The 57,671-nt window shown below is 44.9% G+C and carries 53 protein-coding genes, 2 tRNA genes, 1 pseudogene and 1 riboswitch (1 of these 57 running past the window's edge); of the genes and pseudogenes, 13 read left to right on the plus strand and 43 right to left on the minus strand.

Going from position 1 to position 57,671, the window contains the following annotated elements; genetic code table 11:
- The 7 genes from MHI15_RS30045 to MHI15_RS30075 all read right to left on the minus strand — a co-directional run.
- On the minus strand, positions 1–599 hold a 599-nt coding region (locus MHI15_RS30045; protein ID WP_341165226.1), incomplete at its 3' end, for a transposase.
- Positions 600–716: 117 nt separating this feature from the next.
- Positions 717–2,258, minus strand: coding sequence for a glycoside hydrolase family 32 protein (locus MHI15_RS30050; RefSeq protein WP_341165258.1), 1,542 nt, complete (start codon positions 2,256–2,258; stop codon positions 717–719).
- A 103-nt stretch (positions 2,259–2,361) separates the two neighbouring features.
- A complete protein-coding gene (locus tag MHI15_RS30055) occupies positions 2,362–3,846 on the minus strand; it encodes a glycoside hydrolase family 68 protein (RefSeq protein ID WP_076191429.1) in 1,485 nt (494 codons plus the stop codon).
- A 138-nt stretch (positions 3,847–3,984) separates the two neighbouring features.
- Positions 3,985–5,262 carry an ABC transporter substrate-binding protein gene (locus tag MHI15_RS30060; RefSeq protein WP_341165227.1) on the minus strand — a complete coding sequence of 426 codons (1,278 nt, stop codon included), beginning with the start codon at positions 5,260–5,262 and terminating at the stop codon, positions 3,985–3,987.
- Positions 5,263–5,291: 29 nt separating this feature from the next.
- Complete coding sequence (locus MHI15_RS30065) at positions 5,292–6,488, minus strand: response regulator transcription factor (protein ID WP_341165228.1); 1,197 nt, start codon at positions 6,486–6,488, stop codon at positions 5,292–5,294.
- Positions 6,489–6,493: 5 nt separating this feature from the next.
- A complete protein-coding gene (locus tag MHI15_RS30070) occupies positions 6,494–8,275 on the minus strand; it encodes a cache domain-containing sensor histidine kinase (RefSeq protein ID WP_341165229.1) in 1,782 nt (593 codons plus the stop codon).
- 209 nt (positions 8,276–8,484) lie between these two features.
- Positions 8,485–9,267 carry a helix-turn-helix domain-containing protein gene (locus tag MHI15_RS30075; protein ID WP_036679206.1) on the minus strand — a complete coding sequence of 261 codons (783 nt, stop codon included), beginning with the start codon at positions 9,265–9,267 and terminating at the stop codon, positions 8,485–8,487.
- 208 nt (positions 9,268–9,475) lie between these two features.
- Here MHI15_RS30075 and MHI15_RS30080 point away from each other — a divergent pair, with 208 nt between their 5' ends.
- Complete coding sequence (locus tag MHI15_RS30080) at positions 9,476–9,841, plus strand: VOC family protein (protein WP_081386206.1); 366 nt, start codon at positions 9,476–9,478, stop codon at positions 9,839–9,841.
- Positions 9,842–9,942: 101 nt separating this feature from the next.
- Here the strand turns inward: MHI15_RS30080 and MHI15_RS30085 are convergent, their stop codons facing one another.
- Entirely contained in the window at positions 9,943–11,148 is a 1,206-nt protein-coding gene (locus MHI15_RS30085) for an MFS transporter (protein ID WP_341165230.1), read from the minus strand.
- Positions 11,149–11,340: 192 nt separating this feature from the next.
- Between MHI15_RS30085 and MHI15_RS30090 the strand changes: the two genes are divergently transcribed.
- Positions 11,341–11,913 (plus strand): TetR/AcrR family transcriptional regulator, encoded by a 573-nt coding sequence (locus MHI15_RS30090; RefSeq protein ID WP_341165231.1) that lies wholly within the window; start codon positions 11,341–11,343, stop codon positions 11,911–11,913.
- Positions 11,914–12,650: 737 nt separating this feature from the next.
- On the opposite strand, the gene MHI15_RS30095 is transcribed toward MHI15_RS30090, so the two are convergent.
- The 3 genes from MHI15_RS30095 to nrdR all read right to left on the minus strand — a co-directional run bounded on the left by MHI15_RS30095 (position 12,651) and on the right by nrdR (position 13,537).
- A tRNA-Lys gene (locus MHI15_RS30095) sits at positions 12,651–12,723 on the minus strand.
- A gap of 10 nt (positions 12,724–12,733) precedes the next feature.
- Positions 12,734–12,809, minus strand: a tRNA-Ala gene (locus MHI15_RS30100).
- A 251-nt stretch (positions 12,810–13,060) separates the two neighbouring features.
- A complete protein-coding gene (gene nrdR, locus MHI15_RS30105) occupies positions 13,061–13,537 on the minus strand; it encodes a transcriptional regulator NrdR (RefSeq protein ID WP_036678976.1) in 477 nt (158 codons plus the stop codon).
- Positions 13,538–13,700: 163 nt separating this feature from the next.
- Between nrdR and MHI15_RS30110 the strand changes: the two genes are divergently transcribed.
- Entirely contained in the window at positions 13,701–13,919 is a 219-nt protein-coding gene (locus MHI15_RS30110) for an alpha/beta-type small acid-soluble spore protein (RefSeq protein ID WP_036678974.1), read from the plus strand.
- An 84-nt stretch (positions 13,920–14,003) separates the two neighbouring features.
- Here the strand turns inward: MHI15_RS30110 and MHI15_RS30115 are convergent, their stop codons facing one another.
- The 11 genes from MHI15_RS30115 to MHI15_RS30165 all read right to left on the minus strand — a co-directional run bounded on the left by MHI15_RS30115 (position 14,004) and on the right by MHI15_RS30165 (position 26,400).
- Entirely contained in the window at positions 14,004–14,567 is a 564-nt protein-coding gene (locus MHI15_RS30115) for a lytic transglycosylase domain-containing protein (RefSeq protein ID WP_076124928.1), read from the minus strand.
- Positions 14,564–15,160 carry a dephospho-CoA kinase gene (gene coaE / locus MHI15_RS30120; RefSeq protein ID WP_076124927.1) on the minus strand — a complete coding sequence of 199 codons (597 nt, stop codon included), beginning with the start codon at positions 15,158–15,160 and terminating at the stop codon, positions 14,564–14,566. The genes MHI15_RS30115 and coaE overlap by 4 nt, the downstream gene beginning before the upstream one ends.
- 9 nt (positions 15,161–15,169) lie before the next feature.
- Positions 15,170–15,916 carry a manganese efflux pump gene (locus MHI15_RS30125; protein ID WP_076124925.1) on the minus strand — a complete coding sequence of 249 codons (747 nt, stop codon included), beginning with the start codon at positions 15,914–15,916 and terminating at the stop codon, positions 15,170–15,172.
- 131 nt (positions 15,917–16,047) lie between these two features.
- Positions 16,048–16,884 carry a DNA-formamidopyrimidine glycosylase gene (mutM, locus tag MHI15_RS30130; protein WP_341165232.1) on the minus strand — a complete coding sequence of 279 codons (837 nt, stop codon included), beginning with the start codon at positions 16,882–16,884 and terminating at the stop codon, positions 16,048–16,050.
- Between the two features lie 52 nt (positions 16,885–16,936).
- The gene (polA, locus tag MHI15_RS30135; RefSeq protein ID WP_076124922.1) at positions 16,937–19,606 is read right to left on the minus strand and encodes a DNA polymerase I; all 2,670 of its coding nucleotides are present in this window, start codon (positions 19,604–19,606) and stop codon (positions 16,937–16,939) included.
- Between the two features lie 189 nt (positions 19,607–19,795).
- Entirely contained in the window at positions 19,796–20,455 is a 660-nt protein-coding gene (gene phoU / locus MHI15_RS30140) for a phosphate signaling complex protein PhoU (protein WP_036678957.1), read from the minus strand.
- Between the two features lie 73 nt (positions 20,456–20,528).
- Positions 20,529–21,284: a phosphate ABC transporter ATP-binding protein PstB gene (pstB, locus tag MHI15_RS30145; RefSeq protein ID WP_036678954.1), complete on the minus strand. Its 756-nt coding sequence runs from the start codon at positions 21,282–21,284 to the stop codon at positions 20,529–20,531.
- Between the two features lie 198 nt (positions 21,285–21,482).
- Entirely contained in the window at positions 21,483–22,211 is a 729-nt protein-coding gene (locus MHI15_RS30150; protein ID WP_036678951.1) for a response regulator transcription factor, read from the minus strand.
- A 109-nt stretch (positions 22,212–22,320) separates the two neighbouring features.
- Entirely contained in the window at positions 22,321–24,117 is a 1,797-nt protein-coding gene (gene pnpS / locus MHI15_RS30155) for a two-component system histidine kinase PnpS (protein WP_076124920.1), read from the minus strand.
- 178 nt (positions 24,118–24,295) lie between these two features.
- Entirely contained in the window at positions 24,296–24,682 is a 387-nt protein-coding gene (locus MHI15_RS30160; RefSeq protein ID WP_076124919.1) for a VOC family protein, read from the minus strand.
- A gap of 158 nt (positions 24,683–24,840) precedes the next feature.
- Positions 24,841–26,400, minus strand: a complete 1,560-nt coding sequence (locus tag MHI15_RS30165) for a fumarate hydratase (RefSeq protein WP_340034600.1) — start codon at positions 26,398–26,400, stop codon at positions 24,841–24,843.
- A gap of 102 nt (positions 26,401–26,502) precedes the next feature.
- On the opposite strand from MHI15_RS30165, the gene yfbR reads away from it, so the two are divergent.
- A complete protein-coding gene (gene yfbR, locus MHI15_RS30170) occupies positions 26,503–27,108 on the plus strand; it encodes a 5'-deoxynucleotidase (RefSeq protein ID WP_139330047.1) in 606 nt (201 codons plus the stop codon).
- Positions 27,109–27,191: 83 nt separating this feature from the next.
- On the opposite strand, the gene thiH is transcribed toward yfbR, so the two are convergent.
- The 6 genes from thiH to MHI15_RS30200 form a co-directional block, all read right to left on the minus strand.
- Positions 27,192–28,307: a 2-iminoacetate synthase ThiH gene (gene thiH, locus MHI15_RS30175; RefSeq protein ID WP_339190338.1), complete on the minus strand. Its 1,116-nt coding sequence runs from the start codon at positions 28,305–28,307 to the stop codon at positions 27,192–27,194.
- Between the two features lie 33 nt (positions 28,308–28,340).
- On the minus strand, positions 28,341–29,108 hold the full coding sequence (locus MHI15_RS30180; RefSeq protein WP_340034240.1) for a thiazole synthase: 768 nt from the start codon (positions 29,106–29,108) through the stop codon (positions 28,341–28,343).
- A gap of 55 nt (positions 29,109–29,163) precedes the next feature.
- Positions 29,164–29,367 (minus strand): sulfur carrier protein ThiS, encoded by a 204-nt coding sequence (gene thiS / locus MHI15_RS30185; protein WP_038569682.1) that lies wholly within the window; start codon positions 29,365–29,367, stop codon positions 29,164–29,166.
- Positions 29,368–29,405: 38 nt separating this feature from the next.
- Positions 29,406–30,011: a thiamine phosphate synthase gene (locus MHI15_RS30190; RefSeq protein WP_341165233.1), complete on the minus strand. Its 606-nt coding sequence runs from the start codon at positions 30,009–30,011 to the stop codon at positions 29,406–29,408.
- A 113-nt stretch (positions 30,012–30,124) separates the two neighbouring features.
- Positions 30,125–30,226: riboswitch (TPP riboswitch) on the minus strand.
- A gap of 87 nt (positions 30,227–30,313) precedes the next feature.
- Positions 30,314–31,186, minus strand: coding sequence for an SDR family oxidoreductase (locus tag MHI15_RS30195; RefSeq protein WP_341165234.1), 873 nt, complete (start codon positions 31,184–31,186; stop codon positions 30,314–30,316).
- A gap of 237 nt (positions 31,187–31,423) precedes the next feature.
- Complete coding sequence (locus MHI15_RS30200) at positions 31,424–33,490, minus strand: GDSL-type esterase/lipase family protein (RefSeq protein ID WP_341165235.1); 2,067 nt, start codon at positions 33,488–33,490, stop codon at positions 31,424–31,426.
- A gap of 293 nt (positions 33,491–33,783) precedes the next feature.
- Here MHI15_RS30200 and MHI15_RS30205 point away from each other — a divergent pair, with 293 nt between their 5' ends.
- Positions 33,784–34,668 (plus strand): AraC family transcriptional regulator, encoded by an 885-nt coding sequence (locus MHI15_RS30205; protein WP_139330046.1) that lies wholly within the window; start codon positions 33,784–33,786, stop codon positions 34,666–34,668.
- A 77-nt stretch (positions 34,669–34,745) separates the two neighbouring features.
- Here the strand turns inward: MHI15_RS30205 and MHI15_RS30210 are convergent, their stop codons facing one another.
- From MHI15_RS30210 to citZ, 4 genes are all read right to left on the minus strand, one after another.
- Positions 34,746–35,174 carry a hypothetical protein gene (locus MHI15_RS30210; RefSeq protein WP_036678923.1) on the minus strand — a complete coding sequence of 143 codons (429 nt, stop codon included), beginning with the start codon at positions 35,172–35,174 and terminating at the stop codon, positions 34,746–34,748.
- Positions 35,175–35,301: 127 nt separating this feature from the next.
- On the minus strand, positions 35,302–36,243 hold the full coding sequence (mdh, locus tag MHI15_RS30215) for a malate dehydrogenase (RefSeq protein ID WP_341165236.1): 942 nt from the start codon (positions 36,241–36,243) through the stop codon (positions 35,302–35,304).
- A gap of 80 nt (positions 36,244–36,323) precedes the next feature.
- Positions 36,324–37,619, minus strand: coding sequence for an NADP-dependent isocitrate dehydrogenase (gene icd, locus MHI15_RS30220; RefSeq protein WP_036678918.1), 1,296 nt, complete (start codon positions 37,617–37,619; stop codon positions 36,324–36,326).
- A 147-nt stretch (positions 37,620–37,766) separates the two neighbouring features.
- Complete coding sequence (gene citZ, locus MHI15_RS30225; protein WP_036678915.1) at positions 37,767–38,879, minus strand: citrate synthase; 1,113 nt, start codon at positions 38,877–38,879, stop codon at positions 37,767–37,769.
- 397 nt (positions 38,880–39,276) lie between these two features.
- Between citZ and ytvI the strand changes: the two genes are divergently transcribed.
- Positions 39,277–40,392: a sporulation integral membrane protein YtvI gene (gene ytvI / locus MHI15_RS30230; RefSeq protein WP_341165237.1), complete on the plus strand. Its 1,116-nt coding sequence runs from the start codon at positions 39,277–39,279 to the stop codon at positions 40,390–40,392.
- 89 nt (positions 40,393–40,481) lie between these two features.
- Here ytvI and MHI15_RS30235 read toward each other — a convergent pair whose 3' ends face one another.
- From MHI15_RS30235 to MHI15_RS30245, 3 genes are read right to left on the minus strand one after another with little or no spacing between them, the layout of a single operon-like run.
- Complete coding sequence (locus tag MHI15_RS30235; protein ID WP_076124906.1) at positions 40,482–40,880, minus strand: FxsA family protein; 399 nt, start codon at positions 40,878–40,880, stop codon at positions 40,482–40,484.
- Positions 40,877–41,404 (minus strand): acyl-CoA thioesterase, encoded by a 528-nt coding sequence (locus tag MHI15_RS30240; protein WP_038569667.1) that lies wholly within the window; start codon positions 41,402–41,404, stop codon positions 40,877–40,879. The genes MHI15_RS30235 and MHI15_RS30240 overlap by 4 nt, the downstream gene beginning before the upstream one ends.
- Before the next feature lie 39 nt (positions 41,405–41,443).
- Positions 41,444–42,628, minus strand: a complete 1,185-nt coding sequence (locus tag MHI15_RS30245) for an MFS transporter (RefSeq protein WP_036678905.1) — start codon at positions 42,626–42,628, stop codon at positions 41,444–41,446.
- A gap of 127 nt (positions 42,629–42,755) precedes the next feature.
- On the opposite strand from MHI15_RS30245, the gene MHI15_RS30250 reads away from it, so the two are divergent.
- Entirely contained in the window at positions 42,756–43,457 is a 702-nt protein-coding gene (locus tag MHI15_RS30250; RefSeq protein WP_076124905.1) for a G1 family glutamic endopeptidase, read from the plus strand.
- 186 nt (positions 43,458–43,643) lie between these two features.
- On the opposite strand, the gene pyk is transcribed toward MHI15_RS30250, so the two are convergent.
- The 6 genes and pseudogenes from pyk to MHI15_RS30280 all read right to left on the minus strand — a co-directional run bounded on the left by pyk (position 43,644) and on the right by MHI15_RS30280 (position 51,912).
- Positions 43,644–45,062, minus strand: a complete 1,419-nt coding sequence (gene pyk, locus MHI15_RS30255) for a pyruvate kinase (RefSeq protein WP_038569666.1) — start codon at positions 45,060–45,062, stop codon at positions 43,644–43,646.
- Positions 45,063–45,392: 330 nt separating this feature from the next.
- A complete protein-coding gene (locus MHI15_RS30260) occupies positions 45,393–46,394 on the minus strand; it encodes an acetyl-CoA carboxylase carboxyltransferase subunit alpha (RefSeq protein ID WP_076278577.1) in 1,002 nt (333 codons plus the stop codon).
- A 1-nt stretch (position 46,395) separates the two neighbouring features.
- Positions 46,396–47,289 carry an acetyl-CoA carboxylase, carboxyltransferase subunit beta gene (accD, locus tag MHI15_RS30265; protein ID WP_076124903.1) on the minus strand — a complete coding sequence of 298 codons (894 nt, stop codon included), beginning with the start codon at positions 47,287–47,289 and terminating at the stop codon, positions 46,396–46,398.
- A 72-nt stretch (positions 47,290–47,361) separates the two neighbouring features.
- Positions 47,362–47,550: a hypothetical protein gene (locus tag MHI15_RS30270; protein WP_036678895.1), complete on the minus strand. Its 189-nt coding sequence runs from the start codon at positions 47,548–47,550 to the stop codon at positions 47,362–47,364.
- A 146-nt stretch (positions 47,551–47,696) separates the two neighbouring features.
- Positions 47,697–48,197, minus strand: a complete 501-nt coding sequence (locus MHI15_RS30275; RefSeq protein ID WP_036678892.1) for a phosphatidylglycerophosphatase A family protein — start codon at positions 48,195–48,197, stop codon at positions 47,697–47,699.
- A gap of 74 nt (positions 48,198–48,271) precedes the next feature.
- Positions 48,272–51,912 (minus strand): annotated as a pseudogene (locus MHI15_RS30280) (DNA polymerase III subunit alpha).
- A gap of 141 nt (positions 51,913–52,053) precedes the next feature.
- On the opposite strand from MHI15_RS30280, the gene MHI15_RS30285 reads away from it, so the two are divergent.
- The 3 genes from MHI15_RS30285 to MHI15_RS30295 all read left to right on the plus strand — a co-directional run bounded on the left by MHI15_RS30285 (position 52,054) and on the right by MHI15_RS30295 (position 53,281).
- On the plus strand, positions 52,054–52,377 hold the full coding sequence (locus tag MHI15_RS30285; RefSeq protein ID WP_036678886.1) for a YtrH family sporulation protein: 324 nt from the start codon (positions 52,054–52,056) through the stop codon (positions 52,375–52,377).
- 5 nt (positions 52,378–52,382) lie between these two features.
- Positions 52,383–52,883 (plus strand): DUF4044 domain-containing protein, encoded by a 501-nt coding sequence (locus MHI15_RS30290; RefSeq protein ID WP_038569663.1) that lies wholly within the window; start codon positions 52,383–52,385, stop codon positions 52,881–52,883.
- Positions 52,884–52,966: 83 nt separating this feature from the next.
- A complete protein-coding gene (locus tag MHI15_RS30295) occupies positions 52,967–53,281 on the plus strand; it encodes a YtpI family protein (protein WP_076124899.1) in 315 nt (104 codons plus the stop codon).
- A 134-nt stretch (positions 53,282–53,415) separates the two neighbouring features.
- Here MHI15_RS30295 and MHI15_RS30300 read toward each other — a convergent pair whose 3' ends face one another.
- A complete protein-coding gene (locus MHI15_RS30300; protein ID WP_076124897.1) occupies positions 53,416–54,750 on the minus strand; it encodes a DRTGG domain-containing protein in 1,335 nt (444 codons plus the stop codon).
- A gap of 300 nt (positions 54,751–55,050) precedes the next feature.
- Between MHI15_RS30300 and MHI15_RS30305 the strand changes: the two genes are divergently transcribed.
- Positions 55,051–55,881: a hypothetical protein gene (locus MHI15_RS30305; RefSeq protein WP_341165238.1), complete on the plus strand. Its 831-nt coding sequence runs from the start codon at positions 55,051–55,053 to the stop codon at positions 55,879–55,881.
- Positions 55,882–55,987: 106 nt separating this feature from the next.
- The gene (locus MHI15_RS30310; protein ID WP_175617313.1) at positions 55,988–56,128 is read left to right on the plus strand and encodes a hypothetical protein; all 141 of its coding nucleotides are present in this window, start codon (positions 55,988–55,990) and stop codon (positions 56,126–56,128) included.
- Between the two features lie 799 nt (positions 56,129–56,927).
- Here the strand turns inward: MHI15_RS30310 and MHI15_RS30315 are convergent.
- A complete protein-coding gene (locus MHI15_RS30315; protein WP_036683968.1) occupies positions 56,928–57,209 on the minus strand; it encodes a hypothetical protein in 282 nt (93 codons plus the stop codon).
- Between the two features lie 195 nt (positions 57,210–57,404).
- On the opposite strand from MHI15_RS30315, the gene MHI15_RS30320 reads away from it, so the two are divergent.
- Positions 57,405–57,671 carry the 5' portion of a hypothetical protein gene (locus tag MHI15_RS30320; protein WP_076124891.1) on the plus strand. 309 nt of this gene lie beyond the right edge of the window, so 267 of the gene's 576 nt are visible here — the first part of the coding sequence; it begins with the start codon at positions 57,405–57,407; the stop codon falls past the right edge of the window.

Consider the following 57,671-nt stretch of genomic DNA (forward strand, 5'->3'; position numbering starts at 1 on the left):
TTTTGCATCGCGAGTTTGTGGCGATCTGCTTCCGTAAGTTCTTCAGGCGCTTTAGTGCGTCCTCTACCGTCTCGTAACGCCTCTTCACCACCAGCTTCGTACTTCTTTACCCAGCTATATACTTGTTGGTAAGACACGTGAAAATGGCTTGCCGTCTTCGCATAGTCTTCTCTGTTCGAAAGGCAGTACAGCACGATATTTATCCGTTCCTGCCAAGTGGTTACGCGTCCTTTGGTCATAGCTTTAGTTCCTCCTGAATGAGCTGTTAAGCTGTTGCTATGACCATTATACTTCCTAATCCAGTTGGCAAGTTGGGTTGAACTTGCAATCTTATACTTGCAGATGATTTGGTTTTGCGACAATCCTCCCTCGAGATAGTCCTTAACGGCATGGAGTTTAAGTTCTGCAGAATATGTACGATTGTAGCTTCGGACTTCCAGCCCTTCGTATCCATACAATTGATAACGTTGCCGCCACTTCACTAATGAGTTTTTGGATATTCCATACTTCCGGGCCGCAGTTTTCAAACCAATGTCGCCCCGTTCAATTTCTTGGAGAATCGTTAACTTTTCCAGTGCTGTAAACTTCTTTTGTTCCATAAAAATGCTCCCCATACAGCGACAGGTTTTTATTATTCACCTGTCTACTATATGGGGAGCATATCATTGGAGTGCCCTCTTATTGCGCAAGAATTAGAAAAATTCTGTCTATTCATTCTAATCTTTGCCAAAATGCTTAATTACAACATTATTAAAAATCGCGGTGCCACCTTCAGAAAACAAGGTAATGCCTTGATCCTTTATTTCCGGGAAGATTTCATTAGAAAATACAATTTCACCATCATCTATAAAAACTTCAATACTTGTTCTATCCACAAGGATCTTCAGATGCACTTTTTTCTTGTTCACATCAAAGGGGGCCTTGCTTTCAAGATATCTGTCACTCTCATCAGGTTGTCCAGTGAAGGCTCTATTAACATAAGAATATTGTCCTTCAACAAACACTCCTACGTCCACGTGGCGCGTCTTATCTGCGGATTCACGAAGTCTTAAGCCTACATTGGTATTCTCTGACCAAGATAGATCTGCATCGAGCTGGTAATTTTCGCCTGTGATATCAAGTGTTGACGAGCCGTTCACTTTTATTTGTTGCAAGGAATCCGTTGAAGTTACCATTTGATCTAATGCTTCGATGGGCTGTGATACTAACTGATACGACTGCTCTTCATCTCGTGTTAATTTTATTTGACGCACGATTGAATCCATTCCGTTAAAACCTTCGTTAAGATTGGGGGTAACATGAGGGTAATCCCAATTATTCATCCAGGCCAAAGCATATCGATGATTGTATTGATCCTTGTCCTTTCCTTCTTCAAAAGTTACAGCACCATACCAATCAAATCCATAATCTAGCCACTGTGGTTCATGATGATCCGCGATAAATTCATTCTCATTAAAATTTCCAGTCCAGTAGGCATACGTGTTAGGTTTACCTATCGACTTACCATTTGCACTGACCCCAAGAACCCATTTATAAGTGCCATCATTCGCCCGCATCATATAGAAGTCAGGACACTCTACAATTCCGATATTTTCTGTTTCGAAGCCGCTTGTATAGTGCCAATCTTTTAAATTGTCAGACTCGTAAAAGCCCACTTTCGTACCTTCGGCTAGCGTCATCACCCATTTATGAGAATGTTGATCCCATATTACCTTCGGGTCTCTGAAATCTTCTGTGCCCGGATTTGGCAAAATAGGATCATCACTATAAGATTTAAACGTCAGCCCACGATCCGTACTGAACCATAAATATTGTTCTTGCTTCCCCGTCTCTGCAGAGGGCTGTGTTAAAATCGCCACAATAGCCCCTTCGCCAAAACCTGCTGTATTGCTATCGTCAACAACAACAGATCCTGACCAGGGATCGCCATTGGGTGTTGTATATTTTGGAATCGCGACCCCTTCATCTGTCCAGCTCACCAAATCCGTTGATGTGGCATGTCTCCATTCTGTACCATTTCCATCCGGGTAATCAGCATTATAGAGATAATAGTAATGATATTTACCATCAAAATAAATGGGTTTCTGCGGATCGTTTTTCCAATGCTCAGGTACAGTGAAATGATAGCTAGCCCGAGTGGTAGGTTTATGATCAGGAACGTCGGTCCCCGGCTTCTTCTTCTCTCCAGCGTAATAAGTTACTAATACTATCGTCACAAAACAAATTAAACAAAGGATTAATATATTGATTCCTATCATTTTTTTCTTATTCAAAATATACCTCGCTTTTTTCACATTGCTAATCTCAGCTTATAAAAAGAAAAGTAAACGCCAACTACATTGGCATTTACTTTGTAAATGATTAATACGGTTTGTTACCTTTAAGCGTCAATTGCCCTTGTTCCAAAATGCTGTTCGGTACAACTGAAGTCTTGGAGCCTTTAATATTCAGCACAAAGCTTGGGGCAAAAGTGGAATGATGATCCCCAAAGTAACCTCTATTCGTCATGTAACTTGTGATGACTACATTATTACCTTTCGCTTGCGGAATCGCAAAGTGAGCATAAGTCCAGGTAATATCATAAGGATTAAGATCTTGATGGAGGACAAGTCCTGTACCATTTAATGGTTTATACGGTCCGGTTAAAGAATTAGATACGTACCCGAGCATATAGATGTCTTCATCATCAATGCCATCAATGAACATTTTAGAACCTCTTGAGCTTGTGAACAGATACCACTTGCCATTCAATTTAAATATGTTCGCACGTTCAATTTCATCTGTCACGGTGTTGGAGGCAAGTAGCGGCTTCATTTCTTTTTTGAATGTATAATCATTATTTAATTCAATGATACCGAGCGCACCATTCGCAGTTTCCGCAGATGTTTTGTCAGCACTGCTTAGTAATTTCTTTTTCTCCGCTTGGAAGAAGGCATTGCTATTACCATAATAAGCTTTGTTAAAGAGAGATTCTTCACCCTGGTAACCCGTAGTTGTCCCTGTATTTGCTTCAAACACAAGATACTTGTGGCCTTTATCCTCCACATAGTGAGGATCTCTTAAGGTATGATTATCGTCGTAATCGCCTTTGCTAAAACCGGTGATATCAACACTTTGATAAATTTCACCTTGATTACCGTCATAGATGGATTTCATATCTTCTACGCCATCAATCTTAAGGGTATCCCCATCCGGGGCAGAGACATTAATTTGAGCTGTAGTTAAAGTTTGTTTCCCGTAAAATCCGCGATCTGGATCCCAAGGATGACGATTAGTGTAAAACAAGCGAACTTTGCCATCAGATGTCATGGTTGCTGAACCGGACCATTCTTCGGCTTGATTGTTTAAAACATAATCATCAGGAACAAGTTTGTCACTATCCTTAAACACTCTGCCGGCATTCTTCCAGCTGCTGATAGAGTTGTCTCCTTCTTTCTTATAGAACAAATAAATAAATGTGTCTGATCCATTATTAGGGTCGCCCGCCAGACCAAAAACAATTTGATACCCCTTATAACTGGCTACAGTTCCATCTGCATTTTGCAGCGGCCAAGTATCCCAAACATCCATTTCAATTTTGTTTCCATTCTCATCGAACTTAATGGCTGCAGGAATGTTCTCAATCGTTGAAGCATCAAATTTGGGGACTTGGAATTGTTTACTATTTTGTTGTTTGGGTAATTTCAACATGTCAGCGCGAGTGATATGAGAGAAACCATAGTCATTGTACTCCGGCTTGTTCGGCTTGTTATTTCCTTTCGCAAAGGTTTGAGTAGCTCCACCTAACATTAAAGCAGCTGTAAAGGTTAGGATTGTTGTTTGTTTAATCATTTTCTTGAAATTCATCATCTAACTCCTCTTATACTTTAAATTTGGGTTTCGATCTTCCTTTGTGCTGTTCCCCTTTTAAATTCTAATGAAGAGTAGACGTTATGAGTATGTCGTAAATTGATGCATTTACAGGGTTATATTGATTTGGTTTTATTACTTCACATGGGTATCCCACGATTTTTGAAGCTCTTGAAGCAATTGATCCCGATTAATTTGCTCTCCTACATAAGCTTGCATAAGATAGCCAAACTCCTCTCTTGCTCTGGGAGGGAATTTGAACCAATTCCAAGATAAAGTTTTCTGTTCATCGACGTATCGCATAAGATCTTTTACAAGCGCTCCCGAACGGTCCGTCTCTATATTTTTAAAAGCTGAAATAAAATGAAAGCGATCCTTCATGAACTTTTTCCCTGTTTCCGAGGAAACCATCCAGTTCAAAAACTTTTTGGCTTCCTTCTTCTTTTCTGGCGAAGATTCTTTATTAACAGCCCAATTATTAGATACCCCTACTGGCAACGCATTGTTTTCGGCACTATCATTAATAGGCATGGGTAAAAAACCGATATTCATATTCGGCGATATTTGATCAATTTTAGACTGAACCCAATTCCCTTGTTTTAGAATCGCCGTTCTCCCTGTTGCAAATAACTCAACTTCCGAATTATAATCTGTTGTCAAAAAATTTTCGTTACCATATTGTACGGTCAAATCCAGCATCCGAATGACATCTTTAACTTCCTTATTCTCTCGAAAAGATTGTGTTCCGTTGTTTAACCCTTGAATAAAAGCATCCGGGTCCTCCTGTTGTGCAATAGCAATATTCAACAGGAGTACAAAAAACCAATGATCGGAATACCCAACAGAAAAAGGAGTCACACCTATAGCCTTCAGCTTTTTCGCCGCCACTTTTAATTCCGTAAACGTTGTTGGGAGAGGAGTAATCCCAGCCTTTGCGAATAAATCCTTATTATAAATAAAACCGTAGCCTTCAAAATTGATTGGCATCCCGTATATTTTCCCGTCCATCTTCATCGGTTCTAGCGCCTCGTCATAAGCCTGTTCCACCCAAGGTTGATCTGATAAATCCTCAAGATATCTACTCCATGCCTTCGCTTCTTCATAACCGCCATTTGGAAAAATATCCGGACCAACATTGGCCGCAAACCTCGCCTTTAGCTCATCAAGGTAGTTAGCTCCCCCGCCAAAGGTTAGAATTTCTACGTTAATATTCGGGTTTTCCTTTTCATATTCCTTAACCATCTGCTCGAATTCTATAGAGATTTCCACTTTAGGATTCAGTACCTCCAAAGTGACTGCCTTATCCGCTACCTTCAAATCCGCTTCCTTCAGTGGAAGTGTATTCGCACCCCATGAAGAAAGCGTTAGCGTAATCAACCCCACGATAATCATTTGAACCCTTTTTATTTTCATAATTCCCCCAGATGCATTCAACAATGAACTTATGTATTGGCTATCCTGACTTCCGCGTCTATTTCTCTTGCTCCCTGTGAATTACGATATTCAGCAGGCGTCATACCGACGTTTTTTTTGAACAGCTTAGAGAAATAAATCTCATCTTGATACCCTAGCTTTAAGGCAATCGAGTACATCTTTTCATCCGATTCTAGTAACCACTGTTTCGCTTGATTTATTCGTAAATGAATGACGTAATTAGTAAGAGTCATCCCTACTTCTTGCTTAAATCTCCGCGAGATATGTTCTCGGCTCAGAAAAAAACGGGTGGATAATTTGTCCAAACTTAGCTCTTCCATATAATGCTCATCAACAAATGCGACAATATCATTCATACGCCTAACATCATCTAAATCCGCCAAACGATGGATTGCTCTATAATTTTGTTCAGCCATAGACCTTTGTACAGATTGAAAAGATAACGATATCTCTGCGAGCGATTGGATGGAGGGACCACTAACCAAACGAACAGGTATATCAAAATGCTGGGTAATCCATTCCTCTATCGGGAAAAACTGTCCATGAAGGGACAGAATCACACAGACATTAGGATCATTTTGAAGCGTAAATGCATTTCCCCACTCCCGTGTAGCCAGTTCTTCGGTCAAAAGCTGAATGTATGGCTCCGAATAATGAGATTGGTAAAAATACATCATGGTGAAGTCGTATACTTCTGCCTGTGGGAGAGCCGAGGCAATTTCGCCTGCATCAAAAGCTTCACCGTTACAAGCAGCAGTAATCTCCCTGTTTAAGCGAAACATTTTTACCTCTTCATAAAATCCGGACTCCATATTGCGACGTTCTCCCTCTTCTTGTTCCCAGGCTCTCAACGCCCCTTCTAAAGTTTCATTCAGCATTTTCTCTTCAATTGGCTTCATCAAATAATCAAAGCATCCCAGCTTAAACGCTTTACGCATGAAACAATAATCGTCAAACCCTGAAATCATAATCACTTTTCCCGGATAGTCTTTAGCAGCCAACCACTCGATTAACTCCATCCCGCTATTTTTGGGCATTTTGACATCTGTCATTATGATTTCTGGAGATTTCTGCTCAATCAACACCTTAGCCTCGAGACCATTTCTGGCTTCCAGCACTTCGGTAATCCCGTATTGTTCCCACCGTCCCAAAAATCGGATGATTTTTCTAACATTAGACTCATCATCTACAATAAGAGCTTTCATAAACGTTACTTCTCCTTTAGGTAGAGTGGAATTACTAGCCGTACAGTGAACCCTTGTCCCTGCATCGAATCTAGTTTGATTCCCGCTGTCTGATCGAAATGAAGAACCAAGCGATCATGAATGTTTTTTAACCCGATATGTGCAAAAGAAGGATTGCCTTCGTTAACCGATGTGTAGAGATTATTTTTTAATGCCTCAAGTTCATCATCCGTCACGCTGTTTCCGTTATTTTCTACGACTAGATTCAAATATTCACCTTGTATTTCACCATAAATATGGATGTAAGCTTGTTCATAGCCCTCGTCATAACAGTGCTTAAAAAAGTTCTCAACGAGCGGCTGCAAGATCATACTAGGAACCGGAATATCAAGAATATCTTTAGGCACATCAATGGAATAGCTAAAATCAGTCTGAAAACGTTCCGCTTGAAGATTCAAATAAGCCTGTACATAATCCACTTCGCTTTGAACCGTCGCCTTCTGATCCACACGAATCGAGTACCGCATCATTTTGGATAAAGAGGTAATCAGTTGATATACTTTTGGAGATTCAGAGAGTAGGGCAACTGCAGCAATGGATTGTAAAGAATTAAATAAAAAGTGCGGATTGATCTGCGACTTTAGCGCCCTATGCTGATTTTTCCTGTTCTCTATCTCAAGCTTATACTCCCGGTCAATGTGACGGTTGATCCGATTCATCATCTCCTTGATGTGACTTTCTAGAATACCGATTTCGTCCTCCCGCATATCGTCGAATGGGGCATTCATATTCCTCCCCTCGATACGCTGGACTTTTTGACTAAGCAGTTTTATCGGCCGTGTAAATCCATAAGAAATGATTGTTATCATTATCAAGCCCAGTCCACCTACAACCACACCTACGATGATGTTTGTATAGGCAGTTTTCCTTACATCTTCAAATAAAAAAGAGCTCGGGGTTACCTTAGCAAAATGCCACGCTTTTATCGGTTCCTGCAATGTTCTAGTAAACACAATATCTCCTTCTGGAGATTTAGTATCTGCCTGTATCGGACTTATTTTCCTTTGCAGTTCATCGGGAACGGTTTTGCCTATCCATGTTTCATCACTTGCGTAAATGACATGATTCTCCGCATCGGAAAGCCATACGCTCTCTTTATTTTTCTGTAGAAAATGATTAGCGATATGAGCAATCTTGTCCAAATCAATATCTATAGTGATGACGCCCAGAAATTCCTGTGTTAGGACATCCACAATTTTGTGATGAACCGTCAAGACCATCGTTTTATCCGAAGGAGGCATAATGGAGGTATCGTTATAGTTCTCAATCGGATGCGGAGCTTCAATAAGATCATTGCTATTAGAGCTCATCAGCTTCTGAATGGAAGCTTGCTGTAATAAATCCGGATTCCTTTTACGGGAACTTAACATGGCATTATAAACTGTAAATGAGCTTTTCCCTTCATTTATGAATAAACGGATCTGACGAATTTCACTCCTCATGAGATAGAAGTTAGTCATACCCTTATTAATTTCAAGCTGCTTGTAATAAAAATCTTCTTCTAACCCTTCTTCAAACACCCTGAATAAGTCTGGATTTCGGTATAAAATATATGGAAGATTAATGATTTCATCAAAATATTGCTCTAGATCGGCTGACGCCTGCTGAATTTGCTCTTGGCTGTTCTCAAGTTCATGTCGTTCCACATTCTCTTTCGTCTGCCGATAGATCAACAACACGGATAAAAAATACGGTAGAATTATAAACACAAGCAGCAAGAATAATAAGCGCTTATGAATGCTTTTCAAATAAATACTCCTCTGTAAAAATTTCGGTTTTCAGCAAAAAATCTAATATCAGGTTTTATATTTTCACAAATATCCAACACAAAATCAAAATACTTGTTGCTGAGCAACAAGTATTTTTGCCGGATCAATATATGACAAACGCCAATCGTTTATTACCCAAATTATATCCATATGAAACAACCGTAAAGAAATTTCCGCAAATTAATCAGCTATTTGAAGATTGAAATAATTCCCTGCACAATGGGCTTCCAAAGATGTGGATATTCTTGCTGAATTAACTTTCTTACCTCCTCCCCCTTGATATCGTTGAAATTATTATCTTGAGTAATAAAGGTATAAGCACCTTTTACGGTATCCCCTATAGCTATATGCCCGCTTGCATATCCACCCATTGCAATATGGGAAGCGATAGAGAGACCACCCAAGGAGAACATACCTACAGCTAAACCTCCAACAGCAAATATCCCCAATGCTATTCCACCAACGGCCATTGTACCCGCCGCAATGCCCCCAACGGCTAACAAAAGCCCTAGAGCCAGACCTGCAAAACTGATGAGTCCTAAAGCAAGCGCACCTAAACATAATCCGCCCAAAGCAACAATACCAATGGATACCGCACCAATCGCAACATTACCTATGGCAATAACCCCTTTGGCAACGTATAGCCCCCGCCCGATATGGATATGAACCAGAGGAATTCCAAAGCATGTTCTCTTACTTTTGTACTCATAATGAAACAAGGAATTCAGATCTACATATACGGGGCTTGCGACATGCTCCGCTTTGGTATCGCTTGAAGCATCCTTCACCAGATGATCCAAACTTACGTGAAATAATTCACTTAAACTAATCATCTTATCCATTTCGGGATAGGATTGACCTGATTCCCACTTAGACACGGCTTGCCGCGAAACACCAATCACCTCCGCTAAGTTCTCCTGGGACATTCCTCTCTGTTTCCTATAGCTTTGCAATTTATTTGCAAAGTCCATTCGCCATCACCTCATGCTCATCATATTATAACGTTCTGTAATTGACTACCTATCTACCCTTACATACTGTCAACCACTGGTTGCACAGCTGATTTTGCGGGCTTTTATCCTCATTAAACGTTCTTGATTCCCATTCTCCCTGTTTCCGGGCAAGACGATAGCGTATAATATACGAAATAGAATATTCATCAGAGGAGACTATAAAACCATGAAATTGAGTATGAATTGGATTACGCTTCGGGTCCGCGATCTGGAGGCTTCCCTTCATTTTTATAACCGGATACTGGGTCTACCCATTGAGCGTAGATTTGAGAGCAGTGGAAAACAGATCGTCATGTTAGGTCTGGAAGGGCAACCCAAGATCGAGCTTATTCAGGGAAGTGACCCGGCTTTGAAGCCGGAATGTGGCGTTTCTGTGGGTTTCGAAGTGGAGTCAATTGATGAAGCGATGGAGAGTTTAAAAAGCCAAGGTATCCCAGTAGCGCGCGGACCAATCGCACCCAATCCCCACCTGCGGTTCTTTTATATCCTGGACCCGGACGGGTTTGAGGTGCAGTTAGCGGAGCATAACTAACGTTTATCAAGCGTTATTACCTCAAAAAGAAATAGACCGCCCTAACCAAAGGTAGCGGTCTATTCTGCCGTAAACCCAACCCCCACACTTAAAGCAAGGCTTTATTCAACAGCTTTAGTTGATCTTTTTTCAGTGAAAAAGTAAACCAAAGCCAATAGCGGCAGGATCACTCCGATGAGTGAAGCGAAGGTCCATCCCCCATAGGCATAAGCCCAACCACCCAAAGATGATCCAACGGCTCCACCCACGAAGAAAATCGCCATAAAGATCCCATTAAGACGTCCCCTCGCTTCACTTCCCAATGAATAAATCACACGCTGTCCGAGTACAAGATTTCCGGATACGGCCATATCCAATGTAATCGCGGAAATAAAGAGCAGAACGAGAGCAAAAGTTGAGTGGCTATGGAAAAGATGAATTAGTAAAAAAGACAAGGTGGCTATGATCATGGCCAGTCCGGTTAACCATTTGCTCCAACCTTTATCTGCCAGTCTTCCAGCAATCGGCGCGGCTACAGCCCCACCAACACCTACTAAAGCAAACCAAGCGATACCTTGCTGCGACATTCCAAAATCATCCGCCAACCGCAACGGAACCACCGTCCAAAAGAGACTAAAAGCTCCAAATAAACAAGCTTGATATAAGGCACGTCGCCGCAATATAGGCGTTTGTTTTAAAAGGGGGCCTAAAGAGACAATTAATTTACCATAGCTTACCGAAGGTGCAGGTTTACGTTGAGGAAGAAATCGCGACAGAAGAATGGCTAACAACGTGATAACGACCGCTGAAAAAATAAACACGGCTTGCCATCCCCAGATGCTGGTGATAAAGCTTGCCACGGGCCGGGCAAACATAATACCAAGTAAAAGTCCACTCATAACATTACCAACCACACGCCCACGCTGCTCTTCAGACGCTAAATAGGTGGCATAAGGCACCAGGATTTGAGCTACCACAGAACCGGTTCCTATAAACAAAGATGCTGTCAGGAACAAAGGCGCATTAGCTGCGAAGGCTGCAACCAGCAATGCACCGACTGCAACCATTAACGTGATTATCGTGAGACGCCGATTCTCAACAATGTCACTCAGCGGCACGATAAATAACAAACCTACAACATAACCGATTTGAGTTAAAGTGACGATCAAGCCTGCGGCTGTAGAAGAAAGTCCTGTCGAGACACTGATAGGTCCGACAAGGGTTTGAGCATAATAAAGATTGGCCACGATAAGCCCGCATGCCGCTGCTAACATAAACATCATCCCACTTGAAATGTGGTTCTCTTTCGCCGCTTGTTCTTTTTGCATGTGAATCCTCCTCAGATGGTCATAATAATTTAAATACTATACGTTCAGTTCACTAATTCATGTTTAAATAATATACTGAACGTATCGTTTTGTAAATAGGCGATGGTCATTTATTTTTCCAGATTTTTTTAGTATACTGAACGTATAGTTTATATTTTGATTGGAGACAGATTAACGAAAGGGTGATTTCAGATGGAGATTAAACGAGGACGTCCGCGTAATGTTGAGACGGAGAAGTCTATTCTTTCCGCTTCCTATGATTTGTTATTGGAAAATGGTTTTGGAGCAGTTACGGTGGAAAAAATAGCGGATCGTGCCAAGGTCAGCAAAGCTACGATATATAAATGGTGGCCTAACAAGGCTGCCGTGGTGATGGATGGATTCCTATCCTTCGCTGCGGACAGACTGCCCGTACCTGACACAGGTTCAGTATTCGATGATATTCTCATGCATGCAACGAACTTATCCCGGTTCCTGATTAGTCGAGAGGGTAAAATCATTACGGAGATCATTGGAGAAGGACAGATGGATTCAGGCTTGGCGGAAGCTTATCGGACCCGATATTTCCAGCCTCGTCGGCTTGAGGCACGGCTGCTTATGGAACGAGGTGTTCAGCGCGGGGAATTGAAGGATACTCTCGATATTGAAGTTGTTACCGATCTTATTTACGGGCCGATATTCTACCGCTTGCTGGTGACCGGCCAACCGATAGACGATGCTTATGTGCAGCAGTTGGTGAGGTACGCTTTTGAAGGAATACGGTAACTAACGGGAACGGTAAAATAGACCGCCCTCTCTCACAAGGGATCGGTCTATTTCTGATCGTAGTACTAAAAAATGTCGGACTGGCGGAATGTTGAGATACAACGGACCGAGGTGCTCTTATTTTCTCATAATGGGGCGTTTTCCCAAGCTATCGGACTCCTACGCACTTATTTAGTCTTTTCAAAACAAAATACTGCTACTGGAGAGGAAATAAGTGCGCTACGGTCCGATCACTCGACTAATTTCACTAAATAAAGAAAATAAGAGCTATACAGTCCGCAGGATCATGAATGGGTGATTCGAACGGACATGAGGTTAGTTCCACTAATTAAATCAGTTTCCAAAGAAACCTTTCTGCTGCAAAATGTCTCGCGTATCGTTCCATAATTTATTTTCCATTACCCTATCTCCTCCCGGTTGGACGGGTACAATGGGATTGCCTGTCCCAACGTTAAAATATCCCCCACTGCTCTCTTGATACTTAGGATCGGTCATTAAACAAATAATGATCTCCGCTCCTTTACGAGGATGTTATTGCACTGCTCAACTACCTCAAAAAGAAATAGACCGCCCTCTCGCAAAGGAATGCGGTCTATTTCCTGACTAAACTTCCGAAGCCGCCGCCCTTAAAAGCGGCTATTGCACTGGGAGTCGTGTTTCCGCACGACTCTCTTTGCATTGTACGTTTTATCTACCCAAACAACAAAAAAAACGGCATTTCTGCCGTTTCTTTAGGATGGACTCTCAGGGGCTCGAACCCTGGACAAATAGATTAAGAGTCTACTGCTCTACCAACTGAGCTAAGAGTCCATATGATGTTTGGTGGAGCCAAGGGGGATCGAACCCCTGACCTCATCGCTGCCAGCGATGCGCTCTCCCAGCTGAGCTATGGCCCCAAACTGAAATTTCAGATGTATGTAATCATACATTTTTTAATTTTAGTTTGGTCGTAATTGAGTTGTTCCGATAAACTCAAGCGTCGTAGGCGACTTCTATATAATATAAAAAATCGCCCTCTATGTCAACACTTTTTTTAAAATTCATTTTTCCACTCAAATTCCCCGCTCAAAACTCAGAGGAAACAAACCAGTACAAGCACTCCTAACAGACTCTAGGATTGGCTGTAACGCCCTAACTGGACAAAACCCTATAATCCCTCTAATTCTCCCGTACTCTTGGATAGCAGCCCCTTGAGTTCCTTCATGAACATATTAATATCCTTGAACTGGCGATATACGGACGCAAAACGAACGTAAGCCACTTCATCTACTGGGTAGAGCTGCTCCATCACGAATTCACCAATCTGTTGGCTTTCCACTTCCGCAACGGCGATGCCGCGCAGAGATTTCTCAACCTCGGACACGATCTTTTCTAGACGTTCCACAGAAACCGGCCGTTTCTCACAAGCACGGATGAGACCACGGAGTATTTTATCACGACTGAATTCCTCACGGCTGCCGTCTTTTTTAATTACAATGAGTGGCGTTTCTTCAATCATTTCAAAAGTAGTGAAACGTTTGCTGCAACGCTCACATTCACGCCTACGACGGATTGACTTATTTTCATTCGCTGGTCGCGAGTCCAGCACTTTAGTATTTGTGTGATCACAGTAAGGGCATTTCATAAGCTTCATCACTTCCTAATACATAATGGTTTGGTCCCGGAACGTTATAAATCCGGCTTTTGAACGGCTTTTTTATTATTTCCAGAAATCACCGTTTTTTTCTTGTAATGATAATGGCAAGTCCGGCACATAATACAGTTACCAACAGAGGAGGTGAACAGCAATGAGCCAAAGCAACAACTCCAATAACCTTGTAGCTCCAAATTCCCGCGGTGCCTTGGAACAACTTAAATACGAAGTTGCCCAAGAACTAGGAATCACGCTTTCCCCAGATGGTTACCAAGGCAATAAAACTTCTTATGAAAATGGTTCGATCGGTGGTTACATCACTAAACGTCTTGTAACCCTGGCAGAACAACAACTGGCAGGTCAATACAAATAACCTGACCAACATAAGCTTTTTGAAGAAGTATTAAACGACCTACAGGTCGTTTAATACTTCTTTTTATACATAACACGGTAGAAATTAAAATTCTTTGTAAATGTCCGTGTACTGATCATAGTAATAATTAACGCGCTGTACATAATGCCTGGTTTCACCAATGGGAATATCTTTAATGGTTGCATCTGTCCCATCCCAGACCCCTTCGTCCAACCAGCGTTGAACTTTTCCGGGCCCAGCATTATAGGCTGCGATAATTGCTGTACGTTTACCTTCGAACTGACGGGATAAAGTTGAAAGATACCATGTACCCAGTTCAATATTAGCCGAAGGCTCATGCTTGAGTTCTTCCATAGATACGTTTGGAAGCTTGGCCTTTTCCAGCGCCCACTTCGCGGTATCCGGCATAAGCTGCATCAGCCCTAGTGCGCCTTTTTTGGATTCTCGTCCAGTTTTGAAGTTCGTTTCTACACGAATAATCGCGGTTACAAGAAACGGGTCTATCTCATAAGTGATGCTGTGCTTGCGAATCTCATCTTTAAAATGGATGGGATAAAACCACGACATCCAGTTAGTGCTCAGAAACAATATTGCCGTAAAACCCACAAATAGCAGAAGCAGTACTCTTTTTTTACGTAGCCATTTCATGATAAACCCAGCCTGTCCCAAAAAACAGCAACCTGTTGCTCAGTGTACGCAAGATCGCCACTGTTGTCGATGATGTAGTCCGCTTTATTACGTTTCTGTTCAATATCCATCTGTGCATTCAATCGCGCTTCTGCTTCTTCTAAAGAGAGCCTATTACGTTCCATTAATCGAGCAATTTGCATATCACGGGGAACGTACACTACTACAATCTCATGGAACAGGGTCTCAAGCCCTGATTCAAAAAGAAGCGGAATATCCACAATAATAAGCCGCTTCGGCTCTTCCTGCTCCATGCTGTACATACGGTCTTTGATTTCCTGCCGGATGGCAGGATGCGTCAAATTGTTCAAGGTTTGCAGGGCCACAGGATCTTGAAAGACGATTTCACCTAATTTGGCCCTATTCAGTGTTCCATCCGTAAAAAGGATCTCTTTTCCGAATTGCTTAGCAGCAGCAGCCAACACTTCATGCCCGGGAAGCATAACTTCTCTGGCGATCACATCGGCATCAACCAGCCTCGCTCCCTTGTTCACAAGCAGTGCAGACACTGTGCTTTTTCCGGATGCGATTCCTCCGGTTAAGCCTATAATCATGTACTCACCTCATAATAGCTTCAGTATTCCCATTGCAATTAATAATAACGCTGGTAATGCGGCAGCATGCTTCATCCAGTAGTTCCCGGCAAATCTAAGTCCAGTCTTCATACCCAGCAATAGAAATGTACCACTAAACAAAGCTATTGTAAGTGATGTCCATATCGGGTTGAAGCCAAGCAGCGCTGCGCCAAGTCCAGCCCCAAAAGCATCCAGAGAGAGCGCAATCCCCAGTATCATCGCTTCCATCGAAGAGATGCTTCCTGAGGCATCCATATCCGCAGAAGACGGGGTACGCAAGATCTGTACTACGATCCCCAAACGGCGAAGCTCAAGTGAAAAAACAGCTGATTTCAACGGTTCATCATTCATAACAGGTTCTGTACCCGCTTCAGAATCAGCAGCTACCTCTGCCCAAGCCTGCTCGGAAAATGAGCCCTTATCTACCGTTTCAGCTTTACGTCCGCCATCTGCATCTTTCTCTTTCTGCATCAGCATCTGAACAAGCGACCAGCACCCCATTAGCACAAGTATAACTGCACCAACTATAGAAGCTGCATTCGGAGACACTACCTTGGCAAGCAAAACCCCAACCTGCATCGATACACAGATAACTACCCCCGAACAGAGCGAGATAATCAGAACGGAGAGCAGTGGTATTTTCATTTTACGCAGCCCATATGTAATTCCTACACCAAAACCATCCAAACTCAAGGCAAACGCTAGCAATAACAGTGAAAATAATGGGCTGAGCACCCGCAATCCCTCCTGTGAAGAACCGGAAAACTGAAATTTTATCGTTTCAGCTTCCGTTCTCTATTAAGCATTCTTCACACAGTATATGGGCGGGACAAGTAGTGGGTGCCAACCTTATTATTTCAACAAATTCAGTGAACAGTCGGACGCTGGCAATTTGGACAATAATGCGTGCCACGACCGCCTACAACCGTCTTCTCAATCATCGTTCCGCAGTTACTACACGGCTGATCCTTACGACCGTAAATCAATAGCTGCTGCTGATACGTACCGCTCTCACCTTGGCCATTAACATATGACTTAACAGATGAACCTCCGGCGTTAACCGCTTCGGCCAGCGTGCTTACAATAGCATGATGCAGCTTGTCCAATTGATTGTCCGTGAGCGCTTTGGCGCTGTCTTCAGGATGGATACCCGCACGGTGCAACGACTCATCTACATAAATATTGCCGATGCCGACGATATATTCCTGATTAAGCAGCAGCGATTTAATTTTGGTGCTTTTAGCGGACACGATCTGCTTAAACCTCTCCGGTGTAAAAGAAGGCTCCAGCGGCTCCTGCCCCAGCTTATTTAAAGGCGGCAGCTGAAGATCTTCTCCCATCTGAAAAAGATGCATTGTCCCGAATTGGCGAACATCCGTGTAACGCAGCTCAGTTCCATCCGTAAAATGAAAAATCACATGTGTATGCTTGTCCAGTGGGTCATCATTTGAAAAAAGTCCGTAACGGCCTTCCATCCGTAAATGTGACACAAGCACCAGACCATCCAGCACAATACGCAAAAACTTTCCTCTTCGTTCAACTTTTACAATGCTATGACCTGCCAGCAGGTGGGCAAAAGCCTGAATATCATCCGGACGCTGAATAATCCGCGCCAACCGGACGGTTACATTCTCTATCTGCTTTCCATTAACTAACTCATTAAGTGTTCTCTTGACTGTCTCTACTTCCGGTAATTCCGGCATGATGTCTTCACCTCAACTACATTATAGCTGATATGCACACCTTAAAGGGAGTCTATTTCGCCTCGTACCAGTTACTTCCAAAGCTGACCTCTGCCTTAAGCGGCACAGATAACTTCAGGGCTCCACCCATTACTTCCGGCAAAAGCGTCTTCATAAGCTCCATTTCATCCTCTGGCACCTCGAATACAAGCTCATCGTGTACTTGAAGCAGCATACGGCTCTTAAGCCCACGATCAAATAATGCCTTGTCCATATGCACCATCGCCAGCTTGATTATATCCGCTGCTGTTCCCTGTATAGGTGTATTCATTGCTGTCCGCTCCGCAAAAGAGCGCAGATTAAAGTTCTTCGCATTAATCTCCGGCAGATAACGGCGACGTTCGAGCAATGTGGTCACATAACCATACTTTCGTGCCTCCACTACAATATCGTCCATATAGCGGCGCACACCCTGATAAACCTCAAAATACTGTTCAATAAATTGCGCGGCTTCCTTACGCGGAATATTCAGATTCTGCGAGAGACCGTAATCACTGATCCCGTAGACGATCCCAAAGTTAACGGCTTTTGCGGCACGGCGCATATTACTGTCCACCTGTTCTGCGGTCACACCGAACACATCCATCGCTGTCTTCGTGTGAATATCCATATCATGCAGAAAGGCTTCCTTCATCCGCTCATCGCCGGAAATATGTGCCAGCACACGCAGTTCGATCTGCGAATAGTCGGCTGCTAAGATGGACCAGCCCGGTTCGGACGGAACGAATACCTTGCGGATTTTGCGTCCTTCCTCTAGACGAATCGGGATATTTTGCAAGTTCGGGAATTGGCTGCTAAGCCGTCCTGTAGCGGCAATTGTCTGCCGATAGAATGTATGCACCTTCCCTGTGTTCGGGGAAATTTCTTTAAGCAGCCCCTCTACGTAGGTAGATTGCAGCTTTGCAATTGTGCGATATTGCAGAATCAAACGCACCACATCGTGGTATGGCGCCAGTTTCTCAAGCACTTCGGCATCCGTGGAATAACCCGTCTTCGTCTTCTTGACGACAGGCAGACCTAGCTTTACAAACAAGATTTCACCCAGCTGCTTTGGTGAGTTCAAATTAAACTCAGTGCCACAAATCTCGTATATTTCACTGACCAATTTGGAAATTTGCGCCTCGAATTCTTTTCCAAGCTCTTTAAGATCACCAGCATTGACTGCAATCCCCTGTTTCTCCATATCCGCCAAAATCCGTGACAAAGGCATTTCCAGATCCTCGAATAGCCCTGTCATTGCGGTCTCCACCAGCTCCTGCTGTTGCTTCTGTGCGATTCCAAGAACCGTTGCACTCTTTCGTGCAACGTGATTTCCTAAAACTTCAAGCTCAGGGATTTTGTATTTGGCACCTTTACCAAATACCTCTTCATCAGGAGAGAGCCGCGGCAAGCCATATTTAGCAGTGAGATCATTTAGATTCTGATTAGCCTCCGTAGGATCAAGCAAATAAGCCGCCAGCTGCACATCATGGGCTGCACCTGCAAAAGCAATTCCCTGCCAGTGTAGAGCCAAATCAGCGCGGTGAAGATCATATCCACTTTTCGGAGCCTTTTCATCTCCTAGCCAATCACGCAGCTTCGCAGCGGCCGGTTTATGCAGTAATTCAAACGGCACATAGTAATGCCGCTCCAGAGAGGACAATCCTATTCCGATTACCTCGGCACGATGCGGATTATCTCCATACGATTCCACATGCAGCGCCGAAATATCAGCCAGGGCTTCACTGAGCCCCTTAAGTTCTTCTTCACTTACGATCGTAATATCAAGTGCCGCAGCTTCTACTTCAGCAGTACTCCCCTCACCCTCGGCAACAGGAGCGTAGGCACTAAGTGACAAACGTTCCAACAATGATTTAAATTCCAGCTTGGCAAGCGCTGGTCCAGCTGTATCTGCTGAAATTCCATTGAAGACCATGTCTTCCCACGAATGCTCAAGCGGTACTTCGCGATAGATGGTCGCTAATTTTTTGCTCATCACCGCATCTTCCGCATGGGTTTCCAGTTTCTCTTTCATTTTACCCTTTAGCTCACCGGTTCCAGCTAAGACACCTTCCACTGATCCAAATTGATGCAGCAGCTTCAAAGCTGTCTTCTCACCTACGCCGGGTACTCCCGGGATGTTATCACTTGCATCGCCCATCAGCCCTTTAAGATCAATGATCTGCTCAGGGGTTAGGTCATATTTCTCCCGGATTTGTTCCGGCCCATAAAGCTCAACTTCGGTGACCCCTTTGCGGATTAAGGCAACGGTCGTATGTTCAGAAGCCAGCTGCAACATATCCTTGTCTCCCGACACGATCATAACCTGCCGTCCCGCTTCATCCGCCTGGCGTGAAATGGTGCCAATAATATCATCAGCCTCATAATTGCCAATTTCAAACTGCGGTACACCTAAATTAGTCAGCAATTCCTTCAACAAAGGGAACTGCTCGGAGAGTTCCGGCGGTGTTTTTTGCCGGCCGCCCTTATAATCTTGATAACCTTCATGCCGAAAAGTAACTTTCCCTGCATCGAAAGCGACAATCATATGTGTCGGTTTATGTTCTTCGATTAAACGAAGCAGCATCGTTGTAAATCCGTACACCGCATTTGTCTGTTGCCCTGCTGTATTCGTCAGCGGGGGCATCGCAAAAAAAGCACGGTAAATAATATTGTTTCCATCTATAAGTATCAACTTGTCCATAGTGCACCTCGCCTTTTTCATGCTTACTCCTTACATCTTACCATATGCCCTGTACAAGTAGAAACGGCTTTACCAACCTAAACAGTGGGATAAGCTGATATGTTAAGGATATACAACAAGTAGCCGCCCTTTTAAAAGGGCGGCTACTTAGTTTAACTAAAGATATAACAAAAGCTGTGTAAGTGCAAATTACTGATTCAAGTCCGGACGGCTGCCTGTGACCAGATAAACAACACTCTCACCAATGTTAGTCGCATGATCGGCAATCCGTTCAATATAACGGCCTACCAGCGTTAATAACATAGCTTGGGATACAGAATCCGGTTTTGCCACCATATAACTATATAGCTCATTGATCATCGAACCATATAATTGATCGACCTGATCATCATCTTGTGCCATTCTATAAGCCAGATCCGTGTTCTCATCCAGATAAGACTGGATAGCCTCATCAATCATGGTCGTCACAATTTCCGCCATACGTGGAATGTCTACAAGCGGCTTGATCAGCTGCTGTCCATGGATGCGCATAGTTGCTTTCGCAACATCAATAGCCAAGTCACCCATACGTTCCAAATCGCTAGATATTTTGAAAGCAACGATAATGCGGCGCAAATCTTTTGCTACAGGCTGCTGTGTAATAATTAGCCGTGAGCCAATTTCCATGATTTTATCTTCCATGGCATTCAGCTGCAAATCTGCTTTAATGATTTCCTGAGCGCGCACAGTATCAAGATTCTGTAAAGCAACAATTGCTCCACCAAGAGCATCTATTACATGTTCACCCATCTGCTGCAGCAGACTGCGCAGCTCTTCCAAATCTTTATCAAATTCTTTTCTGCGAATCATAGTAAGAGCGATCCTCCTCATTAATGTATGGTCAGCTTGCCATTTCCAAGGACGAGCGCCCTTGTAGCCCGTATCAGCCGAAACGTCCAGAAATATAATCTTCGGTGCGGGAATCCTTAGGAGTAGAGAACAACACCTCTGTATCCGCCGCCTCTACAATTACACCATTCAAGAAAAACACGGTTCGACCAGATACACGTGCCGCCTGATGCATGTTATGAGTAACCATAACGATTGTATACTTACTTCTTAATTCCTGTACAAGCTCCTCTATCTTGAGCGTAGACACAGGATCAAGTGCAGACGTTGCCTCATCCATGAGCAGAATATCCGGCTGCACTGCCAAAGCTCGGGCGATACACAGCCGTTGCTGCTGTCCGCCGGACAAGCTAAGGGCAGATTTTTTCAGAAAATCTTTAACTTCCTCCCACAGCGCGGAATGACGCAGACTTTGCTCTACAATCTCATCCAGTTCGCTCTTTGAACGAATGCCGTGCAGGCGAGGACCATAAGCTACATTGTCGTAAATCGACTTTGGAAAAGGATTGGGCTGTTGGAATACCATGCCCACCTGCTTACGCAGGCTTTCTACCTCTACCTCGTCACTATAAATATTTTTGCCACCGATGTTTACAGTTCCTTCAATACGTGTACCAGGAATCATATCATTCATACGATTCAGCGTGCGCAACAGAGTGGATTTTCCGCAACCGGAAGGTCCAATAAAAGCAGTAACCTGTTTCTCCGGAATTTGCAGATTCACATTCTTCAGTGCGTGAAATGACTCATAGTAGAGATCAAGTTTCTCTATGTCAATGATGGATTTCATTAGTATTTACGTCTCCTTCTCATCATCTTCGTTCTCCATAATAAGCTTTTAATGTAAATACAGTTGGAGAGAAATGTTAACGCAATGTAAAATTGGTGAAGATGAATTAGTCCACGTGATAGTATTCCCTACAATTCGGCGTGTAATCTCACCTGAATCTTGTTTATGAACGGGATAAAGAAGAAAACTCCAGTCATGCTAAATGACCGGAGCTCTCTTTTTGTTAACAACTAATTTATAACCTACACCTCGAATGGAATCGATATGGACGGATTCTGGATCTAGCTCAAGCTTTTTACGAAGTGAACTTACGTGCACATCAACGGTGCGCTGTCCACCAATATAATCAAAGCCCCATACAGCGTTCATAAGATCATCTCTTGTCAGCACTACCCCTGGTTTACGAGCCAAATATAACAATACCTCGAACTCTTTAGGTCGCAGGTTAATGCTATGTCCACCTAGGGAAACTTCATACCGCTCAGGATAGATTTCTAGTTGTCCCAGAATGATCGTAGAAGCAGATATAGGTGTCTCTTGTGGAGCCTCCTCAGCAAGACCGGAAATCCGCCGCAATACAGCGCTCACTCTTGCAAGCAATTCGGATACCCCAAAAGGTTTGGTTATATAATCATCAGCACCGGATTTCAGCCCTCTAACCACATCTTCTTCAGCATTTTTAGCAGTTAATACGATAATAGGTGTGCGGATACCTTGTCCACGCAATTTATCAAGGATGTCAATGCCATTCATTCCTGGCAGCATCAGATCCAATACGATCAAGTCAAAAGGTTCCCTCGTCGCACGATCATATCCTGCCGTTCCATGATCCTCTACCGTCACCTCGTAACCTTCCTGCGTTAAGTTATAGGACAGCAGCCGGGCTAGTGTCGGTTCGTCTTCAATGACAAGCAATCGTTGAGCCATAGGTTCCCCCGTCTTTCATATAGTTTGATTTTTACAAAACAGCAACAAAACCATCATATCACCGTAATGTTAACTTAGTGTAAAATTGAAAAAGTGAATTTACAAAAATCTAATCGGTCTTTTCTTCCTGCAGCAAAGGCAATTCAATCACAAAGGAACTGCCGATTCCCAAATCACTTTCAACTGAAATCACTCCATGGTGCATATCTACCAAATGCTTCACAATAGACAGCCCCAATCCCGTTCCGCCGGAGCTTCTGGATCTTGCCTTATCCACCCGGTAAAAACGTTCAAAAATACGCGGCAGATCTTTTTTAGGAATCCCCATACCTGTATCGCTAACAGTAAATTGAACATTTTCGGAGCCGTCTGGTTTCAGTAGACTCTTAACGTAGACCTTTACGTTTCCGCCTTCATGTGTGTAATTAATCGCATTAGAGAAAAGATTCATAAAGATTTGACGCAGCTTATCCTCATCCGCCTCAATGAATAGCTCCTCAGGAACCTCTACATTAAGACTAATGTTTTTCTTCTCAGCGACTTTACTGATGGTTCCCAGCACGGAATCAAAGAATTCAATGATATGAACCGGTGAGCAATCGAGCTGCACCCGTTTAGATTCGATTTTAGATAATTCCAGAATATCTCCAATCAAGCGATTTAAACGCTCGTTCTCATCATAAATAATTTGCAGGAAGGATCTCGCCGTCTTTTCATCTTTAACTCCGCCACCCAGTAAGGTCTCGGCAAACCCTTTGACCGCTGCAACCGGAGTCTTGAGTTCATGCGATACATTAGCTACAAACTCACTACGCATCCGCTCCAAACGGCGAATTTCCGTAACCTCTTGCAATAGGAAAAGCATACCTCTGTACGTACCATCCTGGATCATCGGAACCGCGTCCATCCGTACAATTCGCTCTCTTGGGTTATAAATACTTCGTTCTTCATGAATCGGCTCCCGGCTTAACACCCCTTCTTCAAGCAGACGGGTTAGCTCATAATGCCGTTTTAACTCTTTGTACGAATGACCCGCCATTTCACCGTTACTGACATCAAGCATTCGCTCTGAAGCTCGATTAAGCAGCGCAATCTCTTCTTCCGCATTGATCATTATGATGCCGCCCGTCATATTATCCAGCACGCTTTGCAGCAGATCCTCATTATCACGAATCGTCTTAAGCTGGTCTTGAAGACTGTCTGCCATCGCATTAATCGCTGTAGCCAGCTGTCCAACTTCATCTTTACGCTTCAAATGAACTCTGGCATCATAATCCAGATCGGTAATCCGCCGGGCAACTCTTGTGATTTGCTCCAGCGGGGAAGTCATGCTTGAAGCTACTTTATAGCTCACAATAGTTGCTGACAAGAACAAGATAATTAGACCTGCAGCCATGATCATCCAAGCATGCTTAAGACCTTGCGTTACAGCATCAAGTCCCATTGAGACCCGAATATAGCCGTCAAATCCCTGATCAGAAGTTACCTTTCCAGCCACATATAACATCTCATGCTTTAGAGTTTCGCTGTAACGGATTGCCCGTCCAGTTCCCTCTTTCGCAGCCCCTATCTCTTCTTCACGATTGGAGTGGTTGTCCATTTCCAAGGGGTTTTTCTCAGAATCGCCAATTACTTTACCCGACTTTGTAATAAACGTTATCCGAGAATCTAAAAGTTTAGAAATATGCTCCGCCTGTTCAGTGTAATACGGGATCGCATTTGAAGAATTCATATCAACAAATTCCAGTGTTCCTGAGAGCAAGCTTATTTCCCGGGACATATTCTCTTCCAGAGCAGTTATATGGGAGCTCTTAAACAGATGAGCCATCGTAAATCCAGTACCAATCATGGAAATACCGATTAAGGCCATAAGTATAAACGTAAGACGAGCGCGAAACGGTTTCATCTGAAATTTGCCTCTCCCTTTATCATTGTATCTTTTATCCTAACTTCATTTTCTTCAAAATACCAGTACGACTATGACCGTGACATAAGCCCCCCAGAGTAGATTATATAAAAATAACAGCCCGAGTTGATTAACTCTGGACTGTTACTTTGTATTACTTTTGTAAAAACACATGAGTTTATTCTGTACGGGTGGCAAGAAACCACTGATTACCCTGACGGTCTCTAACCCCTGCTCCTCTTTCTCCATAGGATTTATCCAGTGGTTCTTCAATAATAGAAGCCCCGGCATCCAGGCACTTGCGGTAGGTCTCATCAACATTTCTTACATAAAGATGAATGGCAAGCTGTACCGGTGAATACTTTTCATTCGCTTCGGAAATCTCAATGATGGAATCACCGATTCTGACCTCGGCATGCCTAATCCTTCCCTCATCATTTCGCAGCATATCAATAATTTTGGCATCAAAGCAGTGCACAACAAAATCTATCAATTGGTCTGCATCTTCCGCAATAAAATACGGCGTAACGTTAAGAAACCCATTTCTAATATAATGTGGTGCCATTCGTTGTCCTCCTTTAGACAGGTAAAAACGCCTTCGGCGTTCCTTAAGGATCATTTATAGTCTGGACACATAAATCCTTATAATTTGATTAAAACCCATGGAAAAGCCATTCAGAGAATCTGCCCTCCTCATGACTTATCCACCGGTTGTAACCCCATTTATTTAAACACTGGCTCCTTGAATTGAGTCAATTTAGCTGCAGAATCTTTTTCCACATCCGCATGCAGACTGTTGCCGTGAGCATCCATCGTCACAATCGCTGCAAAACCCTCCACATCGAGATGCCACATCGCCTCAGGAATACCAAATTCCATAAAATCAACAGCGTTGACCTTCTTAATGCACTCTGCATAATACTGGGCGGCTCCACCAATCGCATTGAGGTATACCCCGCCGTGCTCCTGTAACGCTTTTAACGTTTTTGGACCCATACCACCTTTTCCGATGACTGCACGGATTCCAAATTTTTTGATAATATCGCCTTGATAAGGCTCTTCACGAATGCTCGTAGTTGGTCCCGCAGCTTTTACATGCCAGCCTTCCTCATCTTTCATCATCACAGGACCACAATGATAAATCACAGCCCCTTCCAGATCTACCGGAGACTCATGATCCATTAAATATTTGTGCAAAGCATCACGGCCTGTATGCATTTCACCGGATAAAATAACCACGTCTCCAACACGCAGACTACGGATATCCTCTTCACTTATCGGCGTTGTAAGACGTACTTCCCGCGATTCAGAGGCTGGGCTGTTAGCTCCCTCAGCAATTACCGCTTCAGATTCATGTGCCCCTTCATCATCTACAGATATCCCTGTACCACTCTCATACAACCAATCCTCTATATTGCCTGTGGATGGATCAACCAGCACCCCTTGGCGGCGGAAGGCCCAACAGTTATAAGCAACAGATACGAAAAAGCTAGCTGGCAGACGATTCATTACGTCAACCTTACAGCCCAGCAGCGATACTTCACCACCAAAGCCCATCGTGCCAATTCCAAGCTTGTTAGCATTCTCCATAATATAGTCTTCCAGCTTACTAAGGTCTTCTATTGGATTAACATCCTCCACTTTGCGGAACAGCTGCTTCTTAGCCAGCTCGTAGCCAGTCGTACGGTCACCGCCGATACCCACGCCAATAAAACCGGCACTGCAGCCTTGTCCCTGCGCCTGATATACCGCGTGTAAAATACATTTACGGATTCCGTCCAGATCCCGACCCGCTTTGCCGAGTCCTTCTAATTCTGCCGGGAGACTGTATTGAATATTTTTATTCTCGCAGCCTCCACCCTTCAGAATAAGTCTAACGTCTATTTTATCCTCTTCCCATTGTTCGAAATGAATGACTGGTGTGCCTGCACCCAAGTTATCTCCGCTATTCTCACCTGTTAATGAATCTACAGAATTGGGACGAAGTTTACCATTCTTGGTCGCTCGTACAATGGCATTATGAATATCTTTTTTCATCTCAATCTGATTGATTCCCACAGGGGTGTGAATGATAAATGTAGGCATTCCCGTATCCTGACAGATCGGAGACACTTGCTGCTCAGCCATTCCGATATTTTGCGCAATCGTGGTTAAAGCAAGACCGGACCGGGTAGCCCTGTCTTCCAGCGCGCGACCTTTTGCAACTGCCCGGCGTACATCTCCCGGCAAATTCGTGGAAGTTTCTACGATAAGGTTATAAATACTGTCTTCAAAATGCTGCATCTTCATTCAAGCTCCTCTCGGCAGTTCCAGGTTATCTAAAGTTTGATACAATTAGTATAATAATATCATACCTAGCACCGCATGAAAGGGGTTACTTTAAAATTGAGCTACCATTTTTCTGCCTATCTATATCGTCTTCAGTATATTCAGCGCTGGAGCTTGATGCGCAGCACCGCACCGGAGAACGTCGCTGAGCATTCTTTTCATGTTGCATTGCTCACACATATGCTCTGTTCCATCGGTAATGTTCATTTTGGACGTTCACTAAACGCAGAACGAGCAGCAACCCTAGCTCTGTTCCATGATGCCAGCGAAGTGTTCACAGGTGACATCGCCACGCCGGTAAAATACAACAATCCTCGCTTGCTCACCAGCTTCCGCGAAATGGAGAAAGTTGCGGCTGATCGCTTAACTGGAATGATTCCATCAGAGCTGAAAAGCATCTACACTCAGCTTATACGGCCGGAAGACAGCCCTCCCGATTCAGAGGACATTCTGCTGCACAGCTATGTGAAAGCCGCTGATCGGCTGGATGCTTATTTGAAATGCGTATGGGAAGTTGCTGCAGGAAACCGAGAATTTGCCGCCGCGAAGGAGCAGACAGCAGCAAAACTTCGTGGGCTTGACCTGCAGGAAGTGGATTATTTTCTGACTCATATGGCACCGAGTTTCGAAATGTCTCTCGATGAGCTCTCTGCCGGAAACTAAACACCCTCTATACAATAAAAAATGGACCTCCGCATGAATCTCGCAGGGGTCCATTTAGTGATTAATAATTGATAATACAAGCGTTACGTTGTTGATTCGGTCAGGATATCCCAGTCTTTAAAAATGGGCTGCAAACCCTTCGTATATAGCATTTCCGTAATCTCCTGCACACTACGGCTATCGGATATTTCGAATTGCGGAGTTCCCCCTGCATTAGTGTGACCGCCCACCTCAGTAGTGACCCCGGCTGACATCTTAGTTATTCCTAGATGAATTAAATGATCGCGTAGAGAGGCAGGCTCTCTTGTAGATAAAGTAATGCCCGAACGGGGTAAAAATAACCGGTATGCCAAAATAATCTGCACTAGCGATCGGTCGGTAACATCACACTCCGGGTTAAATTCCCCTAAATAAGGCCGAAACCGCGGAGGTGACAGACTGATCTCGCAATCTGGATACCGATCCTGCAAATAGCGGGCATGCATGGCACTTTGGAATGCCTCTTGCCGCCAATCATACATCCCGAGCAACGTACCAATATTCACAGAACGAAAACCTGCCTGACAGCCGCGTTCAGGTGCATCCAGGCGATTCCGGTAGTTTCTTTTAGGCCCTTTAACATGCAGCTTTCTGTAAGTCTCCTGGTGGTACACCTCTTGGTATAGTGTTAATCCATCCACCCCTGCTTGAAGAAGCTCTTTATATTCTGCAGTTGATAGAGGATTTATCTCAATACTGACAGAGGAAAAAAATTCCCTGAGTACATCTACGCAATCCTTAATATATGAGACAGGATTCTCCCGGCGCGATTCACCAGTCAAAATGAGGATATGCCGCAGACCTGTAGCTGCAATCTTCTCAGCCTCCCTGCGAACCTCCTCCAAGGACAGCTTTTTGCGCGGAAAATCATAAATGGAGCTGAAGCTGCAGTAGGTACAATGATTCACACAAAAATCCGCAAGATACATCGGTGTGAACAGCTGCATCGAATAACCAAAATGTGCACGGGTCAGTCGCTGTGCAGCCAACGCCATCTCCTCTAGCAGCGGCGTTGCTGCCGGAGAGAGCAATGCCAGCAAATCATTTTCGTTCAGCTTGTCTTTTCCAAGCGCCCGCCTAACGTCATCCTCCCGGAACTCCTTCCACAGTTGCTCATAAGGATACTGCTCCAAGCGGGCCAGTGTGTCAAAAAAGCTCATGCTAATCTTCCCTCCTTTCGTGACCTATCAAATTCAGTTCAAAAATCCAGTCAACGGTGACGAAGCAAAAGCAACTTCTTCTACAGGACCGAGTCCTGCCAAATAAGCTTTGCGGCCAGCGGATATCGCCTCGCGGAACGCTTCCGCCATGACGAGCGGATTACGTGCCGTTGCAATAGCCGTATTAAGCAGAACAGCAGCGGCCCCCATCTCCATTGCTTCCGCCGCTTCCGAGGGCTTGCCAATTCCGGCGTCTAAAATAATCGGCAAATTCACTTCTTGAATAAGAATACGCACAAGCTCCTTGGTGCGCAGGCCGCGATTCGTTCCGATCGGCGCACCAAGCGGCATCACAGCAGCAGCACCGGCATCTCTCAGACGTAAAGCAGCCGAAAGGTCCGGACTCATATATGGCAATACTACAAAACCCTCCGCTGCTAAAATCTCTGTAGCTCGTATGGTCTCCAGATTATCTGGAAGCAGGTATTTCTGATCATTGATCACTTCGATCTTGACCCAGTTCCCCAGTCCCGCAGCTCTTGCTAATCTTGCAATACGGACTGCCTCTTCCGCTGTACGCGCTCCTGAGGTATTAGGCAGAAGAGTCATGTGGCCGGGAATATGGTTCATGATATTTTCTGCTCCACCTTGCGGGTCCACTCGGCGAAGCGCTACAGTAATCACCTGAGAACCAGAGCTTGCGATCACTTCGGGGATCAGCGTATTCCGGCTATATTTTCCGGTTCCGATAAATAATCTACTGGTTAATTCGATGCCGCCAATATGTAACGGGTCATGCATGAAATTACCTCCCTTTGGTTCGTATAAATTTCTCAAAATTCTATACCGCTCCATCTCAACCCCCACCAACAAAGTGCACCAGTTCCAAACGATCATCCTCGCTCAGAGCAGTACTTTCATAATTCTCCTTACTGACAATTTCTCCATTCAGCTCAATGATCATCAGACGACCCGACCACTCAGGAAGACTGATCAAATCAGCTATAGTTTGAATACCACCAGAACACTCTGCGGATTTCCCGTTAATCAACAGCTTCATTCTGAATCACCCCCTTCGCCCATGCTGTTACCTCCAGGCTATGAATGAACCGCCTTATGAATAGCTTTGGCGGCCTCATAAGGATCATCCGCTCCGCAAATACCGGACATCACAGCAACTCCTGCCGCACCTTGTCTAATGATCTGCGCCGCATTAGCGGGGCTAATTCCGCCAATCGCAATTACAGGAATAGAGCTGGTCTTCACCGTTTCTGCAAGCAGCTCTAACCCACGTGCGGGCAGCCCTAACTTGCTATCCGAGGGAAATACATGACCAAACAAGCAATAATCAGCTCCCTGCTCTGAGGCATTCGCCGCTTCTACCGGAGAATGAACCGATCTCCCCAGCCGAAGCTGAGGTGCAATTCGCCGGGCTGTAACCGGACTCAGACTGTGCCAAGCCAACTGAACCCCCGCGGCACCAGCTGCCAAGGCTACATCGATCCGGTCGTTGATTATCAGTTTGGTAGCGGGCATACCGGTAGCCAACAGCTTCTGTGCCGCAGCGAGCAGTTCGCATGCAGGACATTGCTTATCTCTCAGGTGAATATAATCGACCCATGTCTGCACCGTGACAGCTAGTTCAACAAAATGTCTCAGCTGTAGCTTGCCGTCTGATATTAGATGGATCTCAGCTTGCAACATCACGATCTCCTCTCTCACTTCCCTGTAGGTCAGTAAAAAACAAAAAAACTGCCCCCCGTAAGGAAGGCAGTCAGAATCTGTATATAGACGGCACTACAAATAGCCCGACAACAGAAATTCGTTCTCCACTTCCCTACGCTGGTCTTAACCAGATCAGGTTCAAAGGGTCCGGAAATCCATTCCGTCTCAGCCAATCGGCACCCCTAGTGACATAAATATACAATTTTAAAATGCTAACGTGGTTTATAGTAACATATTTTTTTATTGAAATACACCCATTTATTCACATTAGCTGTACTGATCTAACCGTTTACTACCTCGCCACCATTTACATGAATAACCTGTCCAGTCACATAACTGGAATCGTCAGAGGCCAGATATACATAGGCTGGTGCCAGCTCTTCTGATTGTCCAGGCCGTTTCATAGGCTGTGTACCTCCAAACTCGCTAACCTGTTTTGCATCAAAGGTAGAGGGAATCAGCGGTGTCCAGATTGGACCTGGTGCAACACCGTTTACCCGTATGCCCTTCTCTGCCAGATTCGTGGACAAGGATCGTGTGAAGCTAAGAATAGCTCCTTTAGTTGATGAATAGTCCAGCAGCTGCGGGCTTCCGCGATAAGCGGTAATTGAAGTTGTATTTATAATGGTAGATCCTGCTTTTAAATGAGGCATAGCTGCTTTTGTTAAATAGAACATCGCAAATATATTCGTACGGAAAGTACGCTCAAGCTGCTCGGAAGTAATATCCTCGATCTTAGCTTGCGGATGTTGCTCTGCCGCGTTATTGATGAGAATATCAAGCTTTCCTAAGCCCTCCACCGTCTGTTTAATAAGATCCTTACAGAATTTCTCGTCACCGATATCACCTGGAATTAGGATACATTTGCGGCCTTCCTGCTCGACCTGACGTTTAGTTTCCTCTGCATCTGAGTGTTCATTAAGATATGAAATGACCACATCAGCGCCTTCTTTAGCAAAAAGCACAGCAACTGCACGCCCAATTCCGCTGTCTCCACCGGTAATTAACGCCGCCTTGTCTTGCAGTTTACCTGCTGCTTTATAATTTGCCGGCTCGTATTTGGGCAGCGGCGTCATTTCACTCTCAATCCCTGGCTGATGATGCTGCTCCTGTGGGGGTAAGGTTTTTGTAGCTTGTTTATTGTTGCCTGACATCTTCCCTATCTCCTCTCGTTAAGCAAATTGATAGTTAACTGATCGTCTTAGGATGGCACAACTATGCACGTTTATACGCTGGGTTTGTCATTTTCTTAAATCGCTTTACGAATCTTACTTACCACAATGAAAGTAGATATAAACAACCGTGAGAGATATACTGCTGTAAGTGGAGAGGAATTCACTGCATACAAATAGACACAGCATCGCTGCTGTGCCTTGAATTGTTCACCCTGACTATTTTAGAGAAGAAACATGATTTTCTGCATTCACTTCATGTTCCAGCACCCACATAAAGTACAGAGCTTTGGCCGCTTTCTCCCGGGTCACTATAGCTTTAGGTTCTAGTTCTGTCCCATTGACCATTTCGCCTCTGGCAATCCCCACTTCAGATCTAATGAGTCCTAATTCATATGCACTTTTCACTTTTGAAATTAAATAAGGAGAAATGTCCGCTGTATCAACAAGCTGCGTCCAGGATACAAGAGGATAGTACATCGCACCTCTAGCTCCTGGCTCCAAATTCGAATCATAGCCAGGATCTCCTGGCACTACTGCTGTGCCGTTATAATCAGTCATGTACTTAGGTTTATTAGCAAACTTTATTTGGTAAACGTCATAGAGAATAGCACCCATCGTTTCACGTGACAGCTTACCTTTCGGATAATAGGCAAGATCTGATCTTTCCACTTTCATTAACTTAGAAATACTGCGTGTGAATTCAGCAACTGTCATCTCCGTATCCGGATTAAAATTCCCTTGACGGTCTTTGCCCATTACTCCCAGCTGGATTAATTTTTCAATTTGATTACGGTAATAAGCAGCTTCCCCAGTCGTCGTATCATTCGTTATTTCCGGAAAAATCTTACCCCAGTTCCCTGTTAGTGCCGCATGCTTAACGTTCCCTTTAAGGTAAGGAGTAATGGAGGCAGCAGTAGAATCGCCAGTAGCACCTTTCTCTACAAGCTCCGTGACAATCATCCGTGAAAATTGTTTGGCGAGCGCTTCTTTAAAATGAGTCCCATCGACTTTCTTTGAAGGATGCCCATTAGCGTAACTTCCGTCATTTGTTTTGCCTGGCGTTTCTCCGGCTTCAATAGACATGAAGAGGGCTGTTATTGCTTCTACACCGATCTCGTTATAATATTTCAGACTTTCCGAGTTAAGGTCAATAAGTGTAACTCCAGATTCATCTGCGACCCGTTTAAGAATATCTACAAACTTTCTTGATTTAAAAGAATTTTCATAGATATATCCCGGACTTGCATTCCCTTTAATTCTGGACATTGGGGTTACCAGTACTGGTATCATACCCCGGGCTTGAATCGCAGGGAGATAGACTTCTTTAAGGTAATTTTCATACATTGCTTCTGTCGAACCTCTGCCGTAACGTCTGAACTCATCTGCGCTCTCATCATTGTGTCCGAATTGAATAAACACATAATCCCCAATGCTGCCATTCAGTAAAATGTCGTTCAGTCGACCTTCTGTATAGGCATTTTTAAACGAGCGTCCCCCCATGGAATAGTTAGTTACACTCAATTTATGTTGATTAAACATACTGCCAATAATCTGGCCCCAACCACTCATTGGTGCTTCGTCGAAGGTGTAGGACTTGACAGTAGAATCTCCAAGTATAAACAAATTCGGAAGAGCTCCAACTGCTCTATGCTGAGGCAAAATCGGTTCCAGTATGATCTCCTCAATCCCCACAGCTGTGTTCACTTTGTTCGGTTCGATCTCAATATCTATATGGTCACGGCCGTTTACATACGTATAAGTCCACTCTTTCCCTTTGGCTACAGCCGTATGCTTGACGGGTACAAGCTTTGCAGCGTCCCAATGTCCACTTTTCAACAAGCGGCTGGTCTGCATTCCGGATACTGACACGATCCCATCCTCTGCGTCAGAAGTCGTTTTTACATATACGTTGTAGGTTCCAGGGGGAGCATCCATTCGAAACGCCATTCCGTAGTTGTTATAATTATCTTTCTCAGATTTAGGTTCAGCAAAAAAAATAGGTTCTGTGATGAAAAAACCTGTTCCATCGGATGTAATTGAGTCGGTGTGCACTTCTCTGGCGGGTAAAGCGTTGGTCTCTTGAACAAAACCATAACCTAAAGATGAGTCATACAATTGTGCACCGCGATTAGGATCATACCTAACGGATTGATATCCTGTTTTAACTTGGTTTGTAAAATTGAACTTGTATACGCTTGCAATTTGGGTTGGAGGTTGCCTCTCTGCCCCATCTTTTAATAGGGATGCCTCTGTTTTACCGTGAGTAAGAGTCAATGAAGCCATAAGTAAAGAAGATAAGATTAGTATATTCCTACACAGCTTTCTCACTTCATTACACTTCCTTCCGTTTCTCGAAATACTTCCCTAGGTCCCTCCATTATCCCTGTTCTCTAAAGTGATTCAAATGATGATTTCATTCTTTTTTTTGACCTTTTGTAACGAAAACCATGGAATGATCAACGGCTCACACTGCAAAATGGTCATATGTATAGGTATCCTTGATATAATTAAGAACATCCCTATTGATCCTAAGGAGGAGAACTCCTATCGCTTACAAAGTCAGCTTTCCGAACATTATGAGTACACTGCAGCTGTTCGGTGTTCATTATCGTGTAGCAGAACCTGGGTGGGCATACCCTGATCATCATCACAAAATCTTCGAACTATTGTATTGCTACGACGGCAACTCCCATCAATATGTAGAAGGAAGTTCCATTGCCTTTGGTAAAGGAGATTGGTTAATTATTCCGCCTGGCTTACGTCATTATGTAGTTAATTCTGGCCTGAGCAACTATATCTACCTCTCCTTTCATTTCGATATTGACGATTTAAAGTTTCGTGAATGGTTTCAGTCTCAGGCTGTACAGAAATGGAATAACCAGCAAATGCAGCATTCGGGATTAAATCACCAACTGGAACATTTGGATGAATTTATTAAGAACAATATTCTCGCCACGACGGCCTCCACTGGATTTCCCGAGGAAATTGAAGAAATGATTCTTGTAAAAGAAAGGCTTCGTTTGCAAGCGATCATCCTGATGATTTTGACTGAACTCATTGATGTACAGCTCTCGAATTCGGAGAATTCCAACACAGCGCGACAAGCAAACTCTTTGTACGAGGTGGAAACTGCTCATCAGATCGAAAAATATATTGCAGCCAATATTCATTTGCCGGAGCTCACGGTTAATTTGATTGCTGAGCAGCTTTGCTTAAGTCGGGTGCAGTGCCATAAGTTGTTTACAAAGATATATAAGATATCTCCTAGGCAGTACATAACTAACCTAAGATTAAAGAAGTCAAAACATTTGCTGCTTCATACCGATTTAAAAATACAGAGGATTTCTGAACAACTCGGGTTTGCTTCCCAGAGCCACTTCAGCCGACAATTCAAACGATGGACGGGTGTTTCTCCGTTAAATTACCGGCCGAAATCTTATACGAATCCTATCAGGGATTAACGTTTTATGAAGATAAATTACCGGAACATACGAAAAACCCGCTCTCCATTACGGAGGCGGGTATAATTCGCTATAGATTAAACTATGTCGTTAAACACCATGAAGAATACCATTAGTAGCAATGACACCGTAAGCAGTGCACTAAGTGTGCGCAATTTTCCAGTCTCTGCGCTAACGTCGCGGTTCTCACGTATTCCAGCTGCTGCAAGACGCAAAGGCTTGCTCATAATACCGCCAAGTGCAAACATCGCTAGCAATAACACAACAACAATAATCATCCACGCTACTGAATAATCACCTTTGGTCATCATATAACCGCCTGTAAGGAGTTGGATCACCAATCCATACTGCGCAAAACGATTAAATCCGGTTACTGCACTTAACGTTCCTTCTTTAGCCCCAGACGACAGTTTCTCTGCACGTCCTAGGATGAAGGGTAGCACAAGGTAGAAGCCAAGTGCCAAGGTTCCGATCATATGTAAGAAAAACAACACGTTCCAATCCATAACATATCTCCTCCGTTTTAACTGTGATAATAGTTACATTTAATTATACCCATTATTGCTTGAGAAGAAAAGGAAACCCCCATTTTAAGTGAACAAAATGGGGGTTTCTTCATACCTCTGTCACAATCTATACAGTTAGCACAGCTGTTACGCTACGCACGGATTCAGCAGACTTATCTAAAGCCGCTTTTTCCCCAGCTGTAAGCTCCAGTTCAAAAATCTTCTCGATACCATTGGCACCAAGTAACGCCGGAACACCCATGAACAGGTTATCGTAGCCATATTCTCCTTCGAGCAAAGCGATAACCGGAATGATCCGTTTTTTGTCCTTCAAGATAGCTTCCGCCATCTGAACTAAAGAAGCCGCTGGTGCATAATAAGCACTACCATTTCCTAAGAGGTTAACAATCTCTCCGCCACCTACACGTGTACGTTGCACAATCTCATCAATACGCTCCGCAGATATCAATGTATCAATTGGAATGCCACCGACACTGGAATACCTTACGAGCGGTACCATATCATCGCCGTGTCCGCCTAATACGAAACCACGTACATCTTCAACAGATACCTTCAGCTCTTGTGCAATAAACGTGTTATAACGGGCTGTATCCAGCACTCCGGATTGTCCAATTACGCGACTCTTCGGAAAACCCAGCGCATTAAATGCCGCATAGGTCATAGCGTCAACTGGATTACTCAGAATGATTACGATGGAATCTGGTGCTACACGTTTTATGTTCTCGCATACCGACTTCACAATACCTGCATTGGTGTTCACGAGATCATCGCGACTCATTCCAGGTTTACGGGCAATCCCTGCAGTGATGATTACAATATCTGAATCCGCAGCATCTTCATAGCTTGAGGTTCCTGTAATTTGACTGTCAAATTTCTGTACAGGACCTGCTTCCAGCATATCTAGTGCCTTCCCCTTGGTTGTGTTCTCCATTTGTGGGATATCAAGCAGCACAACGTCACCAAGCTCCTTTTGAGCAAGCATAAGAGCTGTAGTAGCACCAGTAAAACCGGCACCTACAACTGTAATTTTATAACGTTTGATTGCCAAGGATTCTCCTCCTAGAACGGTGTCGGTATAGCTTGTATTAGCTAAACTTCAATATATTCAGTAGGTTGAGCCAGCCTATCTTAGAGGTGATTAATAATCTCGTCGGCAAATGCAGAGCATTTCAGTTCAGTTGCGCCTTCCATCAGGCGGGCAAAGTCATAAGTCACGGTTTTGTTATTAATAGCTGTTTCCATACCTTTATAAATCAGATCTGCTGCTTCCTGCCAACCCAGATGCTCCAGCAACATTACGCCGGACAGAATCACGGAACCAGGGTTCACAACATCTTTGTCTGCATATTTAGGTGCGGTGCCATGAGTGGCTTCAAAAATCGCATGTCCAGAAATATAGTTAATGTTCGCTCCAGGAGCGATACCGATACCGCCGATTTGCGCAGCAAGCGCGTCAGACAGGTAATCCCCGTTCAGGTTCAAGGTAGCAATAACATCAAAATCAGTCGGACGAGTCAGAACTTGTTGCAATGCGATATCCGCAATGGCATCCTTGATGATAATTTTGCCCGCAGCTTCAGCATCCTTCTGAGCAGCATTGGCAGCAGCTTCACCTTCACGTTCTTTAATCACATCGTATTGATTCCAAGTGAAGACCTTATCTCCGAACTCTTGCTCAGCAACTTCATAACCCCAGTTTTTGAAGGCACCTTCAGTGAACTTCATGATGTTTCCTTTGTGCACAAGCGTTACGCTCTTGCGTCCGTGTTTGATCGCATATTCAATAGCAGCGCGTACCAAACGTTTTGAACCTTCGGAGGATACTGGTTTGATACCAATACCAGAAGTTTCAGGGAAACGGATTTTGTTAACTCCCATCTCTTTTTGCAGGAATTCGATGACTTTCTTCACTTCAGCAGAACCTTCTTGATATTCAATCCCTGCATAAATATCCTCCGTATTCTCACGGAAAATAACCATATCCACCAGCTCAGGACGTTTAACAGGAGAAGGAACCCCTTCGAAATAACGAACTGGACGCAGACATACGTACAAATCCAACTCTTGACGCAAAGCTACGTTCAATGAACGAATACCGCCTCCGATTGGAGTCGTAAGTGGACCTTTAATAGCTACAAAATATTCACGGATTGCCTCCAAAGTATCATTTGGCAGCCATTCGCCATATGTATTGAAGGCTTTTTCGCCAGCAAAAACTTCGTACCAAGCGATTTGCTTTGTGCCGCCATAAGCTTTAGTTACTGCTGCATCAAGTACGCGTTTGGAAGCCTTCCAAATATCACGGCCTGTGCCGTCACCCTCGATAAAAGGAATGATTGGATGATTAGGAACCTGCAGTTTACCATCTTTAATTGTGATTTGTTCGCCTTCTGTTGGCAGATCGAATTTTTCTAGTTTCAACATTTGAGTGTATTCCTCCTAAAGTTTTGTGGGATTTAATTTCTCATGGACAAGCCTCGAACAAAACTCTCTACGTATGAATATGCATTATTGCATATATTCTAGGGTTCATTCTACTAAACTTTAGGAGCAGCCTGCAAGGCTGCCCTTCTATCTTTCGTCTACTGGAACGTATTTCTGTTCAATCATACCTGTGTATTCTGCACGTGGCCGGATAATACGGTTATCTGTATATTGCTCCAGAATATGTGCAGTCCAGCCTGAAGTCCGGCTAATTGCAAAGATAGGAGTGAACAGCTCACGTTCAATACCCAGCTGTGTATAAACTGATGCCGAATAGAAATCAACATTCGGTTTAAGTCCCTTTTGTCCGGTAATCAATTCCTCGATATTTACGGACATATCATACAGCGTAGTATCATTTTTCATTGTGCCAAGTTCAAGTGACATTTTCATCAGGTGTTTAGCACGTGGATCACCATTTTTGTATACTCTATGGCCGAAGCCCATGATCTTCTCGCGGTTATCCAGCTTCTTACGAATATAAGGTTCAACCGCTTCCAAACTTCCGATCTCTTCAAGCATCTTCATAACGGCTTCATTCGCCCCACCGTGAAGTGGACCCTTTAGAGCGCCGATAGCGGAGGTCACGCCGGAATAAATATCGGACAAGGTTGCAACCGTAACTCTGCCTGCAAAAGTTGAAGCATTCAGCTCATGGTCCGCATGAAGCACAAGTGCGGTATCAAGCGCTTTAACAGATACACTGTCAGGCTCTTTTCCCCATAACATATACAGGAAGTTCTCGGCAATCGAGACGCCTTCTTTAGGAGCCACAGGTTCCAGACCTTTGCGAATACGCGATAGGGCCGCCACAACCGTCGGGAGCTGTGCCTGTAGTTTTACTGCTTTAATCTCGTTAGCTTCTCTACTCATATCGTCAGCCGCTTCATCATAGAGAGCAAGGCTTGATACAGCAGTCCGCAATGCTGCCATGGTGTTGGTGTCTTTTGGATAGAGCTTCATTTGCTCGATGACTGGCTCAGGAATCCGTGCGAAAGCACTGAAATCCCGTTTGAGCGCTTCCAGCTCTGGTGTTGTTGGTAGACTGCCAAACCACAATAAATAAGCGGTTTCTTCGAAGGTAGCATTTTCTGCGAGATCATCAATATCATAACCACGGTAAGTGAGTACCCCATCCACAATAGAGCTAATGGATGAAGTTGTTGCAACGATACCTTCCAAGCCTTTGGTAGCTGTCATAGCATATCTCTCCTTTGCCAACAAGGTATAAAAAGCATTCTCGGTTTCATGTAAACATTTCCAATTTAAAGCATTGAAAAATCTAAGGAGTGCAGTTCAAGGACATATCCGGCGAGGATGTTGTCTGACTTTCGTAATCGAATCTTTATTCATCATACTGGATTTTGTCGGTTATGTGAACAATGTGGAAGCTTTGCAGCGCATCAAATGATTTTATCACAGAGATAGAAAAAAACTTCTAAACCCTTGATTCACAGTTGAGATTTTAGTTTATAGCATCCGGTTCAGCCCAATATTTATCCCGTTTCCTAGTCTTTAAATAGCTTCTATGAATATATATGAAGACGAGCTTTTATTCCCCTGCATCCGCAGGAATGAAGGAGGTGTAGATCTTCGTATGGACCGATTAGCATTAAAAAGACTGCTGCGCGGCCTGTGGGTCGTTCTGGCTACCTTTATCCTCCTGCTGGCAATCTATTTATTGCTTCCGCTGTTATACCCCCTCCTGCTCGCTTGGTTGCTCGCTTATATCATGCATCCACTAGTGTTGATTCTTAAAGGCCTTAAGCTCCCAGCGTGGCTGGCGGTGTCGCTCTCGCTGCTATTTTACATAGGCGGAACCGCACTAGTACTGACCGCGATGATTACAAGGCTAGTGAAAGAATTGATCGTGCTGCTGCAGACCTTTAATCTTCATACGGACCAATGGAGAGAGCTTCTGCTGTCCTTGAGCCAGAATGCAAGCATACAGAATATCATTAACCAGATAAATCAGTTCTACCGCGACAATCCTGACTATCACGCCACCATTGACAGCAATATCAGCAGAACAACGGAAACCGTTGGTTACGCAGTTACGCAAGTGGTGACCGGATTTTTTAATGTGATCTTAAAGCTGATCTCCGCTCTACCCAGTATGGGTACAATTCTTATCGTGGTCGTTCTCGCTGCCTTTTTTATTAGTACTAGCTGGGAAAGACATAATGCCAAACTCACAGGCTGGCTGCCAGCCCCATTCTTAAAGCCGGTATCGGGTATCTGGCGGGATCTGCGAAAAGCTCTCTTCGGCTATCTTCGGGCTCAGCTAATCCTGATCTCCATTACAGCGGTCATTGTCGTGATCGGGTTGCTGCTCTTGGGTGTAAAATCTGCTTTCGCTATTGGCTTAATGATTGGTTTTGTGGATCTGTTGCCTTATTTAGGGGTTGGAATCGTAATGATTCCTTGGGCGTTATACTCTTACATGACAGACAATCTGGCACTGGGGATCGGACTTACTATCCTATATGCCGTTATCCTTGTAACCCGCCAAGTGCTTGAGCCGAAAGTGCTCGCCAGCAGCATTGGGCTTGATCCCCTTGCTATGCTGGTCGGTATGTTTGCAGGTTTGCAGCTGTTCGGTATGCTTGGGCTGATCATCGGTCCCGTTATTCTAGTTATTCTTGTAGCCTTTAACCGAGCAGGTGTATTTCACGCATTACACAGCTATATTGTCAGCGGAAGACTAAGATAATAAACAATACCCTACAATTCTTGGAATAGCAAAACAGAGCAGGCTCCTATCAATGATAGGTGCCCGCTCTGTTTTTGTTTTGATGATGACTAGCGGCGGTAAAAGGTGAAGGTGCCGTTTTTCATCTTTTTCTCAATCCACTTCAGCAAAAATATACGATACAAAGGCCGAGTTAACGGAAACACCAAGGAGAAACCTACAATATCCGTTATGAAGCCAGGTAAGATCAGCAGTAAGCCACCGAAAAAAATGCATAGGCCATCCAGCATCGTCCGGCCAGGAACGCGTCCCTCCTGCATATGTGTTCTGCTGTCTTGCAGCACTTTATTCCCTTCGAAACGCATCATCAATAGTCCGATAACCGAGGTCGTCAACATAAGCAGCAGCGTTTTGAATGCTCCAAGTTGATCTGCTACAAAGATAAAGCCGAATAATTCCACGGCAGGAATGATAAATAATGCAGCCCACAACCATTTGCTTCTAATCATACAGAACCCCTTTCTTCCCGCAGCGCTCCTTTAATCGCGTGAAACAGCTCCGGAAGGGCTCTATCCAGCCTGGCAGGCTTCCATTCTCGATTCACCCAAACATGATTTGTCGAGCCGGTAACCAGCAGTTCCCCGGGGAGGTCCATCGACCGCAATTGTCCCAAAGTAGCCGCTGAACCCTCTAAATTCCTACCTTCTGCTTCCGAGAGCCTCCGCACCTGATACTCAAATGCGACTCTTAACGCCGAAAAGGTAGTCATTCGCGCATACACGGAGATAAGATCATCATATCGCGCCGGACTTTTAAATTGCAAATCGGCTGAGGTAACAGGCAGCAGCACTCCCTGATTCTCAAGCTCACGATAAGTAAAGCCAAGCTGACGTAACAACTCCGTACGGCCAGACTCAAACCAGTTCAAATAATTCGCATGATACACTACGCCCATCTGATCACTTTCCTGGTATCGAACACGCAGGGTAGACTCATACCACCGGCTTCGCAAGCCGTCTTGCTGTAATTCCATTTATAAATACTCCTTTCGGCATAGGCAGCAGGGAGAGCTTTAGGCCCGGGCCCCGTCTGAAGATAGCTTTGTCGTCGATAGTTTGCTTCGGGAGCTTCTGGCGACATAAAATAGCAGCATCGCTCCTGCAATTGAACTCAACATACAAGACAGGTTCATCACTTCTACGCCGCCTTGATTGAGCAAGAATCCATTTAATAAATTGCCAACAACACCGGCAAAACCCGAGAACACCATATTAAAAACACTTTGCCCAGTCGCCTGCATCTCATTAGAGGTGATCTGAGATACATATTCAACGGCAGCAATATAAAAGAACCCGAATGACAGACCATGCAGTACCTGCACTCCAATCATTACGGATGGATAAGGGAAAGCCACCTGAATACCCCACCGCAAGACATAAATAAGTGCGCCAAGGAGCAGCGTCCGCTCGCGCCCCAGCTTTTTGATTACCTTGGAAGCAAACAGCATGGAGGGCACGTTCGTTACAGATGCGAGGAAAAGCGCAATTCCTGCATAACGAGTTGAACCTCCAACCGACTGAAACGCAATGACGAAGTAGGTTCCAAAAGCAGTCATCGTCTGGTTCACAAGAAAACTACCACCCAAAAACGCTAGGAACACCCGATTCCCCAGCAGCTTTTTAACCCCCTGAGAAAACGATTGCCGCATCATATGATTCTCTTCTGCCTGCTTCGGCAGCGTCAATGCAATAAGAACCGCAATCAGATTAAACATAAGAAAGGGCAACCATATCGTGGATACAGAGAAGGACGATACATACAATCCGCCTAAATAGGCTCCCACAGCCGCTCCAATGCTCATCATAAGCCTTATACTGCCATAAGTAGCCCCAGCCCTCTTCGCCGCTGAAATCGCGTAAGAATCGGCTATAGGCGCCTGTGTCGAGGAAAAGATTGTAGAGAGGGTATACACCAGCAGTAACACTATAAAATATTCCGAACGGTAAAAGACGGCTAATAAAGCCGGTATCGCCACACTTAGGATTAGTACCAAACGCGTCTGATTATACCGATCCGAGACAATTCCCCATATTGGCTGAATCGTGATCGCAATTAGCGTGCCTGTTGCCATTAGTATACCTATCTGCCCGCTATCAAGTCCATTGTGGACAAGCAGCAGCGTTAGATATGAGCCAAATGAACCGCCGGCCAATCCTAAAAACAGATAAAAGCCACGCAGCTTCGATAATTTTTCCATTTTAAGCTACAAATCCTCTCCAGCTTCTTAATCAAGCATTGCACTCTCTTATATTTTAGCAGAACACCCGTACTTCCTATGTAATCACCGCATTTAATATAGCAGTACTATAAAGGCGGTGGACAAGTTGAATGATAAGCAAAATTCTAATCGGGTCAATCATCCATGTCTAAAAGACAAATCTAATTCGAACAAATTTCAAAGCTCCGGCTTCGGCTGGTCTTCAACAAACTGGAGCGGATATACGATCACTGGAAAAAAGGGGGCTTTTAACCGCATTGCCGGTGAATGGATCGTTCCATATGTAAAACCAACCTCTAAACCTTCCTATTCCTCTGCTTGGATTGGTATTGACGGTTTCAAGAACAGCAGCCTGATCCAAACGGGTACAGGCCATGAATTCGTAAATGGCCGTGCCCGGTATTACGCTTGGTGGGAAATCCTTCCTGATGTCGAAACGGTAATTCCCCTTCCAGTGAGCCCTGGAGACCATATAAAAGCGAACATCACGAAGGTAGGCCGCAACAAATGGACGATTACGCTCCGCAATTTGAGCCGAAATTGGATTTTTCGAACATTACAGCGATATACCGGACCACAAACCTCTGGTGAATGGATTATGGAGGCTCCCGAGGTAGACGGCTCGATCGCAAAGCTGGCGCGTGTCTCCCCTACTTGCTTCTATTGCTGTCGAATTAATGGCAAAAGTCCGAGGCTCACTCTCAATATGGGAGGAATCATGGTGCAAAATAACGCTACTATCGCCGTTCCTTCTTGTCCAAACCATCGTGGGGATTCTTTTACTGTCAAACGAACATACCCCAAATAAAAATACTCGAACCTATCATTCAAGATTTGTTACTAACAGCATAAATGGATTTAACATAATCTTCAATCGAATATGTTGATAAACACGAAAAAAAGGGCTGCCTCGCTTGTAGATTTTCACTACAGTTGAGACAACCCTTTAATTAAGCTTTATGGAACCTGTTAAACAGGTGAAGCCAATCGAGAACTACTCGATTGTGCTTACTTTTACCAAGTTAGTGGAACCAGAACGTCCAAGTGGAATTCCTGCAGTAATCACAACTAGGTCACCAGTTTGAACCAGACCGGAATCCTTACCACCTTTGATTGCTGTTTCCAGCAGCTCATCTGTGGAAGATGCAACTTGTCCGAACACTGGCGTTACGCCCCAAACGAGGGACAATTGTCGCATAGTTCTTTCTTGTGTTGTAACGGCAATGATTGGTGCTTTAGGACGGTATTTAGAAACAACGCGTGCAGTATGACCTGTTACAGTCGAAGAAATGATAGCCTTAGCGTTCAGATCCAAAGCAGAAATTGCAACGGATTGGCTGATTGCTTCTGTAACTGTAGTTTCTTGTGCAGTTTGTTGTTTCATGAAGATTTCATGGTGGTTCAGAGCGGATTCCGCTTTCTCAGCAATGCGGGACATTGTAAGTACGGATTCTACTGGATATTTACCAGCAGCAGTTTCTCCGGAAAGCATGATTGCATCTGTACCATCTAAAATAGCGTTTGCTACGTCACTTGCTTCAGCGCGAGTAGGACGTGGGTTGCGTTGCATGGAATCCAACATTTGTGTAGCTGTGATTACTGGTTTACCAGCAACGTTACATTTTTGAATCATCAATTTTTGAGCCAAAGGTACATCTTCAGCTGGGATTTCAACACCAAGGTCACCACGAGCAACCATCAGGCCGTCAGAAGCTTCTAAAATTTCATCAAGGTTGTCAACACCTTGTTGGTTTTCGATTTTGGAAATGATTTGGATGTGAGAAGCGTTGTTTTTCTCAAGCAGCTCACGAATTTCCTGAACGTCGCTAGCTTTGCGAACGAAGGAAGCGGCGATAAAATCGATGTCCTGTTCGATACCAAAAAGAATATCGTTGGTGTCTTTTTCCGTAATACCCGGCAAGGAGATGTTTACTCCTGGTACGTTAACGCCTTTCTTGCTCTTAATCGTACCACCGTTTACAATACGGGTCTTGATTTCTGTACCTTGAATGTCGACAACTGTCAAACCAATCAGACCGTCATCAATAAGGATTGTGGATCCTACTTGAACATCGTTAGGAAGTTCGCTGTACGTGATGGAAATACGATCTTGATTACCAAGGATCTCTTCCGTAGTCAGTGTCAGGTACTCGTCCTGAACAAGTTCAATCGGTTCTACTTCCAGCTTGCCTGTGCGAATCTCCGGTCCTTTAGTATCGAGCAGGATAGCAACTGTTTTGTTCAGTTCCTTAGATGCTTGACGGATCGTATTGATCCGAGCACCGTGCTCTTCGAAATCGCCGTGGGAGAAATTCAGACGGGCCACATTCATACCAGCCAAAATCAATTTTTTGATATTCTCCAACGATTCACTCGCAGGTCCGATCGTACATACAATTTTACTTTTCCGCATTAGGTTTTCCTCCGTTTTTTCGTTCTCTCTGTCTCACTTTTTCCAACTACAAAATCTACTACAAGGCTAACTAATAAAATAGGAACTTTGTCACATGTGCCTTTAAGTACGCCCTTATGAATATTACTGCAAACCAGACACAAAATCAATGTTGTAGGCACTTTTGGGTGTAACTTTAAGTCGAATTTTCTGTAAACATAAAAAAAATTAAAATAATCCCGTTAGTGGATCGAGATTATTTTAATTCCAATAAATTGTATATTTTACACTATATCCAAAAGACCCACTAAGTATAGCTATATGTCTTAAAGTGCAAATGATTTTGCACTTTTACACTTCTGACTTCACTTCTTCTTCAATAAAAACTTGTTCCTGCTGAGCCTCTGCAAACTCACCAATTTTACGGAATTTACGGTATCGATCATCCTTCAATTCCACTGAGTTCATCTGGGTTAGCTCCTGCAGATGCCGCCATAATGCATCCTTAATCGCCGCTGCTGTTGCTTCGTAATCCCGATGAGCGCCGCCTTTAGGCTCTGGTACGATCTCTTCTATAACTTCCATCTCAAGCAGATCAGCAGCCGTTATCTTCATGGCTTCTGCCGCTTGATCAGCCTTCGAAGCATCCTTCCACAGAATAGAGGCCGCTCCGTTAGGAGATATCGCCGAATAAATGGCATGTTCCAGCATGAGCACTCTATTTCCAACCGCCAATGCCAGGGCGCCACCGCTTCCGCCTTCACCGATGACCACACAGATTACAGGGACACCAAACTGAGACATCTCGCGTAAATTGCGGGCAATCGCTTCGGATTGACCTCTTTCCTCGGCTGTGTTGCCTGGGTATGCACCTTTCGTATCCACGAAGGTAATAATGGGACGTTTGAACTTGTCCGCTTGCTGCATCAGACGCAGCGCTTTACGGAAGCCCTCAGGGTGTGCACTGCCGAAGAATCGTAAAATATTCTCTTTGGTGTCTTTACCGCGCTGCTGGCCAATAACTGTAACCGGCAACCCATTTAGTTTACCGATGCCGCCTACAATAGCAAGATCATCCCCAAACATCCGATCACCGTGGAGCTCAATAAAATCTGTGAAGATCTGCCCCATAAGATCAAGGGAAGTCGGACGTCCTTGATGTCTAGCCAAATGCATTTTTTGCGAAGGAGAAATATTAGAATATATCTCTTCCTCCAGCACACGGTATCGTTCTTCCAGCCTAGCTACCTCGTCCGTAAAATCAATACCCTTCTCTTCGCCAAACTGCTTCAGTTCAGCAATCTTCTTGCGCATTTCTACCAGAGGCATTTCAAAAGGCAACTCTCCTGCCAACCTAAAATCCCCCTTTCACGTCATGCAGCTCCAAAATTTTAGTCAATGTAGCGCGCATTTCTTTGCGGTGCACGACCATATCAAGCAACCCATGCTGAAGATTAAATTCAGCGGTCTGGAAATCATCCGGAAGCTTCTGGCGAATGGTCTGCTCAATGACTATACGTCCTGCGAAACCAAATACCGCTCCAGGCTCTGCAATAATTATATCACCAAGGCTGGCAAAACTCGCAGATACTCCACCGGTAGTAGGATCCGTAATTATCGAGATGTAAAGACCTCCAACCTCGTTAAAACGAGCCAGCGCAGCGCTGGTCTTCGCCATTTGCATTAGACTAAGAATACTCTCCTGCATTCTCGCTCCACCAGAAGTAGAGAAAATAAGGAGTGGAAGCTGTTGCTCTGTGGCCTCTTCTATCGCACGGGTGATCTTCTCCCCTACTACAGAGCCCATACTGCCTGAGAAAAATTCAAAATTCATCACAGCTACGATGACTGGATGGCCACCAATGGAGCCCTGACCCGTAATTACGGCTTCAGTTTGTCCAGATTTCAGCTGCTGTTGCTCCACTTTGGAAGCGTAACCCGGAAATTTCAGCGGGTCGATAGAATACATTTCACTGTCAAACTCAATAAAGCCCTCAGGGTCTAATGTCATTGCAATACGCTCCACAGCATTTAGGCGCAAGTGGTGACCACAATTAGGACATACCTTTAGGTTCTTCTCTAATTCCTTACTATACTGGATCGTTCCGCATTTATTACATTTGCTCATTAATCCTTCAGGGATTTCACGTTTGGGGCGTTCGCCTTCCGCAGGCCCGCCGCTCCGCTCCAGACGCTCTGAAGGAATAGTCGCGTACTTCCGTTTCTTCTGAAATAAATCTTTGAACACACCCGCACCTCTTCAGCCGTTTATTTGCGTTATGCAGCTTGCCGCTGTCATGACTTTTGTCTTGTAAGAAACTCAGGGATGCAGAATAAGATTAAGGACTTCCTGTACTTCCTCCAGCTCACCTGAAGGAACCAATATCTCAAACTGCTGCTTGGACATATTGATTGGACGGCATTCTACCAAAAAACCTTCTTCTGTCAGCTTACTCTTAATCATATCCGCCACTCTGGCGGTCGGCGCGATATATATTACCGTCCACATGCCCTGCAAGGCCTCCCCAATCTTAATTCCCAGCCGTATCCCGTATAATGGAATTATGATAACACAGTTTTCTTTTTTCCCGCAACAGGAGTAGGGCATAGGAAGCAAGACTGAGGAACTTGTTCAAACGAAATAAAGGGGCTCAATTATTCCTTGTCCGTGCCTAAAGGATATACTTTTGCCCCTTCATGCCGATGAGCAATTCTGGCGGAAGCGGCGGCAGCAATGCCGGCAACAAGGTCATCCAAGAATACATGAATCCTACCTTTATCATCGTTCAGTTCACCAATGATTCCAAGCTTTATTTTGTCCAAATACCCAAAACCTGTCAGTCCGATCATCCCATATACCCCTGTAATACCAAGCGCCAGAGTCTCGTCCGCTCCGTAGAGGGATTCATCAGCCTCCATTACCGCCTGCAGCGGCTGTGGAAGCAGTTTTTTCTCGGCTAATTCATCAAGAGCAACACCTGTCATTAAAGTATACTGCACTTCTCTTTTGCCCAAAACAGACTTGACGCTGGACAGACATTCATCCTTGGTTAAACCAGGATAATAAACCGATTGTAAAATATATACGATTTCAGCAATGGAGGAAAGTGATACACCTCTGCGTTCCAACAGATCTACTGCCATTTGATAGGACATGCTGCGACTCCCCTTTCCGTACAGGGATGTGCCCTGTGGTTTCCTAATGTATGCGGAAAAGGGGAGAATTGTTCTTATTTTATTCTTACCGTACCTGCACCCAGCATAACCTCGATCGCCGCGAAAAGTTCCTCGGACGGCTTAATTCGATAATTATCGCTAAGAGCTAGGAGCTTCTGATCCTGTTCATAGAACAGAAGCGTCGCAGCAGGACCGGGATGATTCTGCAGCAGCTCTTTCAGGCGCGACAGCAACGCTGCATTCTCTGAGGCCGGCGTGATCTTGATAAAGACACGCTGGCCTGAGGTCGCCGCTGTTGCTGGCGCGGCCTGTGCAGGTGTTGCAGGCGGCGTTGTGCCGCCTGCTGGCCTGGCAGCCGGACCAGTGGCGGCACCGCTGGTCCGGGAAGCAGGAGCTGCGCCGCGTGGCGGCGCTCCTGCCGAGGCCGAGCGTCCCGCGCTGTACGAGCGGGACGCGGCGGCCTACGGCGCTGCAACAGCCCGCGGAGAGCCTCCGCAGACAGCAGCGCCACTTCCTCGGCCAGCAGCTTGAAGCCTTCGTCTTCCTGCTGCACCTTAGCGCGCAAGGCCAGCAGCGCGCCCTTGGCAATCAAGCTGCGGCTTCGCTTCCACACCTCAGGGAAGAGCACGACCTCGCAGCGCTCGATCTGATCTTCCCATTCGACGAAGGCCATCGATTTTCCTTGCTTCGTCGTAATTTCCTTAACGGATACTACCATTCCGGCCGTAACCGTCTGGCTCTCATCCGCGGCTTCACCAAGATCCATCAGCCGCTGCATGCCGGGCTCCTCAAGCAGTTCCGCGCTATCATCAAGCGGATGGCCCGAAAGATATAACCCCAGCAGCTCACGTTCCATCTCCAGTTGCTGGCCAATGGTGAACTTAGGGATATCCGGATAGCGGATTTCCCAGTTCGGTGTCTCCACCAAATCGTCGAACAGCTGGATTTGCAGTTCATCCCGCTCCTTGCGCCATTTCAGCGCAGCGTCAACCGTCTCGTCCAGCATAGCCAGCAGCTGGGCGCGGTGACCTGGCAGACAGTCAAAAGCTCCCGCCTGCAGCAAAGATTCCACTACCCGCTTATTACAGACCCGCAGGTCCACACGTCGACAGAAATCTAGCAGACTGTCGAACGGCCGCTCCTTGCGGACTGCCATAATGTTCTCCACTGCCAGTGTTCCGACGTTCTTAATGGCTGCGAGTCCAAAGCGGATATGCCCGGTTCCGGTTCCTTCGCCAGGAACCGGAGTAAACAATACGCCGCTCTCGTTCACATCCGGCGGCAACACGCCGATGCCTGTGCGGCGGCAGTCCAGCACATACTCCGCTACCTTGCGGTGAGTGCCCATTACAGCGGTCAACATAGACGCCATAAACTGCACCGGATAATGTGCCTTGAGATAGGCTGTCTGGAAAGCCAGTACTCCATAAGCCGCGGCATGAGCACGCGGGAAGCCGTAATCAGCAAAGCGCACGATCATGTCATAAACAGCATTTGCATCCGTTTCATTATACCCCTGCTGCAAGCTGCCTTGAACAAAATGGCTCCGTTCCTTATCCAGCGTCTCACGTTTTTTCTTTGAGACCGCTCGACGGAGCAGATCCGCTTCTCCTAACGAGAAGCCCGCCATCAGAGAAGCAATCTGCATAATCTGTTCCTGATACACAATGATCCCATAGGTGTCCGCTAATATAGCCTTCAAATCAGAATGTGGATACTCTACTTCAATCTCACCGTGTTTGCCTGCTATATATTTCGGGATAAATTCCATCGGACCCGGACGATACAGCGCTAGAACCGATACAATATCTTCAAAGCCGTTAGGCTTCAGATCTTTAAGTACTCGTCTAACGCCCGCCGACTCCAGCTGGAAGACCCCTGTTGTCTCACCAGCCCCAAGCATTTCATACGTAGCTGGATCATGATCTGGGATGACACGGAAATCCGGAACACTTCCGCTCATTTCTTTAATCGAATTCATGCAGCGTTCGATAATCGACAACGTGCGCAAACCCAGAAAATCCATTTTCAACAGCCCGACACTCTCCAAATGCTCCATAGAGTATTGGGTTAACGCCGTACTTTCGTTACCTTCCTGAAGTGGGACTGCATCGGTCAACGGACCCTTCGAGATAACAACCCCAGCGGCATGTGTCGAAGCATGGCGGGGCATGCCCTCCACCTTCATAGCCATATCCAGCAACCCTTTAATCTTTGGATTGCTATCATACAGTGCTTTAAGATCTGGTGTACTCTCCAGCGCCCTGGCAAGGCTGATCCCTAGTTGACCAGGTATAAGCTTGGCAGCTTTGTCTACCTCGTTATAAGGCAAGTTCAGCACCCTGCCTACATCACGAACGGCAGCCCGTGCAGCCATAGTTCCGAAAGTAATAATTTGCGCCACATGTTCTTTGCCGTATTTCTCCACTACATAACCAATAACCTCATCACGCCGTTCATCACTAAAATCGATATCAATATCCGGCATCGTGATCCGTTCTGGATTTAGAAAACGTTCAAAGAGCAAGTTATATTTCAATGGGTCCACGTCAGTTATTCGCAAAGAGTATGCGGTGAGACTACCCGCGGAGGATCCCCGTCCGGGTCCCGTAGCAATTCCCTGACGATGACAATAAGCAATAAAATCCCACACAATTAGAAAATAATCGCTGAAGCCCATACTCTCGATAACACCCAGCTCATAGGTGAGACGCTTCTCAGCCGTCTCTCTTTGCTCAGGTGTAGTCCATTGCGGTGTATCTATATATCGTTCCTCCATCCCCTTCCAGCACAGCTCACGCAAATAAGCAGCGGAATCCATGCCTTCAGGGAGCGGAGAATAGGCAGGCAGAATATGATTGCCGAAGGTCAGCTCCAAGTTACATTTTTCTGCGATCAATAAGGTATTGGCGATAGCCTGCGGCACATGCGGAAACAATGCCGCCATTTGCTCGCTGCTTTTTAGAAACAGCTGATCTGTTCCGATCTTGAGACGTTCCTCATCATCCACCGTTTTGCCTGTTCCGATGCAGATCAGCACATCCTGGACCTCAGCATCTTCCTTCGCTAAATAATGGACATCATTCGTCACCACAAGTGGAATTTCACAGTCCTCGGCAAGGGCGATCAGCTTGGGATTGACTCTCTTTTGCTCGGAGATCCCGTGGTCTTGCAGCTCCAGATAGAAATCTTCGCCAAAAATCGCCTTATATCGCAGCGCAGCCTTGCGCGCCTCCTCATCACGTCCATGCAGCAGATGCTGCGGCACTTCTCCGCCAAGACAAGCACTAAGACAAATAATCCCCTCTGAATGAGCTGCCAGCACTTCCATATCGATCCGGGGTTTATAATGATGGCCTTCCAGATGGCCGATAGAGATCAGCTTCATCAGGTTCTTGTAGCCGGTTTCATTCTTGACGAGCAGAATCAAGTGGTAGATCGGTTGATCTTTTCGACTGCCCCGCTCACGGCGTGAACCCGCGGTTAAATAAGCTTCACAGCCAATAATCGGCTTGATTCCATTCTCTTTACACGCTTTATAAAAGGGGATGGCCCCGTACATCACTCCATGATCCGTAAGCGCCAGCGACTTCATGCCGTATTCGCCGGCCCGGCGCACGAGATCGGTAATGCGCGCCGCCCCGTCCAGTAAACTGTATTCGCTGTGCACATGCAAATGCACGAAAGGGCTCATAACCCCACTTCCTCTCTACTGCAAAAATCAAACATAAGATGAAACTATTTTATCATATTAAAGGGGGACCCGCCCATAGAATGGATTAAGAGCATAAGGACAGGCAAAGCTTGTAAATGCCTCGTCCGGGAAGGGGCCTGTATGAGCATTTTTATGAGCAAAGCTATCCTCGACTTCTTTATCGCCTTCGGCATCGTGCTTGGCGGAGCTATGCTCGGCGGAATCGGCGCCGTTGTATCCCTGCAACCGCCGACGCAAACGATGCTGGATGTGGCAGATCGGATTAAAATATGGGCACTAGCAGCCGCTGTAGGAGGTACTATGGACCCCTTACGGGTCATTGAAAGCAACATGATTGGAGGCAACCTCTCCCCCGCCATCAAACAAATCATGTATCTTGCCTTCGCTTTTCTAGGAGCCCATATGGGCAGTGAGCTAGTAAAATGGGTGTGCGGCAGGGGGTAACGCCAGTGAGAGTTCCACCATTCAGTCGTTTTCGCAGATTCACCCAGATCTCCGCTATATTCATGCTAGGGATCGTCGTAGGAGCTGTCATATACAATGCTATTTACCATGTAGGATATAACGTATTATGGCTGCATAATCAAGATCTGCGTGTTCAGATCGAGCAATATCAAAAAGATATTCAGACACTCAAAAAATACAATAATACCTCAACCGTGATCAGAGAAATCAAAATTCGATCGGAGGAAAGCAAATCCAAAGAAGATACCCCACTTGACCCCGTAACTGTAAAATTAATCATAAGCCAAATGGGTTCAGATCTGGAACCGATGCGCGGCCGCAGCATGTTCGATATTGATACAGACAGCAAACTGGTTAGACTGCTGTTGGATGGCAAGCTATACATTGTGCGTGACAAGGAATACTCTGTCAAAATCCGAACCATGCTCGTCATGGAAGGCGTCCTGCAAATCTGGGTAGAAATCAGTCCTTTTAAGCGCAGCTGACAGCCATCGTGTGATACAATAATGGACAGACGTGGAAATTACTTCTTGGCTACTGCAAGACACGATAAAGGAGCTGGCTGTCCATGGTTTTATTTATCAAGTATTTATTGTTTATCCTGCTGGTGATCTTTGTAATCGGTGCCGCTGTGTTCAGCATATCCTCCCGCCGTGCCTTAAATCCCCAAGATAAAGGGCTGAAACGCTCCGTCATGAATGTGATGCTCGGTGCTATGCTCGTAACGCTGTCCTTGATATCCATGTTTTTGTTTCGCGGCTCTACCGTTAATATCATTGTTGAAGCTGCTTTTCTGCTGATTGGTGCGTTCAACATCTTCTCGGGTCTACGCAGCTATAGTTTTTACAGCCGTAGTCGCAGCCGCAGCCAGGAACAACACTAGTCGAAAGCTTAGCTGCTGTTCTGACGGAATAGAAAGAATAAAATAGACTCCCCTCTCTTTCAATGATGAGGGCAGTCTATTTAGCATGTATACGATCCTATTTACCGTATGCTATCCAGCTAGCAAACCATTTTTTAGCCATGATCAATGGATTGCAGCATCAGAACAGCTTTGGCTACCAGAGTATCCGAGTGGCTGATCTCAATTTCAAGCTTACAGGTACGGCGGCTGATTTCGAGCAGTCTCGGCATTACAATGATCGCATGTTCGATCTGTACCGGTCGGATAAAATAAGTGGACATATTATCTAGTACATAATCATTTCCTGTGATGTCCTTAGCTGCTTTAAAAGCCGAGAGCGTCATAAGCGTAGACAATATCCCTTCAGAAATCGTCCCAAGATCCGTGGCCATCTGCGGCGTAATAAAGCCATGGAAGAACAATCGTCCCTCTTCGTCCCGCTCATCCGCAAAACCATTCCAAATGAGATGATCAAAAGTCTCTCCCAGCTGAGGTTGATTCCGGACATCGCGTAAGCTTTGCAGCACTTCTTTACGGGTTAGGGAGCCTACCAGTTTACGGTTACGGTCCACTATGGGCAGAAAATCCACCCCTTCCCACATCATGATCTGGGCCGCGGAGGCTAGTGAGGTTTGCAGTGCAGCCGTAACCGGACTGCGGATCATCGCTTTTTCAATGATCTGGCCTTCCGTCAATTCCTCTACATCGCGGCGACCGATAATGCCGATGACTCGGTTCCATTCATCCGTAACGGGAAAGCGCTGCTCTCCAGTTTCCTCAGAAACCTGTCGTAGCTCGCCGACGGTACTAGAGATTTTCAACGTATTCAGGCGCGGTTTGCTGTCGATAATATCCTCTACCAGCATAATTTTTTTCTTTATCAATCTATCAAAAATGGCACGGTTAATCATTGAAGCGACGGTAAACGTGTCATGTCTCGAAGAAATAATGGGAAGATCAAGCTCGTCTGCCAATGCCTTCACTTCACGGCTCGTCCCAAAGCCCCCTGTCACCAGAACCCCCGCACCCTGCTCCAGCGCTAGAGAGTGAACATCATCGCGGTTACCTACAATCAACAGACTGTCAGCGTCTATATAACGGATCATCGCATCGACCTTCATCGCCCCGATCACGTATTTATGCAGATGTTTATTTAGTCCACTTGCCCCGCCGAGCACATGCCCTTCAACAATATCAACTACATCGCCAAACGTCAGCTGCTCTGAAATGTTCCGAGGTTTCTTTTCTACACGAACTGTACCAATCCGTTCCTTCGTGATGACTATCCCGAGATTCTCAGCTTCCTTCACTGCACGGTAAGCAGTCCCTTCGCTGACTAACATTTCTTTGGCGAGCTTGCGAACAGATATTTTGGTGCCTACCTTAAGACCTTCAATATGCTGCAGCAGTTGCTCGTGTTTAGTAATCGCATCGCCTTGACCTTCCAACTGTTACACCCCCATGCTCCGATCTGTACTATACTGTACCTATTATACACGGATAGAATGGCTCAGTACAACCGATTCATAAGCTTCGAATTCGAATTTCACTCTCCTTACACAATCTACGATTAAGGTAGGTATTGCCACATAGTAAGTTTGAAAACCACCTTAAAATCGAATTTTTTGAAACTGAATATCTCTGATGCGTTTTAAGCTGACCTTAAACATTCGCTGCCTTTATTTAGCAACCTTTTCCTCTTTTTTATAGTCTGAGAATTAAAGAATGTGTAAAGGAGCATTGAAGAGATGAACAAGACCGCTTTATTACTACTTACTATTACTTTGCTTTTTATAGGACTGGTCGGCTGTGGAAATACGGGAAACGAAGTAAAACAAGCAGGCCAGATTGAGTTGGATGCAAATAATATAGTTTCTATTAACTTAATTGAAAAAAAACAGCCCATGGCCACTATTCCGGATCCATCCTCGTTTGAACGTTTTGTTCAAGCCATAACTACTGCTGAATATGATAGAGGACAACTAGATATTGCTCCCAGCGATTACAGCACCACTGTGAACATGAAGGATGGCATAAGTTATGAGTTCTCTTTTTGGATCGGCGGAAGTAACAGTGGGTTACTCATTAAATCCGGACAAATGGGCCACTATCGTCTGTCAGATACCAGCAAAAAAGATCTATTGGACTTGTTTCAATCAACTTTTAAAGATAAGATTTCATCAGAAGACACTGCTAACCCACAGCCCCCAAGTGTTCAAGTTACTGTTGGCGGTGAGCGGTTCGAGGCTATTCAAGGCTCTTATTGCTGGAACGACAATGGCAAAGGCGTATGTGTGGATATGGCTTCTTACGATGAATTGGTTTCCAAACAAAAGGTACATCCTAAAGCCATCAGCGGTGATCGGGTAGAACTCGAGTTCTCATCTGCACCCAAAGAGATAGAGGTTATGGCTTCATTTCCCCGTGAGGAACGACCGGACGAAGCCCTTTCCGTGGACAAAAATAGTTTTCAACTCGCAGCAGGTAGAGGCAGACATCTGTATATCATCCATGCAAGATGGCCTCAGGGAAGCGCCAGTTATGTATTTGAAGTAGAAGGCTCGGTCAGTAAAAAGTAATCGGTTTGTTTTTGCAACAAGTGGGTGGGATGATGGTAGGATCATATCCATCCTCTCTACGATCAGAAAAAAAGTTTATAATATCGACGTGAAAGGAGCTGAGCTTATGCAATTTCTTGTTATACTCGCGGTTCTCGTTCCTGCAGTGTGGTATTACGCGGCTCTCGGTAAACGGATATCTGCAGAAGAAAAGAAGGCTGGAAGAGATCTCACGAATGAGATCAATCCTTTTACGGGTGGAAAATAACATTTAGCCCCCTGCTAGCAATGCAGGAACATATTAAAGCCCACTGGCTTAAGCTAGTGGGCTTTTTCGTATGAGTGTGTCTTTTGGCGCGGCAGTCTACGTTATTTGTGTCTCTCTTTTCGCCACTTCTGTGCTTTCCGCAGCATTCTAAAGCATTTTTGCCTCTCTTCGCACCATTGCCGCGCTTTCCGCAACTTTCTGAGGCACTTATGCCTCTCTTCGCACCATTGCCGCGCTTTCCGCACATTCTAAGGCATTTCCGCCCCTTTTTGCGTCACTCCTACGCTTTCCGCAGCATTCTAAGGCATTTTTACCTCTCTTTTCGCGACTTCTACGCTTTCGGCGGCATTCTGAGGCACTTATGCCTCTCTTTGCGCCACTTCTACGCTTTCCGCAGCATTATAAGGCATTTTTGCCTCTCTTTTCTCTACTTCTGCAATTTCCGCAGCATTCTGAGGCACTTATGCCTCTCTTTTGGCTACTTGCGCGTTTTGCGCGGCATTCTACGGTATTTATACTTCTCTTTTCCCCACTTTTACGCTTTCCGCGGCATTCTAAGGCATTTTTACCTCTCTTTTCGCGACTTCTACGCTTTCGGCGGCATTCTGAGGCACTTATGCCTCTCTTCGCGCCACTTCTACGCTTTCCGCAGCATTCTGAGGCATTTTAGCCTCTCTTCGCACCATTGCCGCGCTTTCCGCAGCATTCTGAGGCATTTTTGCCTCTCTTTGCACGATTGCCGCGCTTATTCGAGAGACCTGAAGCTAATCTAGCTTTTTAGTATCCGATGCCAACTCTATTATCTTTGCGAAACTCTAGTTTCTTCATTCCACTTTGTCTGCCATTGCTCCAGCTTTGCTTTTCGCACAGCTTCCAAACGTTTGGTCTTTTCTTCATCAACCCCGATAATAAAATGCAAATGTGCCGCAATGACCATAAACGCAAAAAGTGACCAGACGACTCCAAAACCAAACACCCAGCTCGGTCCATTCGCAAGCGAAAGCTTCGGCAGTGCATACAAAAGCATGGCCAACGCCAGCAACAGATAGACACCGTGTTTGAACTTGTTTCTTTTTCTCATTAATAACAGCTCCTTCGTAGACAGGATATTCGATTGAATCTATATCTCTACTCTATGAACATGAGGCCCGTAATATGAGACAAGTCCATTAAAAAATATATACCTTTTCAAAATTTTGTATAAAAGGTTAGCATTTATATAGCAAGAGATGCTTATATATGAGATGATGATTTCATTTAGGGAGGCGTTTTTGAATTGAATGCAGCTTATAATCATACCGAATACATAATTCGCAAAAAAGTATTTTCGATCATGGGTGCGAAACTTCATATTTTTGATAGCTCTGAGCAGCTTGTGCTCTATTCGCAAATGAAAGCGTTCAAGCTTAAAGAAGACATTGCACTTTATACGGATGAGTCCATGCAGAAGGAGCTTCTGCGCATAAAAGCCCGCAACGTGGTCGATTTTAGTGCTACTTATGATGTACACGATACAGAGTCCGGTGAGCATATTGGTGCTTTT

This window comes from Paenibacillus sp. FSL H7-0918, assembly GCF_038007025.1.
Lineage (GTDB): Bacteria > Bacillota > Bacilli > Paenibacillales > Paenibacillaceae > Paenibacillus_AQ > Paenibacillus_AQ odorifer.

Excerpts from the sequence above, each read along its gene's own strand:
- MHI15_RS30050 (WP_341165258.1), bottom strand. The coding sequence starts at position 2,258 with ATGATAGGAATCAATATATTAATCCTTTGTTTAATTTGTTTTGTGACG.
- MHI15_RS30055 (WP_076191429.1), bottom strand. The coding sequence starts at position 3,846 with ATGAATTTCAAGAAAATGATTAAACAAACAACAATCCTAACCTTTACA.
- MHI15_RS30060 (WP_341165227.1), bottom strand. The coding sequence starts at position 5,262 with ATGAAAATAAAAAGGGTTCAAATGATTATCGTGGGGTTGATTACGCTA.
- MHI15_RS30065 (WP_341165228.1), bottom strand. The coding sequence starts at position 6,488 with ATGAAAGCTCTTATTGTAGATGATGAGTCTAATGTTAGAAAAATCATC.
- MHI15_RS30075 (WP_036679206.1), bottom strand. The coding sequence starts at position 9,267 with ATGGACTTTGCAAATAAATTGCAAAGCTATAGGAAACAGAGAGGAATG.
- MHI15_RS30080 (WP_081386206.1), top strand. The coding sequence starts at position 9,476 with ATGAAATTGAGTATGAATTGGATTACGCTTCGGGTCCGCGATCTGGAG.
- MHI15_RS30085 (WP_341165230.1), bottom strand. The coding sequence starts at position 11,148 with ATGCAAAAAGAACAAGCGGCGAAAGAGAACCACATTTCAAGTGGGATG.
- MHI15_RS30090 (WP_341165231.1), top strand. The coding sequence starts at position 11,341 with ATGGAGATTAAACGAGGACGTCCGCGTAATGTTGAGACGGAGAAGTCT.
- nrdR (WP_036678976.1), bottom strand. The coding sequence starts at position 13,537 with ATGAAATGCCCTTACTGTGATCACACAAATACTAAAGTGCTGGACTCG.
- MHI15_RS30110 (WP_036678974.1), top strand. The coding sequence starts at position 13,701 with ATGAGCCAAAGCAACAACTCCAATAACCTTGTAGCTCCAAATTCCCGC.
- MHI15_RS30115 (WP_076124928.1), bottom strand. The coding sequence starts at position 14,567 with ATGAAATGGCTACGTAAAAAAAGAGTACTGCTTCTGCTATTTGTGGGT.
- coaE (WP_076124927.1), bottom strand. The coding sequence starts at position 15,160 with ATGATTATAGGCTTAACCGGAGGAATCGCATCCGGAAAAAGCACAGTG.
- mutM (WP_341165232.1), bottom strand. The coding sequence starts at position 16,884 with ATGCCGGAATTACCGGAAGTAGAGACAGTCAAGAGAACACTTAATGAG.
- polA (WP_076124922.1), bottom strand. The coding sequence starts at position 19,606 with ATGGACAAGTTGATACTTATAGATGGAAACAATATTATTTACCGTGCT.
- phoU (WP_036678957.1), bottom strand. The coding sequence starts at position 20,455 with ATGATTCGCAGAAAAGAATTTGATAAAGATTTGGAAGAGCTGCGCAGT.
- pstB (WP_036678954.1), bottom strand. The coding sequence starts at position 21,284 with ATGAAATCCATCATTGACATAGAGAAACTTGATCTCTACTATGAGTCA.
- MHI15_RS30150 (WP_036678951.1), bottom strand. The coding sequence starts at position 22,211 with ATGGCTCAACGATTGCTTGTCATTGAAGACGAACCGACACTAGCCCGG.
- pnpS (WP_076124920.1), bottom strand. The coding sequence starts at position 24,117 with ATGAAACCGTTTCGCGCTCGTCTTACGTTTATACTTATGGCCTTAATC.
- MHI15_RS30160 (WP_076124919.1), bottom strand. The coding sequence starts at position 24,682 with ATGGCACCACATTATATTAGAAATGGGTTTCTTAACGTTACGCCGTAT.
- MHI15_RS30165 (WP_340034600.1), bottom strand. The coding sequence starts at position 26,400 with ATGCAGCATTTTGAAGACAGTATTTATAACCTTATCGTAGAAACTTCC.
- thiH (WP_339190338.1), bottom strand. The coding sequence starts at position 28,307 with ATGAGCTTTTTTGACACACTGGCCCGCTTGGAGCAGTATCCTTATGAG.
- MHI15_RS30180 (WP_340034240.1), bottom strand. The coding sequence starts at position 29,108 with ATGCATGACCCGTTACATATTGGCGGCATCGAATTAACCAGTAGATTA.
- thiS (WP_038569682.1), bottom strand. The coding sequence starts at position 29,367 with ATGAAGCTGTTGATTAACGGGAAATCCGCAGAGTGTTCTGGTGGTATT.
- MHI15_RS30190 (WP_341165233.1), bottom strand. The coding sequence starts at position 30,011 with ATGTTGCAAGCTGAGATCCATCTAATATCAGACGGCAAGCTACAGCTG.
- MHI15_RS30195 (WP_341165234.1), bottom strand. The coding sequence starts at position 31,186 with ATGTCAGGCAACAATAAACAAGCTACAAAAACCTTACCCCCACAGGAG.
- MHI15_RS30200 (WP_341165235.1), bottom strand. The coding sequence starts at position 33,490 with ATGGCTTCATTGACTCTTACTCACGGTAAAACAGAGGCATCCCTATTA.
- MHI15_RS30205 (WP_139330046.1), top strand. The coding sequence starts at position 33,784 with ATGAGTACACTGCAGCTGTTCGGTGTTCATTATCGTGTAGCAGAACCT.
- MHI15_RS30210 (WP_036678923.1), bottom strand. The coding sequence starts at position 35,174 with ATGGATTGGAACGTGTTGTTTTTCTTACATATGATCGGAACCTTGGCA.
- icd (WP_036678918.1), bottom strand. The coding sequence starts at position 37,619 with ATGTTGAAACTAGAAAAATTCGATCTGCCAACAGAAGGCGAACAAATC.
- citZ (WP_036678915.1), bottom strand. The coding sequence starts at position 38,879 with ATGACAGCTACCAAAGGCTTGGAAGGTATCGTTGCAACAACTTCATCC.
- ytvI (WP_341165237.1), top strand. The coding sequence starts at position 39,277 with ATGGACCGATTAGCATTAAAAAGACTGCTGCGCGGCCTGTGGGTCGTT.
- MHI15_RS30235 (WP_076124906.1), bottom strand. The coding sequence starts at position 40,880 with ATGATTAGAAGCAAATGGTTGTGGGCTGCATTATTTATCATTCCTGCC.
- MHI15_RS30240 (WP_038569667.1), bottom strand. The coding sequence starts at position 41,404 with ATGGAATTACAGCAAGACGGCTTGCGAAGCCGGTGGTATGAGTCTACC.
- MHI15_RS30245 (WP_036678905.1), bottom strand. The coding sequence starts at position 42,628 with ATGGAAAAATTATCGAAGCTGCGTGGCTTTTATCTGTTTTTAGGATTG.
- pyk (WP_038569666.1), bottom strand. The coding sequence starts at position 45,062 with ATGCGGAAAAGTAAAATTGTATGTACGATCGGACCTGCGAGTGAATCG.
- MHI15_RS30270 (WP_036678895.1), bottom strand. The coding sequence starts at position 47,550 with ATGTGGACGGTAATATATATCGCGCCGACCGCCAGAGTGGCGGATATG.
- MHI15_RS30275 (WP_036678892.1), bottom strand. The coding sequence starts at position 48,197 with ATGTCCTATCAAATGGCAGTAGATCTGTTGGAACGCAGAGGTGTATCA.
- MHI15_RS30285 (WP_036678886.1), top strand. The coding sequence starts at position 52,054 with ATGAGCATTTTTATGAGCAAAGCTATCCTCGACTTCTTTATCGCCTTC.
- MHI15_RS30295 (WP_076124899.1), top strand. The coding sequence starts at position 52,967 with ATGGTTTTATTTATCAAGTATTTATTGTTTATCCTGCTGGTGATCTTT.
- MHI15_RS30305 (WP_341165238.1), top strand. The coding sequence starts at position 55,051 with ATGAACAAGACCGCTTTATTACTACTTACTATTACTTTGCTTTTTATA.
- MHI15_RS30310 (WP_175617313.1), top strand. The coding sequence starts at position 55,988 with ATGCAATTTCTTGTTATACTCGCGGTTCTCGTTCCTGCAGTGTGGTAT.
- MHI15_RS30315 (WP_036683968.1), bottom strand. The coding sequence starts at position 57,209 with ATGAGAAAAAGAAACAAGTTCAAACACGGTGTCTATCTGTTGCTGGCG.